Origin of the sequence: Olsenella sp. An285 (assembly GCF_002159625.1) — a bacterium.
In the GTDB taxonomy this organism is placed as follows: domain Bacteria; phylum Actinomycetota; class Coriobacteriia; order Coriobacteriales; family Atopobiaceae; genus Thermophilibacter; species Thermophilibacter avicola.
The window spans coordinates 1-57,671 of the sequence record NZ_NFIZ01000008.1 but is presented as its reverse complement, the minus strand read 5'-3'; the positions used below and the strand labels follow the sequence as shown (position 1 = coordinate 57,671).

Below are 57,671 nucleotides of genomic sequence, written 5' to 3'. Positions count from 1 at the left end.
ACATGCGTAGGGCAGTTTACGTTCTCGAAATCTGAAAACGAGCCACATGCCCTGCGCTTTCACGCAGTGGTTACAAACCAGTTTCCCCTCAACCGGTGAACGGTAGTACTTTACCGGATAAACGGCACATTCCTAAACAACTCGTTGACAAAAACATAACGGAGGTGACACGAGAGAGGTCACCTCCGCTTGGTTTCTGGCGCTGCGCTGCCGCGCCTCTGTCGCGCCTCTGCCGCGCCGCGATCAGGCCCCGCGGCACCGGCGCCAATCGTCCTCGAGGATGGCCATGAGGACGTCGTCGCAGTAGGTGCCGTCGGGCAGGAGGATGGCATCGCGCAGCACCCCCTCGCGGATGAAGCCCGCCTTGGCGTAGACGCGCTCCGCGCGCGGGTTGATTGAGAAGACGTCCAGCTCAAGACGATGGAGGCCCAGCCCCTCGAAGGCGTGGTCGCGCGTGAGGGCGCAGGCCCAGCTGCCCAGGCCGCGGTCGCGGGCGGGCGCGCCAAAGAGCGCTATACGGAAGTTGGCGCTCCTGGCAGCCCAGTCGATCTCGTTGATGACGCTCTCCCCCAGAACCGCACCCTCCGGCGAGAAGATCAGCAGGTCGCGACGGTCCGGATCGTCCACGCAGCGCAGGAAGAAGCTCGTGACCTCGTCCTTCTCGTAATGGTCCCTGCTGCCCGTGAGGAGCGCGCCCTCCGGGTCAAACTGGTCGAAGCCCTCCCAGTACGCCTCCACGTCCTCCGCGCGCGCGAGCCTGAGCGCGTGGCCGTCCTCGCGCTCCCAGCGCACGTCCTCCTTCTCCATGCGACCCTCCGTCTGTAAATTGGGGACAGTCCCCAATTTACACAAACAGCCGGCGTGGGCGCGCCCCCGGCAGCGCGTCGTCACTTTTTGACCCGTGGCACGTTATTTCGATGAGGGGATGCGAAAAACGGAGCTGTGGCACCACGCCGACCGCTCGTCCGACCAGGCGAGAAGAACGCGCAGGCCGCGGGCGTGCCCCGTCCCCCAAAAGCGCAGCGTTTTGGCCCTCAGCACCGACCCAAGGCCGCCTTTGGGCCGTCTCGCGGCCCTAACCGCGCACCCTCTCCCCGCCCTCGGAGTGCCCCAGGTCCGCTTTCCGCAACGCCTCGGCGCAGATTCGTGCCCTGACCCCCAAATCGACAACGCCCGGACCCCTGCGCCGCTTGCGAGACGCGACGGCGCTCCGGCCCACGGAGGCGCTCACGACGACGGCTGCGCCTTGAAGAGCTTCCGTACGTCGGCGCGGGCGCGCCAGACCGTTGCCCAGCACGTCGCAAGCGTCGCACCCGCCGCGAGCGTCATGCACGCCCGAACGTCCAGCACCTCCCCCATCGCGCCTATCACCAGCGCGAGCACGCTGCGCCCCGCCATGACCGCGGCGCCCTCGAAGGCGTTCATGCGGGCGCGAAGCTCGTCTGGGAGGTAGGTCTGCACCGCCGCCTGCCGCAGCGTGGCGCTGTTGATGCCGCAGAAGCCCACCACCGCCCGATTGGCCAGCATGAGCGGGTACGGCAGCCACAGAAGCGCCATGTCCATGAGCTCGTAGAGGTTGTAGACGCCAAAGCAGATGCCAAACTTGCGCTCGTCGGGGACGCGGAGGCGATACTGGACGACGCCGCCCAGGCTGCGCCCGAGAAACTCGGCCACCGAGAAGAGCGCGTAGAGCGCGGGAGAGAGTCCGGCCGCGGTGGAGAAGTACGCCACGAGCAGAGGGGCGTAGCCGCTGGCCACGCCATTGGTCACGGCCTGGTAGACGTACATGCTGGCAAGGCCGCGCTCGCCGCGGAGGTAACGGGCCGCCTCGCGGACGTCCGCCCACCACAGCGCGAGCGACGCGCGCTCGCCGTCCATGCGCCGCTCCTCATGAACGCGGATGCGGCTCTCTATGGCCGCGGCCGCCGCCGAGAGACAGCCCTGCGCCACGAGCACCCAGCCCACGCCCACCGTCTCGTAGAGCACGCCCGCCGCCGGCATCATCACGACGTTCATGACGGGATAGAGCATCGACGAGACCGTGTAGCCGCGCTGCTCCATGCCCGGGGGGATCAGCTTGGGGTACATGGAGTTGTACGCCAGCTCGTCAAACGCCCCAAGGGAGGAGATGACCAGGGAGAAGACGAGGTAGCCCACGTACGAGAAGCTGCAGCTCATCAGATACAGCCCGGCGAGCGCGTAGAGGACGCCGTTCACGCAGTCGCCCGCCACGAGGAAGGGCTTGCGCGGCAGGCGGTCCATCCACGGCGCGACCGCGATCGGCACCACGAAGTACGGAACGAGCTGGATGGCGATGACGAGCGCCGAGGCGAGCGTGGAGCCCGTCTCGTCGAAGACCATGAACGAGAGCGCGAAGCCGCCCGCGATGCTGCCGATCGCCCCGAGCGCGGAGGCCACGGTCACGAGCGTGAAGTCGCGCGTCCAGAGGGTAGTTGCCGCCATGTCTCACCGTCCTTCTCGCCTGTCCTTGTTTTAGTCTGGCAGAGCTATTAACGAGAAGAACCGCAATGTTTTGGGAAATTATCCCATGTGGTTTGAAGGTAAGAACGTCTTACACGAGTTATTTGAGAAAACTAGACCCCACTTGGGTAGAATTTCACTCACGGCTCGGCGGTCGAACCGCGTACCGAGGGCAGCGCCGCTCCTGCGGGAGGAGGTGATGCCGATGGATGTTTCTGAGGTCGTTGCGTTTCTGGAGAGGTGCGTCAACCTCGCCTTGGCGATAGTAAGGTTCGTTCGAGAGGTGCGTAGGAGATCCGATGAAAGCGCGGGCCGCAAGCGCTGAACGCCTGCGGCCCCGTCGTAAGTAACGGCACTGCCTAGGTGTGGCAACGTAGGCGGCCGTCGAGCCTATTGTACCCCTTTCGCACCGTCGTATTCCACGGCGGCGGCAGACCGCGTCGGAAGCCTCAGGGGAAAGTCGCGCTCGAGCTCGAAGGCCGCGCGGTACTGGCGGTTGGCGGTATACCACTCGAGGACCCAGGGCAGGTGGAAGGCCACAAACCCTATGGGCAGCTCCTCCCGGCAGCGCGCGAACGCCACCAGCAGCGCCTCCCCGTACTCCGGACGCCTGAGGTAGTCGGCGTGCTCGAGGCGATAACGCACGAGGTCGCAGAGCTGGAGGACGAGGCCGCCGGCATCCTCCGGCACCCGGTCGAGCGCCGCGAGCGCCTCCTCGGGCAGGCCCAGCCCCTCGCAGCAGACCGCGAGCTTGTGCAGGTCAAGCGGGTCCGGCCGCTCAAGCGCCGAGAAGAACGCGTACGCCTCGTCAAAGCGGCCACACTCGATCTGGGTGGACGCAGCATTGTAGCCGATCGTCCGCAGCAGGTCCTTCTCGCCCAGCGCCCTGGCAAGGCGCGCGGCGGCGGCGTACTCGCGCTCCATGTTCTCGAGGTCCAGCTGGTTGCAGTAGCAGTTGCCCAGGTAGACGCGGGCGCTCACCATCACGTGCGCGCGGCCCTCCGCGGCAGCCTCGTCGTAGGCGCGCCGCAGGAGCTCGATTGCCGGGGCGTAGTTCCTCTCCCCCGTCTTGTAGGCGGAGAAGCCGGCCTCCAGGTAGGTGAGCGCACAGGGGCAGAGGCGCAGGGCGTCATCATAGCGGCCCTCGGCCAGGCGCTGCAGGCCCAGCAGCCGACCGTCCAGAAGGGCCTCGAGCTCCGGGCCCACGGGACGGCGCGGCGCGGCCAGAAGCCCCTCGAGCAGGGCGGCCTCCGCCGCGAGCGGACTTGCGGCGAGCTCCCGCGATCGCGCGGCGAGCTCCTCGCGAAGCCCGGGGAGCGCGGCCTCCTCAACGGAGAGCACGGCGTCGTAGCCGCGGTTCAGCAGGTCGCGCGCCCGGGCGAGAAACGCCTCGTCGTCGTGCCAGTCGACGCCCAGGCGCCTGAGGAGCGCACCTATGATCTCCGGGCTTGGGTCGGCCTCGCCGCGCTCGATCTTGGAGAGGTACGAGACGGCGCAGATGCCGTGCGCCAGGCCCTTGAGGCTCCAGTCGCGCGCGAGGCGCTCCCGCCGGATGAGCGCCCCCGTTCTGTAAATTGGGGACTGTCCCCAATTTACAGATGTGTCCAGGTGGGCTCGCGTCACGTCCGCCCCCTAACAGGGCTGCCAGGTGGTGGCGAGGCAGAGGCGGCGCAGCGCCACGAGCGCCACCACCGCGACCGCCTCGCAGGCGAGAAACGCGAAGTCCGCCGCCGCGGGCGCCGCTCCGGAGAGCACGAGGAACACGACCTCCCCCACCGCCGCCACAAGCGCCAGGGCGGCCGCCACGACGCAGCGCAGCGGCAGCGCGCCCACGGTCTCGTCGCGCACGTACACGCGCACGCGCTCCCCGGCAACGGAGAGGCGGCCCATCCCCCAGAGCACCCACACCATGGCCACGAACTGCAGCATGTAGGGCATCACCACGTAGGGGCAGCCGGAGAGGCCGGCGGGGTTGGCAAGCGAGGCGACGAGCGTCGCCAGGGTCGCCGCGCCGCACGCCGCCCAGAGCGCGCGGAGCAGCCGGCCGCGGTCCTGGCCGTCCGCCAGGCGAACGTGGTCGCCGAGATAGGCCATCTTGCCGTCGTCACCGCGACCGAAGTCCTTGAGGCGCTCGCGCTCCTTCTTTCTCACGTTCTTCTCGCTTCCTCACATAACATGACAAAGGGACTGTCCCTTTGTCACGTTACGCGATGCCGGTGAGGTCGTAGGACTCGAGCCAGGCGGTGGCGCGCTCGCAGATGGCCTTGAGGCAGCCCTCGTCGAAGGGCGAGGTCATGCCCGCGTGGGCCAGAAGGTCCGTGAAGGCGCGCGTGCCGCCCTGGCGCGTGTAGGCCATGTAGTGCTCCCATGCGCCCTTGAAGTCGTCCTGCGACATCGCCCAGAACTCGAGCGCCACCGTCTGCGCGAGGCAGTAGTCGATGTAGTAGAGCGGGTTCTCGTAGATGTGGTGCTGGCGCTGCCAGCCCTCGCCCTCGGCGTAGAAGGGGATGTCGCCGTCGAGGCGCATCCACGGCATGTAGACGCCGAGCAGGCGCTTCCAGGTGGCGTGGCGCTCGGCGGGCGTCATCTCGGGGTGCTCGTAGACCTCGTGCTGGAAGTGGTCGACCATCGTGCCGTACGGGATGAAGGTGATGGCGCCGGCCAGGTGCGCGTAGCGGTACTTGCGCGCGTCGTCACCGAAGAACTCCTCGGCCCACGGCCAGGCCATGAACTCCATGGACATCGAGTGGACCTCGCAGGCCTCCATCGAGGGCATGGAGAGGGTGATGGGCACCACGTGGGTGTTCATGTAGTAGGAGAACGCGTGGCCCGCCTCGTGCGTGACCACCTCGACGTCGCCCTGCGTGCCGTTGAAGTTGGCAAAGATGAAGGGGACGTCGTAGTCCGGGATCTGCGTCATGAAGCCGCCGCCGGCCTTGCCCTCGGTGGAGAGGACGTCCATGAGGTCGCGGTCGAGCATCATGTCAAAGAAGGCACCGGTCTCGGGGCTGAGCGCGCGGTAGAAGGTGCGTCCGGCCTCGAGCACGTCGTCGGCGGTGCCGCACGGCGCGGGGTTGCCGGAGCGGAAGGAGAGCGCCTCGTCGGCAAAGGAGAGCGGGTACTCCACGCCCAGGCGCTCCGCCTGCGCGCGGTAGACCTTGTCCGCCAGCGGCACCACGTAGGTGCGCACGGCCTCGCGGAAGCGCTCCACGTCCTCGCGGCCGTAGGAGAGCCGACCCATGCGGTCGTAGCCGAGCGGCAGGTAGTTCTCGTAGCCGAGCTTCCTGCCCATGGCGTCGCGCACGTGGGTGAGCTCGTCGTAGATGCGGTCGAGGTCGGCCTGGTGCTCCTTGTACCAGGCGCCTTCAGCCTTCCACGCGGCCAGGCGCCGGGCGTCGTCCGCGGACTTCTTGAACGGCATGAGCTGGGAGAGCGTGTAGGTGCCGCCCTCGAAGGGAATCTGCGCGGAGGCGATGAGCTTCACGTACTCCTGCGAAAGGGCGTTCTCGCGCTTCATGTCCTCCACGATCGCGGGGTCGATGGTGCGGCGCTCCTGCTCGGCCTGGGCAAAGAGCAGCTCGCCGTACTTCTCCTCCAGCTGCGCGCGGAAGGGCGTGGAAAGAAGGGCGGCGGTGAAGGCGTCGGAGGCCTGCTGGAGCTCCGGCTGGGCCTCGTCCCAGAACGCGGACTCCGCGTCGTAGAACTCGTCGCGCGTGTCGATGACGTGGCGGATCATGGCGAGCTCGGCGGCCGTCTGCACGTGGCGGTCGAGCTGGTCCTTCTCCAGGAACGCGGCGTCCGCGGCCTCGAGGGTCTCGGCGCCGGCGAGCGCGGCGGCCAGGCGCGCGTACTCGGCCTTCACGGCCTCGAGGTCCGGGCGCTCGTAGGGCATGTCCTTGAACTTGACGGCATCCGTCATGTGGGTCCTCCTCCGCGTGTGCACGGCGACACCGTTATGCGCGCCATGCGTGTGAGTTCGGCTATGATTCGAGAAGGTATTGTACCCGTCAGAGGAGAATTCATGCCCGGCTACGTTCTCAGCTGCTGCTCCACCGCCGACGTCACGCGCGAGTGGCTCGAAAATCGCGACATCGCCTATCTCTACTTCAACTACTTCCTCAACGGCGAGATGTGCAAGGACGACTTTGGCGCCACCAACCCGCCCGCCCAGCTCTACGCCAAGATGCTCGCGGGCGCGGACGCCAAGACCTCGCAGATCAGCGCCGGCGACTACATGGAGCACTTCGAGAAGTACCTCGCGCAGGGCAAGGACGTCCTTCACGTGACGCTCTCGACCGGCATCTCCGGCACGTTCAACTCCGCCTGCGCCGCGCGCGACCAGCTGGCCGAGAAGTACCCCGACCGCAAGATCTACGTCATAGACTCGCTCGCCGCGTCCTCGGGCTTTGGCCTGCTCATGGACAGGCTCGCCGAGCTGCGCGACGGCGGGATGGGCATCGACGAGCTCGCCGCCTGGGCCGAGGACCACAAGCACGAGGTCCAGCACTGGTTCTTCTCGTCCGACCTCACGTTCTTCGTGCGCGGCGGCCGCATCTCCAAGGCCGCGGGCCTCGTGGGCGGCATGCTCAAGATCTGCCCCGTGATGGACGTGGAGCCCGACGGCTCGCTCGCCGTGAAGGAGAAGATCCGCACCAAGGCCAAGGCGATCAACCGCGTGGTGGAGAAGATGGAGGAGCTCGCCGAGGACGGCCTCGACTACTCCGGCACGTGCTACATCAGCCAGTCCGAGTGCCTTGCGGACGCGCAGGAGGTTGCCGCGCGCATCGAGGAGCGCTTCCCCAAGCTCAACGGCAAGGTGGAGATCTTCCCCATCGGCGCCACCATCGGCGTGCACACCGGTCCCGGCACCGTGGCCCTCTTCTTCTGGGGACAGCGTCGCGTCTAGCGAGAAGGACGGCGACTGGCGAGAAGAACGACGAGCCGTCCGCCCGCACTTCTCGGCCCGCGCACCGAGTGCGGGCCGGCGGTCACTCGATGCCCGCACCTGAGCGCAAACGATGGGTGGCGGCCCGCACTCGAGCCGCCACCCATCCAAAACTGCCCGCACTTCTGGCCCGCACTCACGAGTGCGGGCGTTTTCGTGCGGGGCCGCGCCTACAGGTCCTTGGCCACGAGGAAGCCCTCGCGCGTGGCGTCGAGCGCGCGGCGCGGGCTCTTGGCGTCACCGATCACGTGCGCGGGGACGCCCGCCGCCTCCGCCGCGGCAAGGAGTGCGGCGTTGTCGACGGAGCGCGAGCCCACGGCGACCACCACGGAGCCCGGAAGCGTCTCCGCCGCGCCGTCCTTCTCGACCACCGCGCCGCCGTCCGCGAGCTCGACGAAGCGCGTGCCGGTGCGGATGTCCACGCCGAGCTGTGCCATCTTCATCAGCACCATGGACTTGCGCGCGGCGCCGAGGTCGGCCCCAGCCTGCTCCAGCATCTCCACCACCGTGACGGGGTGTCCCGCCGTGGCCAGGTAGTCGGCCACCTCGAGGCCCACGAGGCCGCCGCCGATGACCACGATCGCCCCGTCCGGAACCTGCGCGCGGCCCTCGAGCACGTCAACCGCGACAAAGGCACGGGAGCCGTCGAGGCCCAGCGTCAGCGGCTCGGCGCCGTTGGCAATGATGAGCTCGTCGAACTTCTCGGCGCTCAGGGTCTCCGGCGTGAACGGGGTGCCCCGGCGGATCTCCACCCCCAGGCGCTCGACCTGCTCGCCCTGGGAGCGAGCGGCGGCGGCCATCTCGGCCTTGCCCGGCGCCATGCCTGCGGTCACGAACTGTCCGCCCAGCCGCTCGGTCGCCTCGAAGACCACGGGCTCGTGCCCGCGGAGCTTGAGCGTCTGAGCCGCAACGAGGCCCGCCATGCCGGCGCCGACCACGGCCACGCGCTTGGGCGTCGCGGCGGGCGCGAGCGCCCAGTCTGTCTCGTGCCCGAGCGCGGGGTTGCGCAGGCACGTGATGGCCTCGAAGCGCTCCATGTCCGCGAAGCCGTCGAGGCAGCCCTGGTCACAGCCCACGCAGTAGACGATGTCGTCCACGCGGCCCTCACGCGCCTTGGCCACGAAGTCGGGGTCGGCGAGCTGGGCGCGGCCCATGACCACGAGGTCGACCTTGTCCTCGGCGAGGATGTCCTCGGCGAGCTGCGGCGTGTTGATGCGCCCGACGCCGATGGTGGGCACGCCGGTCTCGCGGCGGATGCGCGCGGCGTTGTCGATGTTGAAGGCGGGCGGCAGGTCGATGGGCGGAACCTCGTAGGCGTTGGCCGCGGAGATGATGTTGCCGCGGGAGACGTCGAGCACGTCCACGCCGGCCTCGGCGGCCCAGCGGCAGAACTCGATGGTGTCCTCGATGGTCATGCCGTTCTCGAGGAAGTCGTCATGGGCGTCGATGCGCATGAGAAGCGCCATGTCGTCGCCGATGGCCGCGCGGATGGCGCGAATGCAGGCAAGCGGGAAGCGGGCGCGGTTCTCCAGGCTGCCGCCATACTCGTCCGTGCGGTGGTTGATGCCGGCGGAGAGGAACGAGTGCGGCAGGTAGTTGTGCGCGCAGTGGAACTCCACGCAGTCGTAGCCGGCCTCGCGGGCGCGGCGCGCGGCCTCGCCGAAGCAGGTCACGATCTCGTCTATCTGCTCGTGCGTGATACCCGGCAGCGTAAAGCCCGGGGCGAGCGGCAGGTCGGACGCCACGAGCATCTGCGCGGAGCGGTCCATGCCAACCGCGATCGAGCCCTGCCAGAGCTGGACGCCGGCCTTCCCGCCCGCGGCGTGAATGGCGTCCACGAGACGGCGGTGACCCTCGACGTAGCAGTCCTCCGAGATGGAGACGAACATGCTCGGCGCGCTGGGCGTGTGGACGCTCGACACCTCCACGATGTTGAGGGCGCACCCGGCCTTTGCGCGCGCCACGTGGTAGTCGATGAGCCGCTGCGTGATGTAGCGGTCCTCGCAGAAGCGGGTGCCCATGGCGGGCATGACGATGCGGTTCTTGAGCTCCATGCCGCGAACCTTGAACGGGCTGAACAGATGGTCGAACATCGGGTCCTCCTCTCACTGCCGGCGACGCCGGCATCTGGGAGGATTGTTCCCCCGGATGTGGCCGATGCGCCCCGGTCCCGCTCGACGGGACGCCGTGAATCGGCAAAAGGTCGTTTTCGGGGTATTTCCTCAGCGGCTTTCGAGATACCCAACAAATGGAGGGCACAAGACCCGCAGGTAGAGAAATGGCACTTCCCAGGTAGTACTTGAGCAACCCCGTTTGAAATACCCTACAAACGAGGGGCGCTCCGAAGCCGTGCGGGCGCCTAGCGCTCCATGTGGAAGAACGACCGATAAAGCCCCAGCTCATCGGGCGTGTCCAGGCTCGAGGCAAACTCCACGCGCCCGGCCCTGTCGCGCACCGCGGCGAGCCCCTCCTCCGCGAGCCGCTTGCGGAGCTGCCGCGCCGTACCCGCACCGCCGTCGAAGAAGGCGACACCGGGGCCGAGGACGCGCTCGATCTGCCGGCGCACGAAGGGGTAGTGCGTGCAGCCCAGCACCACGGCGTCGACGCTGCCCGCATAGCCGCCGACGAGGCCCTCGACCATCTCGCCCAGATCCGGGGCGTCGAGGTCGCCGCGCTCGATGCGTGCGGCGAGCCCCGGGCAGGGCACGGGGATCACCTCGCACTCCCCTCCCCAGGCGCGCGCGAGCTCGTGGTACTTGTCAAGATGAAGCGTCATCTCGGTGGCCATCACGAGGATGCGCCCGTGCGGGAAGGCGCGCGCAGCCGGCTTGAGCGCGGGCTCGATGCCCACGATGGGGACGTCGGGATGCGCCGCGCGAAGCGTCGCCGCCGAGGCGGAGGTGGCCGTGTTGCAGGCGATGACGATGGCCTTAGCTCCGTCCGCGAGGAAGCGGTCGGCTATCCTGCGGGAGAGGTCGAGCACCTGGGCCTCGGTCTTCTCCCCGTAGGGGGCGTTGGCGGAGTCGCCGAAGTAGCGGAAGTCCTCGTGCGGCAGCTCCTCCACCAGCGCACGAAGCACGCTGATGCCGCCCAGCCCGGAGTCGAAGACCCCCACGAAGCCGTCGCGCGCCTCACCCATGTCACCCGCCCCCTTTGCCTTGTCGCCTTTCAGCATACCGCATCGAGGGAGGGCGCCTCTCGCCCGGTGATTACTGCCACTCACAGTTCAATCTCTCCAATGGTATATTGTGTGACATAGTAATTTGGTAGACTGAGCAAAAGTCAGGACGAGCAGGGAGGTGACCATGGCAGGCCGAGACGCGGAGAGCGACCTCATCCGGGGCAACATCGACGCCATCGTTCTCAACACGCTCACGGACGGGGACTCGTACGGGTACGAGATCCTGAAGGACGTCGCCAGCGCCAGCGACGGCGCGTACGAGATGAAGGAGCCCTCGCTCTACACGAGCCTCAAGCGCCTGGAGGGCCAGGGGTTCGTGGAGAGCTACTGGGGCAACGAGTCCCAGGGGGCGCGCCGCAAGTACTACCACATCACCGACTCGGGCCTTGGAGAGCTTACCGAGGCAACGGCGCGCTGGGTTCGCGTGCGCACCATCATCGACCGACTCCTCAGGCAGAACGGGGGAACCAATGAGCACCGCTAGCGACATCAGGATGTACGTCGAGCACCTCTTCGAAGGTCGCGTGCTCGACGCCGAGACCATCGAGCTCAAGGAGGAGATCTACGGCAACCTCGTGGCCCGCTACGAGGACTACCTCGCACAGGGCATGAGCGCCGAGGAGGCGTATGCGCGCACCTGCGAGGCCGTGACCAGCGTGGATGACGTCATTGGCGCGGGCGAGAAGGACGAGCCCGCCGAGCCCACGCGCGTGATGCCCGGGCGCGAGCACGCGGCAGGCCCCGTGCCGCCTCCCCCGGCCTCGTCCGAGCCGCCCACCACCGTGACGCCGCCGGCGCCAGCCGCGCCCGGCCCCGCCGCGGCGCCCGCACCCAGGCGCTGGAGCACGGGCGTGATCGTGGCGGTGGTGGCGGTCGTTCTCGTGGTCGCGGGCATAGCGGGCTGCACCGTGTTCAACCTGCTGGACACGCAGCGGGCGAACGAGGACTACCGGGGGCAGACCTCGCAGACGGTCCAGCAGGTCGACGAGCCCGGGACGACCGCCGAGCCCACCGGCGGAACCGACACCACCACGTCGCTGACGACCGGCAACGGCGGAACCACGTCGCAGACGACCGGCGGCCAGCCCACCGGCACCACGCAGGTCCCGGCCGACGATCTGAGCAACCAGATCAACGCCGTCGCACCGGAGACGCTCTCGGGCTACGCCTCGCTCAGCACCGCCAACCCGGACCAGGACTCCCTCACGAAGCTCGTTCAGGGGCTCCCGCTGAGCACCTACTTCGCAGGGGCCAATGCGGGCACGAGGACGGGATCTCTCGAGGTCACCTACAGCTACCCCACGCATGACGAGCGCGACTACATCGCCCGCGACGACGACTACGTCGACCGCGCCCTGGTCTTCAACGTAGCCGCCCTCATGTGCGCGATCGGCGACCTGGACACGCTGACCGTCTACGAGACGGAGCCGGATGACGACAGCCCGCACACCGAGACCGACGTGCACGTCTTCGACCGAGCCTCGATGGAGGAGGTGCTGGGCGTCACGCTCGATGCGAGCCAGCTCACCAGCGAGAACTGGACAGCCCTGCGCGACCAGCTCATGGAGAAGCGCGTCTGGGACCGCATCTGGGACCGCGCCGACCGCGACTAGATCTGCCGACCATACGTACTCGTCAGATTCTCGCTTCACATGGGGTTCAGAATGACGGGTACGTATGGTCCTCCGAGCGAGAGCCCACCTAATCTGTCACAATCAGGGACCGGAACAGCCCCGAAAGACAGGAGATTCCATGAGCAACGAGGGCAAGAAGGTCAAGGTTCACTACGTCGGCACGCTCGACGACGGCACCAAGTTCGACTCCTCCCGCGACCGCAACGAGCCGCTGGCCTTCACCTGCATGGCCGGCCAGATGATTCCCGGCTTCGACGCCGCCGTGCGCGAGATGGAGGTCGGCCAGGTCGTCGACATCCGCCTCGAGCCCGCCGACGCCTACGGCGAGCGCGACGAGCGCCTCATCCAGACCGTGCCCGTGAGCGCCATGCCCGGTGCGGAGACCCTCTCCGTCGGCGACCGCGTGATGCTCACCGCCCCCACCGGCCAGCCCTTCCCCGCCATCGTGTCCGCCCTCGAGGACGGCAACATCACCTTTGACATGAACCACGAGATGGCCGGCAAGGCGCTCAACTTCAACATCGAGCTCCTCGAGGTCGAGGAGTAGCCGGAGGGGAAGCCACCTTATCGGGGCCCGCGGCGCCAGCTCACAGTGCGTCGCGGGCCCCTCTTTTTCTTCTTGACTCGAACATTTGTTTGTACTAAGATGTGGGCGCAGCGAAGAACTGCTGCGACCAGCGAGAGTCGCGGTCAAAGAACCCAGCGCATTGGACAGGTCGCCGAATCCGAACGTCAGGTAGCGATCCATCCCATACAGACAACTAAGCCATGCCCTCCTACACGAGCGGGGCATCATGCCTCTTGAGCAATATAGGGGAAAGGTTGTATTATGAGATGGACGATTCAGACAGAATTCATCAAAAGCTGGCTCGACTCGCTAAAGGAGCCAATCGCAAGGCAAGTTGCCTCAGCACTTGACGCACTGGCCGCCGAAGGCCCCTCGCTTGGACGCCCCCTCGTTGACACTGTAAAGGGGTCCTCGATCCATAACCTGAAGGAGCTCAGACCGAGGTCTACAGGAAGGAGCGAGATTCGAATTCTGTTTGTCTTCGATGACGAGCGATGCGCAGTCACCTTACTGGCAGGAGATAAAGCCGGGATTCTTTCGAGAGGACCAAAGTGGAACAGGTGGTATAGGAAGGCAATTCCAGAAGCCAAGAGGCGCTACAGACAATACCTGTCAGAAAGGGAAGCCAATGGACACACTTGATGATTTCATCGCTCGCAGGGGCTTTGACCGCGAGGAGATCCACCAGGAGGCGCTCAAGCTCATCGCCGAGTGCCGGGCCTACGAGCTGAGGGAGGCGCGCAAGGCGGAGCACCTCACGCAGTCCGACGTGGCGGAGCGCATGGGCATCAGCCAGGCGCGCGTCTCCGAGGTGGAGAGCGGCGACGTGAGCTCGCTCAAGGTAAGCACGCTCGCGCGCTATGCCGAGGCCCTGGGAGGCACCTTCGAGGCAATCATCCAGATCGGCGACAAGACCATCAGGCTCGTCTAGCGCGGGTCCATGGAACCGTCCCATGGGGCCCGAGGCGCCCCCTACTCCCAGCTCACGAGATAGCGCAGCTCGTAGTCTCGCCTGCAGTCGAAGCGGTACTCCGGGCGCGTGGCGGGGCCGCAGCTCCCCGAGCCGATTCCCATCTGGAACGCCTGGACGGTCACGTAGGTGCCCGAGCGGGCCTCGTCCTCGCGGTGGCGCATGCCGCGCAGCTCCTCGTCGGAATAGGGCTTGACCGCGAGCTCGAACGGCCGGTCAACGGCTGTGAGCTGCACGTTCTTCTCGCCATTCGAAACGATGACGTACTGGCAGTCCATGCGGTTGCCGCTCTCCTGGGGGCGGATGTTGGGCTCGGTCATGTCCGCCACGCGGCAGGAGACGCGCTCCACCTGCGTCTGCTCGCACATGTCTTGGTAGGACTCCCCGTTGCGCCCGAGGTACTCGACCTTGTCCCAGGAGGCGTCGAGCCGGTAGCAGACGCCAAACCGCGGCAGGTCGCCGCGCCCGCGCTCGCAGTGGAGGCGCGACGTCACGAGCACGCCCGCGGCAACGGCCTCGTAGGTGTCCTCGCAGACAAAGCGGTGATGGGGGAAGACGAGCCTCGACGTCACCACGGCCGTGCCCTCCCCCTCGACCACGGAGAGGACCTCGCGTCGGCAGTCGTAGAAGCGCTCCATGGGCCGCCCGCCGGAGAGGTACCTGTCGTTGTCCGTCTCTGCACGGCAGAGAAGAACGGGAGTCGCGGCCGGGGCCATGACGCCGGCGACGGCGAGCCCCTCCCCCGTGACCTCGCAGCCCTCCGGAAACGCCGCGTCGCGTGCGAGAAGGACGTCGCCCAGCGGCGCCATCTCCGAGAGCCGGATCTGCTCGCGGGAGACCTCCTCCCCTGTGTCACGGCGGCGAACCGTGACGGTCACCCTGCGGGAGCGGTCGCGCCGCAGGCCCTCGCCGAGCTCGCGCGCCACGGACGACGTGGGCCTCACCAGGTAGGACTGCTGCCGCAGCGGCGCCACGTCGCACGAGAGCTCGGCCACGCCGCCGTCGTTCCACTCAAAGCGGAGCGAGAACGCCTCCCCCGAGGTGAACGACGTCGCGTTGTGGACCATGAAGAAGTCCCCGCCCAGGTGCCGGACGCGCAGGGGCCGGTAGCAGTGGCGCACCACGCGCGCGCCCGTGGAGGGCGTGCGGTCCGGGTAGAGGATGCCGTCCACGCAGAAGTTGCCGTCGTGCTCCCACTCCCCGTGGTCGCCGCCGTAGGTGTAGCGGCCGTCCGGGTGGAGCACGGCGTGGTCGGCCATCTCCCACACGCAGCCGCCCATCAGGGAGTCGAAGGCGTAGATCTGCCTCCAGTAGTCCTCGATGCCGCCCGGGCCCACGCCCATGGCGTGCGCGTACTCGCAGAGGAGGTACGGCCGGTCGTTGAGGCGCCGCGTGGTCGAGCGGCCCTCGCCCACGCTCCGCACGCGCTCGACGGTGGAGTACATCTCGCTTCCCACGTCGTAGGCGCGGCGCAGCGAGTGGATGGCGCCCTCGTAGTGCACGGGCAGGCTCGAGCGCGACCGAACGAGCCCGTACATGGCGTCGGCGTTGCAGCCGCCGCCCGCCTCGTTGCCCAGGCTCCACATGATCACGCACGTGCGGAGCTTGTCGCGCTCCACGAGGCGCTCGGCGCGGTCGAGGTAGCGCGCCTCCCAGCGGGCGTCGTTGGTGAGGCGGTTCTGCCTCGCGGGGAACTTGCCCACCAGGGCGCCGTGGGTCTCGAGGTCGGCCTCGTCTATCACGTAGACGCCCAGCTCGTCGCAGAGCTCCAGGAGGTACGGGTCGGGCGGGTAGTGCGAGGTCCGGATGGTGTCTATGTTGTGGCTCTTGCAGAGAAGAACGTCGCGCTCGATCTCCGCCGGCGTCATGGCGTAGCCCGCCGTGGGGCTCGTGTCGTGGTGGTTGACGCCGTGCAGCTTGACCGGCCGGCCGTTCACGAGGAAGCGCCTGCCGTCCACGCGCGCCTCGCGAAAGCCCACGCGCTCGCGCACGCACTCCGTGGGCGTCTCCAGGATGAGGTCGTAGAGGTGCGGGGTCTCAGCCGTCCACTCGAGCACGTCGAGCTCGCCGAGGTCGACGGTAGCGCGGCACCCGTCCGCGTGCGCCTCCGCCACCCGCTCGAGCCCGTGCCCGAGCAGCGTCACGCGCACCGTGCTCTCGGCAACGAGGCGCAGGTCAACGGCCATGTGGTAGCGCACGCGGCTCGCCCGTTCTTCTCGGCGCGTGCGCACGCCCACGTCCCAGATTCCGGAGGGGGTGACCTCGCGCAGCAGCACGTCCCGGAAGATGCCGTTGTTGCGGAACATGTCCTGGCACTCGAGGTAGGAGCCCGTGCACCAGCGGCGTACCACGGCCACGAGCTCGTTTGTCCCCGCGCGCTGGCACGGCGCGATGTCGAACTCCGCCGTGTTGTGCGATCCCTCCGCATAGCCCACGTGCCGGCCGTTGAGGTAGAGGTCGAGGCAGCTGGCGACGCCCAGGAAGGAGATGACGTGGCCCACGGACGCCTCGCGCTCGTCCAGGTCAAAGGTGCGGCGGTAGACGCCCGCGAAGTTGTACTCGCCAACCGGGTGCGCCACGTGCGGGCGCCCGCCCTCGCCGCCGATGAGCGAGAAGACCGGCCCCACGGGGCCCTCCTCGGGTATGCGCGGCGGGTCGAACGGGAACTGGTAGCGCTCGTCCACGTAGAAGGGGCGGTCGTAGCCCTGGAACTGCCAGCACCCGGGAACGGCCACGCGGTCCCAGGCAACGGTCTCGGTGTCCAGGACGTCCGGCAGCTCGGCGGGCCGCGGGTAGAACCGGAAGTCCCACTCCCCGCTCAGGCACCGGACGAGCGGCGACTCGTAGCGCCTCCGCGCCGCCGGCACCGCCTCCGCCCGATCCGGGTACGGGATGAAGTAGCTCCGCGCCGGCAGCCGATTCTCCGCGATGACCCCCGCGTCACAGTACGCCGCCCGATCCAGCACGTACCTCACGTCACAAACCTCCCGGTAAAGGCACCACCCGAACTAGGCGGCCCGGCGGCCCGCCCGACGTATTCCCGCGCGCAGTTCTTGCGCAGCAAGCTGTCTGAGCACGGGGATAGGTCGGGCGGGCCGCCGGGCCAACCCCCTAGATCGCGGCGAGCGCCTGCTCGATGTCGGCGATGAGGTCCTCGGTGCCCTCGAGGCCGCACGAGAAGCGCACCATCGCGGGCGAGATGCCGGCGGCGGCCAGCTCCTCGTCGTTCATCTGGCGGTGCGTCGCGGAGGCCGGGTGCAGGCAGCAGGTGCGGGCGTCCGCCACGTGCGTCTCGATCGCGGCGAGGCGCAGGGCCGCCATGAACTTCTCGGCAGCCGCACGGCCGCCGGCAAGCTCGAAGGACACGACGCCGGAGCCGCCCTCGGGCAGGTACTTCTGGGCGAGCGCGTAGTACGGGTCGGACGGGAGGTGCGGGAAGCGCACGCTCGTGACCTTGTCGCTCTTCTCGAGGTACTCCGCCACGGCGAGGCCGTTCTTGAAGTGCTGCGGCATGCGCACGTGCAGGCTCTCGAGGCCCATGTTGAGGTAGAACGCGTTCTGAGGGCTCTGGATGGAGCCGAGGTCGCGCATGAGCTGCGAGGTGGCCTTGGTGATGAAGGCGCCGGCCTGGCCGAACTTCTCGGCGTAGACGATGCCGTGGTAGGACTCGTCGGGCGTGGTGAGGCCGGGGAACTTGTCCGCGTGGGCCATCCAGTCGAAGTTGCCGGAGTCCACGATGGCGCCGCCCACGCCCACGCCGTGGCCGTCCATGTACTTGGTGGTGGAGTGGGTCACGATGTCCGCGCCCCACTCGATCGGGCGGCAGAAGACAGGCGTGGGGAAGGTGTTGTCCACGATCAGCGGCACGCCGTGGGCGTGGGCCGCCGTGGCAAAGCGCTCGATGTCCAGCACGTCGAGCGCGGGGTTGGCGATGGTCTCGCCAAAGACGGCGCGCGTGTTGGGGCGGAAGGCGGCCTCGAGCTCCTCGGGGGTGCACTCGGGCGAGACGAACGTGGACTCGATGCCCATCTTGGCCATGGTGTGGGCGATGAGGTTGTACGTGCCGCCGTAGATGGCCGAGCTCGCCACGATGTGGCTGCCCGCCTCGCAGATGTTGAAGAGCGCGAAGAAGTTGGCCGCCTGGCCGGAGCTCGTGAGCATGGCCGCGGCGCCGCCCTCGAGCGCGGCGATCTTGGCCGCCACGGCATCGTTGGTGGGGTTCTGGAGGCGCGTGTAGAAGTAGCCGGAGGCCTCGAGGTCAAAGAGCTGGCCCATGTGCTCCGAGGTGGCGTACTTGAACGTGGTGGACTGGACGATGGGGATCTGGCGCGGCTCGCCGTCACCGGGCGTGTAGCCGGCCTGGACGCAGCGGGTCGCGATGGTCTGGTCTGCCATGAGGGTCCTTTCTATAGGGTGCAACCATGATAGCGCGCGGGCGGGAGCAGGCGTGCCGGGCGCGCCCATCTGAGGGTCTGTTCCCTTCTGGCAGATCCCAGTTTCTGTAAATTAGGGACTGTCCCCAATTAACACATCTGCTCGGGACGGAAGACCTCGTCGAAGCGCTCCGGGGTGAGAAGCCCCAGCGCCACGCAGGCCTCCTTGAGCGACGTCCCCTCGGCGAAGGCCTTCTTGGCAACGCGCGCGGCGTTGTCGTAGCCGATGTGGGGGTTGAGGCACGTGACCAGCATGAGCGAGCGGTGGAGGTTCTCGTCCATCTTCTCGCGGTTGGCGGTAATGCCACTCGCGCAGCGCTCGTCAAACGAGACGATCGCATCCGCGAGCAGGCGAACGGACTGCAGGTAGTTGTAGGCGATGACCGGCATGAAGACGTTGAGCTCGAAGTTGCCCTGAGAGGCCGCCATGCCAATGGTCGCGTCGTTTCCCATGACCTGCACGGCAACCATGGTCACGGCCTCGCACTGCGTGGGGTTGACCTTGCCGGGCATGATGGAGCTGCCGGGCTCGTTGGCCGGGATGGTGATCTCGCCCAGGCCCAGGCGCGGGCCGCTCGCGAGCCAGCGGACGTCATTGGCGATCTTCATCATGTTGGCGGCGAGGCCCTTCACGGCGCCGTGGGAGAACACGAGCGCGTCCTTGCCCGTGAGCGCGCGGAACTTGTTGGGGTCGGTCACGAAGGGCAGGCCCGTGAGCTCGGCCACCTCGGCGGCCACGGCCTCGTCAAAGCCCTCGGGGGCGTTGAGGCCGGTGCCCACCGCGGTTCCGCCCAGCGCCAGGCGATAGAGCCCCGGCATCGCGGCCGCGAGCTCCTCGCGCGACCCCTCGAGAAGCCCGCGCCAGCCGGAGATCTCCTGAGAGAACGAGATGGGCACCGCGTCCTGAAGGTGCGTGCGGCCGCTCTTGACCACGCCCGCGTTCTCCTTCTCCAGGCGCCTCAGGGTGGCCACGAGCTGGTCGATCGCGGGCAGCAGACGCTCGGTCACAGCAACCGCCGCCGCCACGTGCATGGCCGTGGGGAAGGTGTCGTTGGACGACTGACTCATGTTCACCGAGTCGTTGGGGTGGAGCGGCTTCTCGAGCGAGATCCCGCGCTCCGCCGCGATCTGGTTTCCGCGGTTGGCCAGGACCTCGTTCATGTTCATGTTGGACTGCGTACCGGAGCCCGTCTGCCAAACCACGAGCGGGAAGTCGTCCTTGTGCTGGCCGGCCAGGACCTCGTCCGCGGCGGCACAGATGAGGTCGCAGGCCTCGGGCGTCAGGCGCCCCAGGCGCCAGTTGGCGCGGGCGGCGGCCTTCTTCACTATGGCAAAGGCGCGCACGACCTCCTCGGGCATGCGCTCGCCGCCAATGGGGAAGTTCTCGTGGCTGCGCTCGGTCTGCGCGCCCCAGAGGGCTTCCGCGGGCACGCGCATCTCGCCCATCGAGTCGCGCTCCACGCGCCAGGCGCCCATCGTTGCGGCCTCGGCCCCCAGGTTCTTCTCGCCCACGCGCTACTCCTCCTTAGGATCGGCGGCCTCGCGGTCCTCTGCCTCGCGGTCCCCAGTCTCGCGGTCCTCGACCTCGCGGCGCCTGAGGCCCGAGGTGATGGCCGAGACGACCTCGGCCTGGTCGCGCGCGACCACGCCAAGATCGGCGCGCACGCCGCGGAAGCGCGGGCTCTTGGCGCACTCGTCCGCCAGCTGCTTGTTGCTGCGCGCGTCCGAGAGGGCGCCGAGCTCGCGCTGGATCTCGTCGAGGTACTCGCTCATCTGGGCGCGCTCGGGGCCCAGGACCTCGCCCAGGCGCTCGGCCACGTAGTGCATCTCCTTGGTGTCGCGGCGCGCCACGTAGACGGCGTCGCCGTCGCGCAGGTCAAGACCAAAGAGGTCCTCGTCCACCGCGTTGAACTCGTCATCGAAGTGGGAGCGGAAGTCGTCCGCGGTGAGCCCGCGCTCGGTGACCTTGGACTTCCAGGAGAAGTGGTGCGCGAGCTCCTTGGAGACCCTCTTGAGCTCCTTGGCGGAGTGGCGCTTGCGCATGAGCGTGATCAGCGAGGCGCACTCGAGCGAGCGCTCCTTGGCGCAGGACATGGGCAGGAGGCTGTTCTCCCCCAGCTCGCCGCTCTCCACGAGGCCTGCCACGGTGTCAGAAAGGATGTCGAGCGCGCGCAGGCGGCCGGACGCGACCTGCAGCTCCTTGATGACGTGCTCGCAGCGACGGTTCTGCTTCTTGGTCTGCCACGGAGCCAGGAACTGCAGGAGCGAGCGCACGCGCCTGAGCGAGATGCGGAACTGGCGCAGCGCCTCGGCGCTCTCCGGGCTGGCGAGAAACGCGTCGGACTTCTCGGCAAGGACGCTCGTGGCGCCGGCGACCGCGTGCTCCACCACGGCGAGCTCCTCCCAGGAGGTGATCTCTGGGCCCGTGACGTACCAGCGCAGGACGCCGCGGCCGGAGAAGCCGCTGGGAAGGTCGATGGCCACGGCCGTGCCCTTGCCAAAGGGAGGGCACGTGCCCAGCAGGCGCGTGGCGAGGTGGTCGACGAAGGGCGCGTGCCCCACGGCCACGACGCACGGGAGCTCGCAGGCGTCGAGCTCGGTCATGAACGCGGAGATGTCCTGCGTGTAGAGGGACTGGTGGACCTCGATGTCCTCGACGCCCGTCGCGGCCGCGACGACGTCAGCCGTCTCGAGCGCGCGCACGGCGGGGCTGCTCCAGATGGCCAGCCGGGCGTCATCTCCCAGCAGGGCAAACGTGCGCGGGTACGAAACCCTGAGCGCGCGGGCGCCTGCGGTAGTGAGCCTGCGGTCCATGTCCGAGCCGGAGGCCGACGTAGCCTCCGGAGCGCCATGTCGAACGAGCACCAGCGTCTTGACCATGAGTCCCCCGATCGTCGTTCTGGCCACCCACCGATTCTTGAGCATAGCAATTTACCGCTCGCCGAAAGCTCGGCTGCGGGGAGCGGTAGCCCAAGCTGAAAACGCCCCACGGGCGAGGCCTTGCGCTGCCCGACCGAGGGTATGCGCACCCCGCGCTGAGGGTATGTACACTCACCACCAGAAGCACTCCGCGTTTTCGCTGGTAGACGAGCTGCCGAGAAGAACGAGCGAGCCGCGAGGTGTACACACCCTCAAAAGGGGTGCGCATACCCTCGCGGCTCGCGGCTCGCGGTTGCGCGTCCCGGCGTACTCGCCGGCAGAAGCCTACATCAGCTCGCAGACCTGGCTGGCAAAGGCCACGGGGTCCTCGGGCAGGATGCCCTCGACGAGCAGGGCCTGGTTGTAGAGCAGGCCGGCGTAGAGCTTGACCTTCTCGGCGTCGCCGGCGTCCTGCGCGGCGCGGAGCTTCTCGAAGACGGGGTGCTTGGCGTTGACCTCGAGCACGCGCACGGCCTTGGGGGCCTCACCGGCCTCGGGGCCGGCGGCCAGGACCTTCTCCATCTCAAGCGAGAGCGGACCCTCGGAGGTGATCACGGCCGGGGCGCCGTCGGCCGCCAGGCGCGTGGACACCGCGACCTTCTCGACCTTCTCACCCAGCGCGTCCTTCATGGCGCCGAACAGGCCCTCGTTGGCCTTGGTGGCCTCCTCGGCCTCCTTCTTCTCCTCGTCGGTGGCCAGGTCAAGGTCGCCGGAGGTCACGTTCTTGAGCTCGACGGTGCGATCCTCGACCTCGGGCTCGGCGCCGTCGGCAACGGCCTTCTCCGCCGCCTCGCGCGCGGCGTCGTCCTCGTAGGTCTTGGGCAGGCCCTTGGCCGTGAAGTCGCGCATGGCCTGGAAGCAGAACTCGTCCACGTCCTGCGTGCAGAGAAGGACGTCGTAGCCCTTGGCGAGCACGGCCTCCACGACGGGCATCTTGGACAGGCGCTCGCGGTCGTCGCCGGCGGCGTAGTAGATGGCCTTCTGGCCCGCGGGCATGGCGGCCACGTACTCCTGCAGCGTGACCATCTTCTGCTCGCGCGCGCTCCAGAAGAGGAGCAGCCCGGCGAGCTCGTCCTTCTTCATGCCGTAGCTGGAGTAGATGCCGTACTTGAGGCCGCGACCGAAGTTCTCGAAGAACTTCTCGTAGGTCTCGCGGTCGTTGTCGCGCATGGCCTCGAGCTCGGAGGTGATCTTCTTCTCTATGCGGCGCGCCATGGCCTGGAGCTGGCGAGTCTGCTGGAGCGTCTCGCGCGAGATGTTGAGGGAGACGTCGGAGGAGTCAACGACGCCGCGGACGAAGTTGTAGTAGTCGGGCAGCAGGTCGGCGCACTTCTCCATGATGAGGACGTTGGAGCTGTAGAGCTCGAGGCCCTTCTCGTAGTCGCGGCTGTAGAGGTCGAAGGGCGCCTGGCCGGGGACGAAGAGCAGGGCGTCGTACTCGAGCGTGCCCTCGGCGTGCAGGGAGAAGGTGCGCGCGGGGTCCGCCCAGTCGTGGAAGGTGGACTTGTAGAACTCGGCGTACTCCTCGTCGGTGACCTCGGAGGCGCGCTTCTTCCAGATGGGGGTCATCGAGTTGATGGTCTCGAGCTCGGTGTACTCCTCCCACTCCGGCTTGTAGTCGTCGCCGGCGTCCGCGGGCTTCTCCTTCTCGCGGCTCTTGGTCACGAGCATCTGCACGGGATAGCGCACGTAGTTGCTGTAGCGGCGGATGAGCTCGCGGAGCTTCCACTCGCTCAGGAACTCGTCGTAGGAGGCGTCCTCGGTGTTCTCCTTGAGCGTGAGGACGATGGTGGTGCCGCAGGCGTCGCGGTAGGCGGGGTCGTCGGCGGGGACGGGCTCGATCGTGTAGCCCTCGACGCCGTCGGAGGTCCAGCGGAAGCAGTCGTCGGAGCCCCAGGCGCGGCTGATGACGGAGACCTCGCGCGCGACCATGAAGGCAGAGTAGAAGCCCACGCCAAAGCGGCCGATGATGTCCACCGCGTCACCCTGGGCCTCGGCGTTCTCCTCCTTGAAGGCCTCGGAGCCGGAGTGGGCGATGGTGCCGAGGTTCTCCTCGAGCTCGGCCTCGGTCATGCCGATGCCGTTGTCCTGGACGGTGATGGTGCGAGCGTCCTTGTCAAAGGCCACGTTGATGGCGAGGTTGGCCTGGTCCACCTGCACGGAGCTGTCCGTGAGGCTCTTGAGGTAGAGCTTGTCGATGGCGTCCGAGGCGTTGGACACCAGCTCGCGCAGGAAGATCTCGCGGTTGGTGTAGATGGAGTTGATCATGAGGTCGAGCAGCTTCTTGCTCTCTGTCTTGAACTTGCGCATGCGACGCTCCCTTTCGTGCGGGTTGTTGAACGAAAGGGAGTCTACCCCTTTTTAGATAATCTCAGTCGCACGCGCTTAGATATGACAGTTTCCTCAGGTCCAACTGTCACCCCTGCCCGTCAGCCGGCGTCGTCCAGGAGAACCTCGCCCAAGAAGTCCGCGTCGTAGGAGATGGCCCCCGAGAGGCCTATGGGTCCGTCGGAGGCGATGACGAGGTAGTTGTCCTCCTCCGCGTGCTCGTCGTCCGTTGCGGGGACGACCTCGACGCAACCGAAGGTCGTGAGCGCCGTGGCAACGACGGAGCGGAGGAAGCTCACGTCCGAGCCTCCCTCGCGCGAGACCACGTTGGCCAGGAGCACGCCGCCCGGGGCGAGGGCGCCGCGCGCGGCGCGCATGGCCTCCCTCGTGGCGAGCTCCCTCACGGGCTCCGCGCCAACGAAGGCGTCGATGACCACGGCGTCATAGGTGCCCTCGCAGCGGCCCAAGAAGGCGCGGCCGTCCTCGCAGATGACGCGCAGGTCGCCGCCGCCCGCTCGGGCGAGCGCCACCGCCTCGTCCAGGAAGAACCAGCGGCGCGCGATGCGGATGACGGCGGGGTCTATCTCCACGACGTCCGTTCTGACGCCCGGGTGCTCGGCCGCCACCAGCTTGGGAAACGCGAAGCCACCGCCCCCGATGGCCAGCACGCGAGCGGCCGCGGGGCGCGCCTCGAAGAGGCGGGCGAACGCGCGGTAGTACTCGAAGACGGGTTCCATCCGTCGATCCCCGAGGTACGTGGCGGACTGGTAGACGCCGCCGGTGCGCAGCACGCGCACGCGGGCCCCCGAGGAGTCGCGCGTGGTGTAGACGAGCGCGAGGCCGGACGAGCAGCGCACGACGTGCGGGCGCACGGCCCACGCCCATCCGGCGACGGCCGCGGCCGCGGCGCCGACGATCCCCGCCGCGACGGCCCAGCCCCTCCCCTGGGGCAACCTCATCTTGCTCAACGCGCCTCACCTCCCTGGCTCGCCGTCAATGATACCCAGCTGCTACGATGTGGAGTCAGAGGAGGACACATGCGACTTCGGATCATAACCTCGCCCGCAAAGAAGATGCGCGTCGTGGACGCCCCGCCCTGGCCGGTGCGCGAGCCCGCGTTCCTCCCGCGCGCCCAGAGGCTCGTGGAGGAGCTGAAGGCGCTCACTCGAGACGAGGCCCAGACGCTCTGGAGGTGCAGCGACCGGCTCGCGGACCTCAACTACGAGCGCGTCCGCACCATGGACCTCACCCGTGGCGACACCGCGGCCGTCATAGCCTACGAGGGCATCCAGTACACGCACATGGCGCCCGAGGTCATGAGCGAGGGGGAGCTCGCCTGGTTGGACGAGCACCTGCGCATCCTCTCCGGGCTCTACGGCGTGCTGCGGCCCCTGGACGCCGTGGTGCCCTACCGCCTTGAGATGCAGGCTCGCCTTGCCGCGGGCGGCGCGCGCGACCTCTATGGGTTCTGGGGCGACTCCCTCTACGAGGCGCTTGCCGCAGAGTGCGACCTCATAGTCAACGTTGCCTCCGTCGAGTACGCGCGCGCCGTCACACCATTCGTGCGCGAGGGAGGGCCGCAGATCCTGACCTGTCTCTTCGGCGTTCTGCGAGACGGACGCCTGCGCCAGCCCGCGACCGAGGCCAAGGCCGCACGCGGCACCTTCATACGCTGGTGCGCGGAGCACGGCGTCAAGGGGCCGGACGAGCTGCGCGGCTTCCGCGAGCGCGGCTACACGCTCGACGAGGGGCGCTCCGACGCCGCGACGCTCGTCTTCGTGCGGGAGTAGCTGACCAGACGCGCAGTTTGCCCGCTCGTGCGAGGTCGGCGGGGCCCGCTGCGAGGTTTTGCCTTTCGTGCGATGTGATTTTGCGTCTCGACTCCGCTGCCAAGCCCTTCCGAAAGGAATTCATCTGGGGTTTCTTTGGCGGGAAGGAGAGCGGCCTCAACTCGGAAGGCAAAAGTGCATCGCACGAGCGGGCAAACCTCGCAGCCCACGCAGCTGCAAAACCGCCCTTCGGGCCGGTGGCTTTGCCCTCCGCCTGCAAAACCGCCCTTCGGGCCGGTGGTTTTTTGCCACTGATGCCAATTTGCTTGATACTTTGATATCTACAACAGGCATAACGCCACTATGCCATTGAGGGAAGCCCTCCAAAGCCCCCGATTTCCACCGGCCCGAAGGGCGGTTTTGCAGGCGGAGGGCCGGTCTTACTGACCCGAAGGCGTTATCTGCAGCGGCCACAGTCAATCATCTCGCGAGGACGCACCCGGACGGGCCGCGGCAGGGCGCACGGGTATGATGCTAGGAGAGATGGAGAGGCGAGAGGAGGGCAGCGTGGCAGACGTCGACCGGCTCATCGAGCAGATCATCGCGGCGACCCGCGCTAAGGCCGGCCGCGCCTTCTCCACCTCCAAGGTCTACGGCAGCGAGCCCATCCTCATGCGCGGCTCGCAGCTCGCGAGCTACCTCCCCGAGCCCATCCGCCGGATGCGCGCGCTCGCCCGCGGGCCGGAGGCCCGCGGCTGGACGGACGCGCGGCTCTTTGTGGAGCAGGCCCGCCTCATGGAGGGCTACGAAGACGACTGCCCCTACGGCGGGACGTTCCAGAGCTACTTCCCCACCTACAACGCCATGGACAACCACCAGCTCAGGGGCTACTTCACCTGGCGCGCCAACGTCCGGCGCGGCTCCGTGGAGAGGACGTCCACGTCCTTTGCCTACGTCTACCTCTACGAGCTCCTCAACGGCATAGGCACGGATCCGGGGGTACCCGCCTTTCGCGCCATCGAGTCCTTCTGGCAGAGCTACCGCGAGTTCGAGCCCGCCATGGACCGCTACGCTCGTACGTGGCTCGTCGACTACGCCGTCTACCACGGGCTCGACCCCGCGCTCGCCCAACCCTACGCGAGCACCGACCACAACAGAGCCGTGGCCAGGCTCGAGAGGGCGGAGAGCCTCGCGCTGAGCCGCCCCGCCCAGAGGGGGCGCCGCCGCGAGCCCTACGCCTTCGGCGCGAACCCGGACGCCGAGGAGGAGCTCCTCGCCGCGCTCGACGCGCTCTCGACGTACCGCCCGCTCGAGTCTCGCCTCTACCGCGACGACCCGGACGCCCTTCGCAGCGTGACCTGCGCCGTCTTTGCCAGGCTCGCCCACTACTACCAGGGAAGCCGGAGGCAGGGCCTCGTGGAGAGCCTTTTCGGGAGGGCGAGCGCGCTCCCCTACCTCATGTTCGCGTCCGCGGTGTTCTACCCCGGCGCTCGCCACCCCGACTGCACCTACGAGCTGGACGAGACGTGCCGCTTCGTCTGCCAGTCCGGCATCTGGACCTGCACCTCGCTCCACGACGGGGGCGGCCGCAGCTCAAAGCTCGGCCAGATCCTCCGCGCCGTGGACCGCCAGCTGCGCGTCGCGCTCGACTACCCGCACCCCCTCAAGGACCGGGCGGATCCCAAGTACCTCGTGCAGCTCATAGAACGCGAGGTCAAGGACTATCTGGCATGGAGAGAGGCGCACGCGCCGGTCCGGGTGGAGATAGACCTCTCCAAGCTCGCGGGCATTCGCTCCGCCGCGGCAACCACGCGCGAGGCCCTGCTCGTGGACGAGGAGCGCGAGGACCAGCCAGCGCCGTCGCCGGCTCCGGAAATCGAGCCCGCCGCTCCCGTCGCAGAGCCCGTCACGCCGGTCGAGCCACCCACCCAAGCCGCGGAGGAGAGGGCCCCCGCACCAATAGAGGCCAAGAAGAACGCGCCGCTCGGCCTCGCGCCAGACGAGCTCGCCCTCCTCGAGGACCTGCTCTCCGGCCGCGCCCCAGAAGCCGCCTCGCCCGACCTCCTCGTGGACTCGATCAACGAGAAGCTCTTCGACCTCGTGGGCGACACCGTGCTGGAGTTCTCCGACGCCGGCGTCCCGCAGCTCATCGAGGACTACGCCGAGGACGTGCGCTCCGCCCTCGCGTGAGCCCGCTATGATGGTGGCGTAACACGTCACGCAACCAGGCGTCAGCGCGCCGGAGCGCCCGAGGAGGCATCATGAGGAGAAAGCTCGGCATCTCTATCTACCCCGACCACAGCGACCCCGCGCAGGACCGCGCCTACCTCGAGCTCGCCGCGCGCCACGGCTTCGAGCGCATCTTCATGAGCATGCTCGAGGTCGCGGGCGGCCGCGACGCCGCGGTGGCAAAGTTCCGGGACATCATCGCCTTCGCGCACGGCCTGGGCTACGAGGTCGTGCTCGACGTCGCCCCCAACATCTTCGACGAGCTGGGCGTCTCCTACGACGACCTCGGCTTCTTCCACGAGCTCGGCGCGGACGGCATCCGCCTGGACACCGGCTTCGACGGCCGCCGCGAGGCGCTGCTCACCTACAACCCCTACGGCCTTGCCATCGAGCTCAACATGAGCAGCGACGTCGCCTACGTCGACAACATCCTCTCCTACCAGGCCAACCAGCCCTTCCTCTATGGCTGCCACAACTTCTACCCGCAGGAGGGCACGGGACTCCCCTACGACTTCTTCGTGAGCTGCTCGCGCCGCTTCAAGGAGAAGGGCCTGCGCACCGCCGCCTTCGTCTCCTGCGCCCAGGGCACGCTCGGCCCCTGGCCCGTCAACGACGGCCTGCCCACGCTCGAGATGCACCGCCACATGCCGGCCGACGTGGCGGCCAAGCACCTCTTTGCCACCGGCCTCATCGACGACGTCATCATCGGCAACGCCTACGCCTCCGAGACCGAGCTCGCCGCCGTGGGCTCCGTCGACCGCTACCAGACCCGCTTTGCCGTGGAGCTCGAGCCCGGCGCGAGCGAGCTCGAGCGCGCCATCGTCCTGGACGAGCAGCACGAGCGCCGCGGCGACATCTCCGCCCGCGTGATCCGATCCACCGAGGTGCGCGTCAAGTACCGCGGCGAGGCCAACCCGCCGCACGACAATGACGTCGAGCTCCAGCCCGGCGACATCGTCGTGGGCAACGACGACTTCGGCAACTACAAGAACGAGCTGCAGGTGGTCCTCGAGCCGCACCGCGACGCGCGCAAGAACCGCGTGGGCCGCATCGTCCCCGAGGAGCTCGTCCTGCTGCCCTTCATCAAGCCCTGGTCCAAGTTCCGCTTCACCGAGCGATAAGAACGAGCGATAAGAACGTGACGTGGGGACGGAGGGTTTGTCACCGCTCCGTCCCCACTGTCCCATACCGCCGAGTTCTGCCGGCGCCATTTGGCCCTTCGCCCCCGCCCCTGCCTCGTCTCCGCCCCGTTCCTACACTCCCGAGACCGTAACAACCGGGGCCAAAAAGCCAGATTCAGAGACTTGAGCCCAGTTCTTCCCCTCCCGCGGGCGTAAGAACCCACAGAGCAGCTCGCTCGCCGTGCACCTCATGCATATAGCTGTTTATTAACGCTATTATGACGTTAATACGCATCACATCGATGTCAGTAGGTATAATCACGCTAATCTTGGAGAAGGGAGCGACCATGTCCGCAACCACAATGAAGCCAACGACCGTACGTTTTGACGAGAGCCTCAAGTCCGAGGCAGTCGCCATCCTCGATTCGATTGGCCTTGGACTGAACGCCTACCTCACACTTGCCCTTCGCCAGCTGGTAAACCAGCGCCGAGTTCCCTTTGAGCTCGTTGCAAAACGTGACGTGCCCAACGAGGAGACGCGCCTGGCGATGCTGCGCGCAGAAGCAAAGTCCGCCGGCATCATCCCCGATGACGATTCGTCGTTCAGCAGCATCGAGGACGCCATGGCGTATCTCGAGGGCCGCTGATGTACACCATCAAATTCGACTCTGCCTTCAAGCCTGACTATCTCCGGGTAATTCGCCGCCACCCATTCATAAAAGACGAATTCCTCACTGCCATGCGAGAGCTCGCGGCAAGCGGCACTCTTCCCGAGTCATACGGGGCTCACAAGCTCAGCAATCCAGACGAGAACTACAACGTCCACATCGACTTCCACCTCTCCGATGGAATCGTAGACGTGAATGTGCTCTATCTTCCCCATAAGACAAATCCAGAGATACGCTTCGTGCGTATGGGAAGCCACTCGGAGCTGTTCCAGGGACCTCAGAAATAAGTGAGTTGCGGCCAGATGCTCATCACAAAACGAGAAGAGCCCGCGACCTCCAGACGGCCCTACCCCAGACCCTCGCAGTACGCCCGCGCGTCCATCGCAGGAACGCTCGACCCCCGGTACGCTGACGAGTCGCGCGTGACGATGGCCTCGGCACCAAGGAGCTCTGCGGTAGCTCGGACGATTCCGTCCTCCAGGTCCGGCTCTTCGGACGAGAACGCGCCGTCGAGCACGGTGCCAGTAAGATCGGCAACGTCCATGAGGGCCCGGAAGTCATCAAGCCGAGAGCGCACAAGCGGCTCGTCGTGATAATGACGGCAGAGAATGTAGTACACATCCTTGATGCCCGCCGCCAGAATAACCGGGGTCTTGTCATCAGACGAGAGCAGCGCTTCAAGAAGCCGAACAGCATCACCATGGTGTTCGCGCTTGGCACTCAGATAGTCGAGGATGATGTTGGTGTCCAGCACAACCCTAGCCAAAGCGCCTCACCCTCTCGTCGTCGAGCAGGTCGCGATCGGAAACGGCCGACTCCCACTCCGGCTCGTTGGCAACATCCTTCTCGATGCGTCTGGTCAGCGCGCGCAACCTATCCAGGCGGGTACGACGGTCCTCTGCAGCGGCGTCTGCGGGTTGAATGACGACCCAGGGCCTGCTGTTCTTGAGCACGACGAGCTCGGCACCCGTCTGGTTGACCAGCGCCGTCAACTCGCTGAACCGGTTCTTTGCCTCACGGACTCCTACCGCCTCGAGCGCCTCTGACATATTCCCTCCTTCAACGTAGCTACATTATATAGAACTGTAGCCACATCTAAGAAGAGAACAGGTCAAGTGCCGAGAAGAACATGGAGGTAGCCCTCGTCAGACTCGCCAGGCGGGACGCGCTCACATCATCCGAAATCACGAAGGACAGACATGCCGTTATCCATCAGCCGTCTGCGCAGCGCGGGACCAAACTCCCTCTCAATGGCACTCCACACCGCGCGCATCTCGGGGGTCCGTCCCCTCGTACCATGGGCGTCACTGGCGATCGCAAAGACAAGCCCCCTGCTCAGGGCCCAGCGCGAGACCGATGCACAACGCCGACCAAAGCGCCCGAGGACGCTGTCCTTGTCTAGCTGGAGGAGATAGCCCTCGCTGGCCCAAATCTCCATGCACTCCGGGGTCTCCCAGACCACCGGATAACGTTCCGGGTGCGCCAGCACCGGAACGTAGCCCGCCCGCTTCACCTCGGCAGCCGCACGCTCGATTGCCGCTACCCTCACATCAAATCGAAACTCGATGAGCAGGCACCTCGACCCCGCAAGCGTGAGGACCTCCCCACGCTCCAGCGCCCGAGCCAGGCCTCCGTCACAGAGAAGCTCCATGCCCGCATGGAGCGTCAGCGGAATCCCCAGCCTACCGAGCTCGCCTCCAAGAGCGTCCACGCAGCGACGAATCCTCTCGATGCGCGATGGAAGGTTTCGATCGCTGGCCGAGCAGTGCGGCGTGCACACAACGTGGCTCACGCCAGAGCCCGCCGCAACTCGTGCCATCCGGATGGCATCCTCAAGCGTTTCCGCCCCGTCATCAAGGCCCGGCAGTATATGGCAGTGGATGTCGATCGAGTTCCTCATCAGCATCTCCCCGTGGCCCGTAGCCGCGACGATTTCTTGCTGGCTACATAATCAATCACCAAAATGCCGCGCGCATTCCCTCACCACATCGTCTCTCAGTGAGACGAAGAGCCTGTTTTTATGTGCTGATTTCCAACAGAGTTTATGACATTAATTACAAAATGTTTTGCTTCAAGAAATGACGGGTTGTTCTTATAAACACAATATAGAGCAACATTCGAAAAAACGAATGAAAACAGCGCTTTGCAGATAAACGCAGGGAAAAGAAGCAGGCTGCTGAACAGCAGCTCCGATAGATAAAATGTAACGGCACACATCACAATCGCAAGAGCGAATCCACGTGCCTGGGCAAGCACATACCTCCCCAAACTTGTATGAAAATAATGCCTAAACAGAACTTGAGACTGCCAGGGGAGAGAAACAACGAGCATAGTTAAAATTGTTGATAACAGTACGCCAATAATGCCGAAAGTCCTGACGAGAAGCAGATTAATTGCTAAATTGAATAGCCCCTCAAGAAGGACCCTCCATCGGTCCTCCCACCATAGTCCAGCAGCATCCTTATATAACTGCACGGGCATAATACAATGCTGTACATAGAAATATATACAGAATACTGTCATCGTCATATCATCAAATAATGCATTGCTGCCTTGCCATAGTTCAATAAATGGCTGATAAGTACTAATGAGGCAGGCAGAAATAACGACGAGAACCCATCTCCAGACAAAGTCAATCTTTTCGAATGCAAGCCTATTGCTATCTGCGCTGACGAGGGCCATGGAATTGCCCACCGTTGATGTTACCGATGAAATCGCTGCAAAGAGAATCGCATTTATTGCAGCATAAATGTAGTAATAGAGATTGTATTTTCCCAATGCGATCAAACCGATGAACATCGAAATAATGATGCTATCAAGCCCATTGCAGAGAGAGTATGAAACTTTGTTTAGCGCTAGTCCAATAATTTTCTTTTTTATATCTTTTAGTTCGTCCTTTGAAACCTTGCCAACACAGAGATACTCTGGATACATTTTTGTTGCAATATATGCCGTAATTAAATTGTACAATAGATTAATTACTGGCAAAACAATAATATAGAGATAATAACTTTTGAATACAAATAGGAAAATGAACTGAACAAGATATTGGACCAGCATTAGAGCAATATGTACGATATTTCCAATGTCGTTACGTTGGGCTACGGTTAGCAAACAAGACTTATATGCGAAAGCAAAGTATCCTACCGCAACGCCACCCAAGTTAATCCAATACACCAAGCTTAAATCGATTTCTCGAGGATAGCTTCCCGATATGAGGCTCGGTATTAATGGCGTTATCCCAACACCAACTACAATAATAATTGTACCTATTATCCTATAGGCAATTTTATAGATTCTAAGCAGTGCATTGACCTTGCCTACCTCGTGTTTTGCAAATGGCTCATACATGCTGACAACAAGCGCACCCGCAAAGCCAAGCTCGGCCAGGTTTAACACGTTAAGAACTGCCGTAAACAAAGAGTTCAGGCCAAGGTATTCAAGCCCGAGGGTCCAGGTAAATACAGTGCGGACCGCAAACGAAAGAGCCAACATCAGTATTTTGTACAACATCCCTGTACTTATGTTGTACCAGGCTCTTACTGCTCTATTTCCCATTACTGGCTCCTTTAATTGTAGAGACCAGTGCTGAATAGGCAGACGGGATAAGGGCGCAAAATGCCGCCTTAACTACACCTATGCCTAAACTCCGTTTCGGGTAATTCAGCCATTGAATAAAGTGCCCTCTCATGTATCTCCCCATGTCCTTCTTGCTCATAATGAGAGCCTCATCACCAGCTTTTTCATAAGGACAGTTTGATAGTACGTATAGATACATATTGAAGGCGTACAGCTCGAAATCCGCTCTTAGGTTGCTTGGGGTGCTCTCTTCAACGTATCGCACCGCACGTAGGGTGGAATTTACCCGACTGATTGAAGTCTGCTTGCACAGGGACTGTTCGTCGGATTGATTGTATCTGTACACATTGTCATCAGGTATATAAGTTCCTGATACTTTATTTGTTAGCCTACTAATGCGATATAGGTATACGAAATCTTCGTTATTGCTGATCTCTTCTGGAAAACTGCTTGTTTTAGCAATATCTGATTTGAAAATATATCCCCAAACAGCCGTCTTCCTTTGGTTCATAAGGTACTTGCTATAATTTCCGCCGCACCACTCCCAGAGCTCTATATCAAAATACGATGTCCACATATCCAGCTCGCCTGCGGCAACGCCGTGATACATGGTTTCAATTGCGTTGGGCTTCATCGTGTCATCCGCGTCTACGAACATGACGAATTGACCCTCTGAAAGCTTAAGCCCCGTATTCCGCGCTGCCGACACGCCGTTGTTCTTAGTGTGGATTACTTTTACTCTAGGGTCATTCAGGGACCATTCATCGCAAATTGTTCCAGATGCATCAGTTGACCCATCGTCAATGAGCACTATCTCGATAGTGCGGTATGTCTGACACACAACGCTCCCAATACAATCATTTATAAATTTCTCTTTATTGTATACAGGTATTATCACTGAGATGAGAGGGTAGTCCGAAGTGTGTTTCATAGCTGCTTCCTACCACATGTCGCATTCAATAAGATTCGGCTTTTGAAGTTATGCCACCTAAGGCGAGAGCCCTTGAGCCTATACTCTAAAGTGCTTCCCGCGCGGCGGCACAACCTCTTCCTCAACAATCTCGGGCTCAACGACGGGCTTAACTCCCTCGTCAACCTCATCCGCCAGCCCGCCATACCCGTCCCCGTACGATCCATACCCGTACTTCCCGTAGCCATAGCGGCCATACCCATACCCATAGCTTCCTGCGGTCTGCGGGCAGCCATTCAAGACATAACCCAGCACGGACGCCCTCTCGCCATCCAACATGGACAGGGCATCCTGAACGTTGTGGCGGCCCACCTTGTCAAACCGGACCACAAACAGCACCTCATCCACCCAGTTGGCGAGCATCGCCGCATCTTGGAACATGCCACATGGGGAGGCATCTAGGACGATGTAGTCCCACTGCCCCCGCAGCCCATCAAACAGCGACGGCAGCCTCTCGTCACTCAGCACCTCAACGGGGTTCTGAACAGGCCCGGCACCGCCCCAGAAGCCAATGCCGCTCTCCTCGAGCAAGACGATGCAGTCATCCACACCAAGACCGGAATCCTCGAGCACCTCTGCCGGGCCATGGCTCGCCCCGCACCCCAGCAGCGCGCCATCCCCTTGGCTGCGCAGGTCCATGTCGACCAGCAGCACCCTGCTCCCGTCCTGCGCAAGCTGCTCGGCCAGGTTGATGGCAACCGTTGACTTGCCCTCGCCGGCAATGCTGCTCGTGACCAGCACCACCTTTGCTCCGCGCTCCGACAGAGCGTCACGAACGCGCGCACCCATCGCCCGCGCACTCTCCCTGAACCCATGCGAGACGCGCTTGTCCAGCGCGGAGACGTACCTGCTCGCAGCGCTCCTCTTACGTGCCTTGGCACGAACCTCGGGCAGCGCCCCCAGGCACACCATGCTGGAGACGCTCTCCAGGTCCTCTGCCGTCTTAATCGTATTGTTGAAGAGGGCAATCAGGCCAACCACAAGCGCCGCAGTGCATATGCCGCCCATCACCCCAAATCCCCAGATTCTGCTCTGGCTCGGCTCATTCACCGGAGTTGCAGGGGTTGAAATCTCGTCAATAAGGTTGAAGGCAATGTTGCCCAGCACAAATCGGGAGACCTCCGGATACACCTCGAGCGCCTTCTCCAGAATGGCGCGCGCGTTCTCTGGGGAGGCGCTATCGACCCACATGGTGACCATGTTGGAGTTATCAATGGTCTGCGCCTCGATGGTGCCGTCAAGCGAGTCAGTGCCCAGTGCATCCTCGAGCACGCCTCTGAAGTAACTGCTGTCCAGAACGTACGGGAACGTCTTGGAGAGCTGGCTCGCCGAGCTCACGGAGCTATACAGGCTGCTGCCGTCGCCAGACGTGATGGTAAAGGTCGCCTCGCTGCGATAGAGCGGCGTATAGCTCACGTAGCTCGCAACATACAGACAGCCGACCCCGATTGCAACGCACGCAAGGAACAGCCACCACATCCGCCGGGCAATGCGAAGATAGTTGCTGGCAAGCTCTGCCATGTCCAGCCCCTGCTCCTCATCTCGCACGGGCGAGAGGTCGAGACCGTACCTTCTGTCGTTCATATCCGCTCCCACTAGATTCCCTTGCCTCAGTACGCGCTGTAGCCCCGGCCATGGGTCAGGGACCACTCACCCTGGAAGGCGTTGAGCACAAACCCCGAGAAGTCCCCGGCGCTCTTCCATGCAACGTCCACCGTGTCGTTGATGACGCGCACGTCGGTCATGTCCTGGCGCACCACCAGGACGACGGTGTCCACCTGGCGCATCCAGAGCTCCGCATCCGCCGCCGCGGCGACGGGCGAGCAGTCCACGAAGATGTAGTCGAACCGCTCGCTCAGCTCCGCCATCACATCTGCAAGCCTCTCGCCGCTAAACACCGCCATGGGATCACGCAGCGCCTTGTACTGGAAGAGCTCGTAGACGCCGCTTCGCCCGTTCAGCACCGGGCCCACGCCCGCCACGCCGTCCTCGAGCACGTAGTCCGAGAAGGACGGGCGCTCGAGGTTCTGCTCGTCAAAGATGCGCCGCTGCGCGGGTTTTCTAAAGTCGCCGTCGATCAGCAGCACCCGCCTGCCGCGCTCGGCCAGGGCGGCTGCCAGGTTTGCGGCGACCGTGGACTTTCCCTCGTTCTCCTCCACGCTCGCAACCAGCACGGTCTTGAAGCCTCCCGAGCGCAGGTGCGCCTCGAGGCGCGTCGCGGTGCGGCGGTTTGCCTCGGCAAAGCCCATGCTCACCAGGGGCGAGGACAGCACCAGCGCCGGAACGGACCTCTCGTCACCGCCCCTGACCACGCGCTTGCGCTCAAACGGGACCGTCCCGAGCACCCTTCCGTCCAGGAGGTCGGACGCCTGCTCCGCCGTCTTGACGGTATTGCGCAGCAGGTAGATCAGGGCTATGAGCGCCACGGCGCCAAGTGCCGCAATCGCGGCGCCAAGGTAGCGGTACGCAATGAGCGGTGACGTGTTCGAGGGGCTCTCCGGCACGGATGGCTCCTGCACGAGCTGCAGCGTTGCGTTGGAGAACACGTAGCCAGACACCCGCTCGTAGTTCTGGAGGGCAGACTGGATGAACAGGTATGCCTGCCGAGGCGTGGGCGAGGTGACGCTTAGCGTGAGCAGGTTGGTGCCGGACACCTGCGAGCAGGACACGCTTCCCTCCACGGGCTCGCCCACGCTCGCGGATATCTCGTTTCTCAGCGCCGAGCTCTGGAACACCTCGCTGTAGACCGCCGTCATCTGGCTCGCCTGGGCAAGGGACGAGTAGGCGTCCGCCCCCTTCACGCGAATCACCAGCGTCGCGGCGGAGGTGTACTCGGGAACGTAGGTCAGCTTCCCCACGCCCGTCATGCCCAGGAAGGTCGCCAGCGCAAGAGCCAGCACCACCCACCAGTTCTGGGCCACCTGGCGTGCCGCCTCGCGCACCGTAACGCCGTCAAGAACCACTCCTCCCCTGCTCATGACAACGCCCCCTCCACGATGACGGTCAGCCACATCTGGCCGTACGGCACGTCCTCGGCGCCGCCCATCTGATAGTGGACCTCGTAGATCCCCGGGGTGGAGGTGTCCACGTTTGAGCTCACCTGCAGCTGAGCCGGATCATAGCCCCCGCCCGAGGCATCGGTGACGCTTGCGACGTATGCCAGCGGGTCAAAGCCGTCTCCCTGAACCACATATGCCAAAGGCTCGGTCAGCTCGATGAAAAGGTTCTGCGATCCGCGCTCGTAGACGTGTATGGGAAACGCATAGCTTGCCGTGTCGCCAAAGCTGTTCGTGACCTCCATGGTGATGGAGTAATCACCAGGGGTGTCGTAGGAGGCATCAGTCCCGCCGTAGGTGACCCAATCCGTAAGGTCGCCATCCAGCATGTCCGCGGCAGAGAACATCCCTTGGACATCAGCGTTGGTAGTGGAGCCCTCAGAGAAGACCAATGGCGCTGAAAGCGAGAAGCGCGGGGAGTGGTAGTCCATGAAGCGAACCCTGCGGCTCGTCGTGGCCATGTTCCCCGCGGAGTCAAACACCACGTAGCTCAAGTCGCAGACGCCGGGCTGGATGAAGCGGGTGAAGCTGCCCACCAGCACCTGGCTGGTGAGGTCACCGTCTCTGGCATCCGACGCCGTGACGCCCTCCGTGAGCTGCTCCGTCGTGTATTCACAGGTTATGTCGATGGAGTCGCTATCGGCGGAGATGCTGGGCATCGTGTCGTCACGAGAAACCAGCTCCCGCACCTCGGCAAACACGAACACCGCAACAGCCAGCGCCAGCGCCGCCAGAGCCACCCTCCTCAGCAGTTTCAGCATGAATCGTTCCTCTCGCCTTTCTGGCTCGCCGATCCAGAGCCCAGAGACCTCGGGGTATCCTCGCCGAGAAACTCACGCAGCCGTCCCTCGTCAATCTCCTCGAACCTGCCGTCGTCGATCAGATACACGCGCGTGCACTGCTCAAAGACGCTTGGCCTGTGGGCAGTCACGATGACGGTGCGCCGCGGATTGTGACTCACGATCTGCCGCAGCACGCGGCGCTCGGTGGCAACGTCCAAGGCACTCGTCACCTCGTCCAGAAGCAGCACCGGGGCGTCCGCCAACACGGCACGTGCGATGGAGATGCGCTGCTTCTGCCCCTCGGAGAGACGTTGCGCGTTGTCCCGGACAACGGTGTCGGGCCCGTCCTCCAGCTCGCTCACAAAGTCCCAGGCGCAGGCGGCCCTGAGCGCCCGCTCCACCTCCTCGTCGGAGGCATCCGGACGCATGAGGCGCACGTTGTCTGCGATGGTTCCGCTGAAGAGCGTGTTGCCCTGCGGGATGTAACTGAAGAGCCTCCGCGTTGCGGCAGAGACCTGTTCGGGCCCCTCGTCCCCGCAGCTCACGCTCACCTGCCCTGCACGGGGGTGAAGAAGACCCAGCAGCAGCTTGAGGGTTGTTGTCTTGCCCAGACCCGAGGGACCCACCAGGCCAACAATCTCCCCTGGTGCCGCGCGAAACTCCGCGCCCTCGTAGACCGCCTTGCCCTCCGCGTAGGCGGCGGTGACGCCATGCATATCCACCAGCACGCCCGTCTCGCGGGCACGCTCGAACATCCGCCTAAGCCTGGTCGTCTCCACCGCCGTCTCTCGCGGAAGCTCGGTGATCTCCATGACTCGGCCAGCGCTCACGCAGGCACGCAGCGCGCTGGGCACCAGATTGACCACAGACGAGAAGGACGAGCGCAACGATCCCGCCATGCCCACCAGCATGGTCATGGTGCCGTAGCTGATCTGCCCCTGCCAGAGCCGGTAGATGGCAAACCCATAGCACGCGTAGCCGATTGCCTGCCCCACAAGTGAGGTGAGGATGTTGCCAAGCTGCTGGTACTTGTTACGATCCAGCTGGATGCGCACCGACTCCCGCTGCTGCTCGCGGTAGCGCCCGGTGAAGGTATCGACCAGGCCAAACGCCTTGATGGTCTGCAGGTTCTGGAAGAGCTCCTGGTTGAAGGAGACGTTCTGGCTGGCAAACTCCTGGTTCTTCTTCTGATACTCGCGCATCTTGATGATGTTGTAGCGAGAAACCAGCAGCGAGACGGGCGCACCGCAGAGGGCGATGGCCGCCATGGCAGGGTCGTTCTGCATCATGACCACGAAGGCGCCGCCAAAGCTCACGAGCATGGACATGAGGCTTGGGATGAAGGTGAGCACGTTGTTGATGACCATCATCACGTCCCCGCCCAGGCGATACTGGATGTCGCCGGGGCGGTACGCGGACATGGCCTCCCAGTCCGCCTGGATCACCTGGTCGAAGATGTCCAGGCGAATGCCCTGCGAGATGTGCAGGTTGATCCGAAGGGACATACGACTGCGGATGGCCGAGACGAAGATCTGGCCCACGCCGACGCCCACGTACGCCGCCGCAGCGAGGCCGAGCATGCCGCTATCGTGCCCCGTGACGCTGTCGACGAGGGTCCGCGATGCCATGGTGGTCAGCAGCCCCAGGGCGGAACCGGTCATGTTGAGCAGCGTGTATCCGCCGATGGGCAGCCAGAACATCTTGATGTAGTGCCCTATCCACATGAGCTGGGAAAACAGCTCCTGCAGCTTGCCCTCGCGTATGCGGCGGGCAACACGGCGTATGTAGGCGATCAGATACTTCATGTGGCTATGAGATGCGGTCGAGCTCGGCTGCCAGCAGGTTGACAGCCTCCTCGTCGGCACGGTTGTCCAAGCGATAGACCGGCAGGTCGGTCAGGAGATGGTTGAGCGTGTCCGTGCAGAGCCCCATGCCGTCCTCGAGCCACGTGGGATAGAACACGCTGCCGGAGACCTCGCCTACCTTTTCAAAGCCCGCAAGCTCGCGCAGCCGGTTCTCGGGCGCCTGCTTGAGCACCACCAGCGCCTTGACGGGTACGCTGGCATTCAGGCAATAAGGGGAGGAACCGTGCCACGGGGTACCCCAGGCGACGTATCCCTCGTCCGTGCGCTGCACGAGCCCGATGTCGCCGTTGATGATGGAGGACCCCCGATACTGGGCCCAGCGCTCCGCCTGCGTGGTCTTGCCGATGCCGGAGGGACCGAGGAACAGGATGCCCCGCCCCTCGTCGTCCACGGTGGCGCAGTGGAGCTGCAGCATCTGGCGACGGGCGGCGTGGGTGTAGAACACCTGATTGCTCAATACAGAGAAGCTCATGGGGTCAAGCGGCGGCAGCATGGTGCAGACGCTGAGGTCTTGGTTTGCCAAGAGGACATCGGAGCCGTAGCGGTATGCCTGCGCGACGCCCTCAGGCAGAGGGTAGCGTTCTACGAGGTAGTCGGTGGACAGGGGACTTGCGCAGGTGAGGGTGATGTCAACGTCCTCGGAGGAATCTCGATTAAACGAAAAGCGCATCCAGGCCTTGTCCAGCATTCCTTGAGGAGTGGCGTCTCCAACGTACAGGACGATGTCGGCAAACGAGAATAATGGCCCTCGGAACGCCCTATCCTTCAACCTATGCCCCTGAAACCGCCGCATCAAAGCAATTACCAGCTCCTAAGGTAGCCTGATTATTCACAAAGAACATGATCTTCTTGCTTTCGTCCCAACCCTGGAGCAGGCTGTCCAGCCATGGCTTTCCATTCGCTAGCAGATCTTTGATGAAAGCCTCCTCGGTGGAATAGTGCTCCGAAAGGACGTTGTTGGAGTCACCGACGTACCATCCACTTCCGGTGAACCCGCCCTCGCCCGTCGCGTCGTCATAGCGCCATCTAATCCAAATAAAGACAGGGGTTACTCCCTCAGGAGGCTCAGAATCTCCCGAGACCATCGCCATGGTACTGATTCCAGGATTCAGGACGCTCGCGTCCACTTCGGTGTAGATCTCGCCTTCCATCACGGGCGCCCTTTCAAATTCGCATACATTTGTCGAATCTTATCGCAATACCATTTCGGAACCTCATGCAGGCTGCCGCTCATTGATGCCAGCGAAGCGGCACATTTGAAACAAACCTTCCGCGCTGAGCAGGCATGACATTCATCCGGCCAGTCTAACTCGCCCTCAAATGCAAGGAGCGCATTCCACGCCCAGCGGAATGAATGGTCTCTCACGGGAATGAATGGTTCGTTCAAGAAGCTGCAGAACCGCATCTGGCCTTCCCACGTGATCCAGTAGCCCACGCGGTAGTCCTTGCAGTACGTACACGGCTTCCTATCCGGATCGACAGGATGCTCCAGGAAGTAATCCATCTTCCGCAGCGAGGCTGGAATGTTCTTGCGCTCCAGACGGACCGCCTCCGCATCTGTCTGCGCGCCGCGAAGGGATGGCTTCACGCTGCCCGTCGGCAGCCACTTGAGCCCGTGGCGCACGGCGTACAGCGCCATGTTCTCCACGTCGCCATCGTTGGGCTGGATGATGGTGCTCACCAGCTCAACCGGAATACCCAAGCTCATCAGCGTGTGAATGCCGTCGTTGACGCGGGTGAAGCCGTCGTTGACCTCGCAGACCGCCTCGTACACCTCGTCGGTGGTGCCGTAGAGCGTAACCTTTGCCTGCCGGGGCGGATACCGCTCCAGCAGCTTTGCCATCTTGCCGCTGACCAGCGAGGCGTTGGTCTGCAGCGTAAGAAAAAAGCCCATCTGGGCCAGACCCGTCCAGATCTCCTCGAACTCCGGATGCATGAGCGGCTCGCCGCCGGTCACGCAGACCCACGTGGTCCCGGCGTCACGCGCTTCCTCTGCTATGCGCAGCCACTCCTTGGCGGACAGCTCGCGCCCATGGCGGGGAATGTCCTCCGCTTTGAGATGAACATAGCACATCTTGCAGTTGAAGTTGCAGCGCGGCGTCAGCTCAAAGGTACCCGAGATGGGGATGCCGTCGGCAAAAGCTCTCTCCCACACCTGCTTGTGGAACGGGTCAAGCCAGTCCATCTGGCGGCATGCCGGCTCAAAGTTGCGCGTCATGCTTGGCCGTCACCGCCGTCCCGCTGCTTTGACGGACCGCCGGCTGGCCAGAGCTTGTCGAAAAACTCCTTGGACATGCGCGCGACGGACCTGCCCCTTTTCACGCCGTCATCGAGGATATTGTTGTCCTCAAGGATCTTGAGGAACCGATCCACGTCGGCGCTGGCCTTTTCCTCCGTCACGCCTACGTAGTGTCCCATGATGCGATTGACGAGGTCTTCCCTCGTGAACTCGTGGTCCTTCATGTACTCCCACAGGTACGCGGCGGAAGACGAGATGTAGACGATCGACGTCACTTCCTGCACCCGCTTGCCCGTAGGCACGATAACGTACTGCCCTGCGACCTCGCGCAGGATGAGCTGATCCTTCAGTTTCATGACGTCGCCCCTCCGGGTGTCTGGTCGTGCTGGTCATGGCCCTGCTCTGAGGGGTCATTTGTTATGGTACCCCCGCCTTGAGCGGACCGATGCGCCGCCTGTTCTCCCGCTGCCAGGCCGTACCTGCGCAGAAGCTCCAGTCGTTGGTGGGCCTCCTTCAGAGCTCCTGCCGTGATGCGGCTCCATTTGCCGTCGAACATCAGCCTCCCGGCGCGCTGAGCCCACGCGACCGGAAGGAGCCATGGGCGCCCAACCAACCACGGACGGCCGTCCTGGAGCTGCGAAACACTTGGGGCGACCAGGCGCCGCAGACGGGATGCCTTGGTCGGATAGCGAGCAGCAATGGAAAGAATCGCTCCGCGCCCATGCCCTTCTCGTGCGAACCCGAAAACGCCACCGGTCAGACAGTCGTCCAGAAGCCGATCAGAATCGACCGGGCGGAACAGCTCCTGCACCTCAAAACCCAGAAGGCGTGCGATCTGCATGGCATCTGCATGCAGGCTGGGGGATGAAAGCTCACGAATCTCCCTGCGAACGCGGCGCCAATCGATCTGATCGTCATACGCGCGCTGGAACTGCGCGAGATCGATGATCTGCCGCAGCCCCACACCCGCAAGCTCAAAGTGCTTCGCCAAGTGTAAGAACAAGTACAGATAATGGTCGGTCGGCTCGAGCGACAGGAGCGGAATGCCCTCCACCTCGACGACAACCGCGCGCTCGTCCGCGGCGGCAAAGCAGGCGTTCTCCGCATCCTGACGCGGACTGCCCGTGCCGGCCCACGTGGGATGGACCTCCAGCGGAAGGATGCCTTGCCCGTCTTCGTAGCCGATTACCTGCAGGGTTTCGGGAACCGCGAGGCTCTCGGGATGAGAGGTCATCTGCCAGTCGTTTTGCTGCAGGACCTCGTGCGCTGCAGCGATTTGCTCGGGCGGGACGTAAAGATCCTCGTCGCAGGAAGGGCGGTAGTCAGCCAGGGGACCATACAGCACGCGACAAAGAATGCCCTTGAGCACGATGGGGCGCAGGCCGGCAGTCAATAGCTTTTGGTATAGCCCCAAAAACCGCTGAGTACGCTGCATCTGGCCGACAACGCAAGCCATGGTTTCAGCCTGCAACTGCTGGCGCTCGGGAGCATCCCATGAGACGAACTCGTCGTATTGGCGCGCGCCTTCGTGAAACAGCGCCGTGAGCGACTGGGCGCGAGCCACCTGCGCCATGGCTGACCAATCCGGCTGATACAGCGGCTGTTTACTGTTGCCGCAGGCTGTGCGCAGCACTGATATAAAGTTGTTCGATTGCAGACTCAACATACGATTGTTTTCCTACAAAACTCTGCGTTAAAGAAGGTAACCGCCTGAACAACCTTGCTCAGATGCAATGCTCGAAATTCATTCCTCCGTCTTTCCCCTATCGAGAAAAACGGCTCGGAACAAAGCAGTGCTTGCATTCCGGAAACCCTCCGCCTTGCATCTCAATAAAACTGAAGTTAGTCGAGGAAACAGCAGCGTCGCAGTCAAACGGCTGCGAAGCAAACATCTTGATCTGGGTATGTAAGAAATTGCCTTATAGTGCCTTCGGATCTCTCGAATTAGATATCGCGCCTTCTCTGGTTTATAGTACGGGCTGAACAGCATGCGAGATAAAATCGCGGAGCAATTGAGTACATAAAACGATTCTGCCGACTTGTGTAGGTTAGCAGGGCCGCTTTTCGTTTGATTGACGATTTCATTCCAAGCATTCACTTCAGTCCACATTTTCGGATTGTAACCATCGTGCGTGGCAGACTGTTCGTGCCTTACGTAGGCATATAGCTCCTCATTTATACGAACGCTTTTTTACTTCGTACTTTATAATTTGTAAAGAACAACGCATCCTCGCTATAGAAAATACTCTCGTCGAATCTCAAATCTGATATAAGCGATTTCTTGTAAAGAGCTCCCCAGCTTACGAAATGGGCCGAGCCACAATCATTCTCAAAGAAGGAAAACTCCGTCGAAGGTATTACCCAGCTCATTTGTTTATCGTGATCTGAAGAAAAGCGAGCTTCTTCATTAGGCGCTACAGAGCAGTATCCGCAAATCGACAAATCCGCATCGTATTTCCTTAGCCCACAATAGAGTCGCTCGATGTACCTTTCTGACACATGGCCGTCCGCATCTACGAATGTGCAGTATCCCCCCCCCATCGTTTCAAGGCCCATATTGCGTGCCGAGGAGACGCCCCCGTTCTCCTTGTGGAACACGCGGATGCGCGGGTCCTGCTCTGCATAGCGGTTCATGATTTCCAGGCTGCTGTCCGTCGAACCGTCGTCGATCAGGAGGATCTCGAGGTTCCGGTAGGTCTGCCCCAGGATGCTCTCGAGGCATTGATCCAGATGCTTCTCCACGTTATAAACGGGGACGATAACGGAAACCAAATCTCGGTTGCGACCCATTTTCATCCCCTCTAAATACGGACCCATTTCGCTCTTCTGCCACACACGGCTGCTAATCGAGATATTCTAGAAGCAGCAGCTAGAGGCCGTTGAATTCCATTTCGAGCTTATTCGATAAGTGACTGCCTCAAGACTTTACGAGGCGTTTATTCTTTCCAATGAAAATAACGCTGTAGTAGGTATGAACTCAATCGCGGAAATACGATAGAAGCGCGCACGCGTAAACGAACCGCCTTTTTCTCTTTAGGAATGTAGGCAACCGCCTTGCGGTATTTTCTAAGCTCTTTGACGAGGTATCGAACCGTATCGGAGTCTTTATACGGGCTGTTGAACATGTCTGTTAGAGCGAAGCTGCAATTCATCAAATGACACGCAACCAACGACTGGTACAGTTTTTTAGGTGCGTTCTGCAGCTCAAGGATGCTTCGCTTTCTCGCCTCAATAATGGTTAAATGGCGTGGGCTATACTCGAGGTGACATGCAGACCCTGCATGTTGCACATAGACATAAAGGTCGTCCCTAATATCGACCAGCACCTTACTCCTCGTGAGATAACTTACAAAGAGCAGCGTGTCCTCTCCATAATACAAATCAACATCGAATCTCAAACCGTCCATCAAAGAGCTCTTGTATAGCGCGGCCCAGCAACCTAAAAAGGAATGTCCGCCATCTTCGCCAAACAAAGAAAAATCTCTCATGTCAATTTGTGAGCAATTCGGCGCTCCCTCCGCTGGCAAAGTAGGCGTATCATCCGGGCCTACAGAGCAAAACCCGCAAGTAGCTAAGTCCGCCTCATATTTGTTTAACGCAGCATAAAGCCATTCCACATACACCTCGGCCACGTAATCGTCCGGGTCCACGAAGGTGCAGTATTCGCCGCTCATCATCTCGAGCCCTAAGTTACGTGCCGAGGAGACGCCCCCGTTCTCCTTGTGGAACACGCGGACGCGCGGATCCCGTTCTGCATAGCGGTTCATGATTTCCAGGCTGCCGTCCGTAGAACCGTCGTCGATCAGGAGGATCTCGAGGTTCCGGTAGGTCTGCCCCAGGATGCTCTCGAGGCATCGATCGAGATGCTTCTCCACGTTGTAAATCGGCACGATCACCGACACTAAAGCTTGCTGTTTATCCAATTCTGCCTCTTGGACATGAGCTTCCATTTTGACCTCAGCGCTCCAGACACCGATAAAAGGCGTCTATCGAATCTTCCGCGGTCTCGCAAGCCTGCAAGGGGACCTTGGCGGCAACCTCTATAGCTCGTGAAAACTCCTCCTCGGAAGCTGCGAGCCATGCATTGGGATAATCCTCTAGCTGCTCGCGAAACTCCGGAATGTCGCTGCACACGATGCGTTTGCCAAGCGCCTTTGCCTCGGCAACAGTGATGCCAAAGCCTTCAAAACGTGAAGGTTGCACATAAACATCGGCCGCATTCATCCACGGATAGGGATTAGCGGTCGCCCCGACAAAGACGAAGTTCTGTCGCAAGCCCAGCCTGTCGACTTGCTCCTCAAGAGCCGAGCGCGCGGGACCACCTCCAACGGCGAACCAACGAACCAAAAGGCCTTTGTCTACGAGCATCCGGCAAATCTTAATCGCCCTGTCATAGCCCTTCTGCTCAACCAAACGGCCGACAGTAACGAGCGTCAGCGCCCCATCATTGTCTAACGCCTGCGGAAGCTGCTCTTGCGCCATACGGCGAATCATCGACGAGGAGACCGTGTTCCTGACCACGGCAAACCGTTCGGCATATTGCGGAAATAGCTCAGCCAGCACGTGCCGACAGTGATTCGAGACGGTTGCGATTGTCCGATAGTCAGCGAAATAGCACGTATCCAGCTTAGCGTCATGGGGATACACGCTATAGTCGTTGTGAACAAAAGCGATCTTGCAGGGTGCGCTCACCTTCTCTGCGGTGAAATACACACATTTACGTTCGAGATAGGCGATGGCAATATCTGCTGATAGGCCGTTGTCGCCAAACAGGCGTCGTACAAAATGCCAGCCGATGTACAAGGGCTTGTTGGTCAGGCGCTGCCATACGCAACCAATCAGATAGCAGAAGCTATACCAAGCTCGAACGAAGTCTCCCCTGCGCAAATACGCAAGTGGCGCGGTCTTCCGATTGTTCGCAAAGACGGCAAAGCTGGTATCTTCCGGCAGAAGGTTTACTTCAGCAGGAAGGAACTGCATGAGCTCGCCATTATGGCGAAAGAGGAACAGGGACACGTCGAAGCGGTCATAGTCCAATTTCGACAGCAGTGTCAACAGGCTTTTCTCAGCCCCGCCGATACCGAGCGACTCCATGATGAATAGAAGCTTCGTCTTCCTCATGACCATTTCACTGCCTGAAAGCGTCGAGCAGCTGTTGAGCAGCCGCCGTTATGTCAAACCCTTTTTCGCGCAATTCACCCAGACAATCTTTTCGCGCAAGGTCGGCCTTTAGGATCTGCTCCGCCCACCCCTCGGGACCTAGGGACAGGGGCAGGAAATGAAAGAGATCGGTCAGCCGCGCCTGAGGCGTTATGCCATCCGACGCCGCAAATACAGGGAGACCCGCCGCTTGCGCCTCGATTGGAGCAACCGGGAAACCCTCGAACAACGACGGCATGAGCAGACAGTCCATGGCTTGAAGCAACTGTGGAACGTCCTGACGCATGCCGAGAAATATGACGTTGTTCTTGCAGGGCATTGCCGCAGCCTCAGCTTTATGAGCCGCCTCAAGTTCACCCGTTCCCACAACCAAAAGATACGAATCTCTTTGCTGTTCCCATACATGCCGAAACGCCCGCAGGGCGAACGCTATGTTCTTGTTCTCATTCAGGCGTCCCACGCAGCCATATACGGTTCCACTTACGCTCAACTGATCGCGATACGCTTGTCGCGCTTCCCCATCAAACGTGAACGTCTCGAGGCGAATCGCGTTAGGAACGAATCGAACGTCACTAAACTTGTGCCGTGGGAACATCCATTCGGCCGCCCAATCGGAACACGCCCACAGATCGGTGGCGCAAGCAGAAGCTTGAGCCTTATGGACCCGGTGCAGGAAGCCAAACAGCCACATTCTCACACCATCGTAGTTGAGCCTGGAGCTATGGGCATGCAGAATCCGCTTTGGAATGCAGCTCCTCGCTGCTTGGAGATAGCCGATGTCATGCAGATCGCATTTGTTGCACCACAGCGCATCGTATTCGCCGCCATGCACATGGAAGAACTCTTTGAGGGCCTTTCTGTGGCCCGCATGCTTTGGAGATGGAACGGTATAGACCTTGCCGCCAAGCCGCGCGATCTCCTCCCTGTACGCCGGCTCGTCCGCATATCCCAGCAGATCGAAAACGAGCGCGTCATCCAGCTTCTTCATCTCGCGGTAGTAGCCCATCACGAGCGACTCGACGCCGCCGTAATTTGCTGTAAAGCCTGTTACCAGAATCCTCATGCTTGCACAGCACCCACTACATGTACCTTGATACTAGACACCACTTTGCGAAGTCTCCCTGCAGCAAAGCGTCCTCGACTTCCCGATACAGGTACGTTGGCCTGCGACGAGAAGCGACTCGGTTGTTTTTGACAAGATCGGCTGCAAGAACAAACGCCGCCATCTGGACATCTTCCGACAAGGATTTCACTCGACTCCAGAGGATGAAACCGCAGTGATAGAGCAGCTGCTCGTAGAACACATCGTCCCGCTTGAGCTGCAGACGGTCCGACATGGCGAGGCAGTATTCCAAAATCCAGTACGCATCGATCGCCTTCGGGTTACCGACGCTACTCTTGGTAATGCCTCGCTCGTTGATGCGGTACGCGTACAACGGCTGCGGGAGATACACGAAGGTTTCGCACATCCGAAACAGCAGGAAATGGACGATGGTGTCCTCGTACCAATAGCCCTCCGGGAGTCGGACACTCTCAAACAGCTCGCGACGAAACAGCTTGCCCCAGAAGAAGCCGGGATACTGGAATATGGCACTCGACCGATCGCCGCGGAGCACCGTTGCGGGATGGAGCATGTGTTTCTTGGTACCGTCTTCAAATAGCTTGTAGTAGCCCACTTCCGCAATGTCGGCGCTGTTCTTTTCCGCTGCGGTGAGCAACGTTTGCAAGAATGTTGGCTCCACGTAGTCGTCTGAATCAACAAAGCAAATGTACCTACCGCGAGCAAGCTCCAAGCCGGTGTTCCTAGCTCCGGAATACCCCTGGTTGTGCTGATGGACAATTCGGAAGCGAGGTTCCGAGCGATACGCGTCGACTATCTCGCCGCTTCCATCTGTCGACCCATCGTCGACAACGATGAACTCTGCTGGAACATCTCCCTCTTGCCCTTTGAGCGAATCGAGGCAACGCCCAACAAAGGGCTCTACGTTGTAGACGGGAACGATAACGGAAATCGCAATGCCCGGCTCGCATGCTGCTGACTGAACGGGACGTGCTGCCCGCGGCTTTGGCGAGGTGCGATCAAGCAGGCCCCTCGCCTCCCCACCGCTCGGCAGCTGAGCAGTTTGCGTCGCTCCCCGCTTGCGCAGCTGTTCGTTTCCCCAATAGACAAGATCCAGCGAGCGGTTGACCGCCCCCTTGAGCAACGACGCCAACCATGCGGGGCGAATTGTTCCAAACAGATATCCCGTGAGCCGCTTACGCATATCAACCCACCGTGAGCATTTCTGCTTGGGAAGCCTGTTCGACCAGACGCTCACCTTCCGTCGCACGAGAGTGCGCCGTCGGGCAGATGCCAGACAGAACCAAAACAACCGGCGTCGTCACCGCACAATGTCGTACCCACGAACCGAAGTCCACCTCAAAGGCTGCGGAGGCAAATACATAGCCCAGGAAGATGATCAGGGCAGCGTTCTGTGCGCGCGTGTTGGTGCGGCAATTTCGCAGACCCCTTAGGAGGAACACGGTCATGCAAAGCTGATAGATGATGTACGGCCAGTACTTCGGCCCGTTGCCCACAAGCTCGACGGGGAACAGAAGCCTCAGGATGACCAGGGCATATTCAGCCGTAACGCTGAGGATATTGGGGTTGTCCTCATTGATCGAAAGCGCGTTCTCGATGTAGGTGTTGCTGCTGCCCGACGCCTCACTGGCATAAAGCAGGGTGTCTTGGAAGCGATCGTACAGCTGGCCATTCGCAACGGAGAAAACGGCCATCATCGCAAAGTACACGACCACGGCCAGCAGATACAGCTGTGCAATTGACGTCCAACGCATCGGCGCGGAGCCGAGCTGTCGCCGCGGGCGAGCTCGACGGCGCATGCGGCCCAGATACCACTGGCACGCAATCGCAAACACGAGAATCAGCGTGTAGTAGGTACGGAAGCAGCACGCACTCAGCAGGACTACGCCGTAGCCCCAATACAGCTTTTGCCGCTCGGGGATAAGGTCGCTGTGGAGCACAGCGTACATGAGCAGGAAAAACACCATCTGAAAAGGCTCTTTGCTCAGGCAGAGGCAGTAGACGCTCATAACGCCGCACGCAAGGCAGATGCACACCGCCTCGACGAGCGGAAGCCGTCTGCGCATGCCGAGCAACACGAGCACAAACAGAATACCGAAGGTAACGGTGATGAAGATCTCGAATTCCTCAAACGTTGCCGGCAGCTTCATCCAAATGGTCGTCCACAGCGCCTTGAAGAAGGTAATGACGTTATCGCCTTGGCCGATGTTGCCCTCGGTCACCTCCTCGAGACCGAAGAACTGCCAGTTCCAATCGCCCTGCATGATGGGTTCAACCAATCCCCATCCCTTGCTGTAGTTGATGAGGGTGCCCCGCATGACGGTCCAGCGAACCACCTTGCCTAGGATAATCAGCATGGGAAAGAGGGCGATCAGCACGCGGCTGTCCACTCTCATGCCCAAAATGGGATGTTTCTCTGCAAACGACCTGTTCATAACGTTCGGCTTACCGCGGCTACCGGATTAGGCGGCGCGGTAAATGTGCAGCAACCTTTCCGCCATCGTCTTGACGTCGTATCCCTTGCGAGCCAGCTCCTGGTAACAGGCATCGCGCTGCGTGGTGCCCACCAAACGAAGAATGGCGTCAGTCCATTGCTGCAACGGCGCATCGAGGGGAAGATACTCCACCGCGTTGAGGATTTTTGCCTCGCGCGTGATGGTGTCCGAAAACACGCAGGGCAGTCCCGTTGCCTGCGCCTCTACGGCGGTGACCGGAAAACCCTCGTACAGCGACGGCATCACGAAGACGTCCATCCCTTGCAGCAGGCACGCCACATCTGAACGGAAGTCCAGGAAGCGCACCGCCTCCGCAAGGCCGAGCTCTTCTGCCTTTTGGCGAGCCGCCTGCTGCAGCTCGCCGATGCCTGCAAGAACCAGAATCGAATCCGGCTGCTCACGGTGCAGCTCGGCGAAGATGTCCAGCAAAAAGCCGTGGTTCTTCTGGGCGGTAAAACGCCCCACGTGGCCGACCACCAGCGTGGTATCGCCAACTTGCCACTCCGTGCGCACCTGGCAGCGAGCCTCTTGGCCAAAGGCAAACTCCCTCAGGGGAATGCCGTTCGGCAGTACGGTGACGCTACCGTTCTTCATCCGACGGCGTCCAAACAACCAGTCGCCTGCACGGTCGGAACACGCCAGATACGTGTTGGCGTAATGGCGCAGCGGCGCCTTCAAGCAGGTGCCGAGCAACCGCTCCGCCGAGGAACTGGTCTGAAACCCCGTATTGTGCGCATGGGCGATGCGCACCGGAATGCCGTAGCGCTTGGCAAAACGCAGAATCGAATAGTTTTTGGGACCAGAGTTAAGATGAACCGCACTATAGTCGTGGTGTTCGGCAAAGAAACGCTGCACCGCATGGCTATAGCGAACAAAGTCCTGCGGCTTCCGCACCCAAACGCCTTCCAGCTTGTGCACCGGAATGCGGGCACGCACCTCGTCTTCCAGGTCGTAGTGCTCGCCATCGTCCAACAGCAGCAGCTCGCAAGGCTGACCGGCCGCCAAAAACTGATCGATCAGCTCGACCAACAACGTCTGGATGCCGCCCACGCGCATGCGGTCGACAAAGAGCAGGACCTTGCCTTGCGTCATGCCTCGGCGCCCCTCGGCTTTATCAAGGTCTGCACCTTGGTGAAGACCACAGCTACCAACAAGCTGATACAAACCACCCCGATCGGTTCAATCCATCTGATAGCCACATTGCTTTGCAGGCCGCGCAACTGAATGAGCAGATCAACCGCTTTGAAGATGCTCCAGTGGATTACATAGATAAGAAGCGAGTAGCGCCGCCCTATCTTCTCCGCTGTTATTTCGAATAAACCCGAAGTCTCAGGCTTTATGAGAGCAGCTATGAAACAGCTTGCGGTTAAAGAGGGTGTAAACAGCAGGAGCTCAGACTGATTGCCCAGAACACACCCCTCGAGGATGCTTCCGAGAACAGATCCCACGCACACAACCGGAAGAATGCACGAAGATCCCACTCTGCTCAATCTGCTCGTCAAGGTATCTTTTTTGCTCGCCAAATAATGCCCCATTAAGAAAAATGGCATTCCCTCGAACAGCCAGTTTCTGCTTAGAACCGGTACCAGCTTCTCCGGCAATCCCAGCGTGACAAGCTGAAAGCTCTGCTGCACCCAACAGCATGCGAACAGCGCTGGAATTACGAGATAGGCGATCTTCACACCCCGCATCTTGGCTAGTAGATAGAGCGCTCCGTAGCAATATAGCAGGGCAAAGAGAAACCAGAGGTGCATTCCCGGTATGGCGTTGTTAAACACCACCCACAGGAATACATCAAGAGGAGAGGACGTATCCTGAAGCCACGCAAGCAGATTGGTGCCAGAAACAACCGCCACAAGCAGCTCGCATGCAAAGTTATACAGGCACGACCAAAATGCAATGCATGCAATGTGCTTCGCTTTTCTCGGGATGCCCTGAAGCATCAGATCCTCATCGACTTTGTACGCAAAGAAGCCCGAAACCATAAAGAAAAACGGAACCGCAGCGCGGGCAACAAAAACAATCGCTTCGCCGAAGGGGGACGGAAATCTGGCGTGGATGAATACAACTAGGATGCACGCCAGGCCTTTGTAGTAGTCGATTCGATGATTGATCTTCGCTCTTGTTGAAAGAGCAGGGGCGTTCGCCATCACTCAACACTCGCCCTCAGATACCCCGCGCTCGCCTGTCGCAGCTCCGCAATGCGCTTGTGAACCGCGTCAAAATCCAGCTGGCGCGCGAGGCACTCCTCCACGTCCTCGTCGCCTGTGATGAGCCGGCCGGTCACGCCCAGCGTGTCAAACAGCGAGTCCAAGCGGTTATTGGTGCACAGCAGGCCCTCTTTGGCCACCCGACGAGAGGTGAAAAAGGTCTTGCGGTACAGCAACGAGAAAACGCTGCCATGGAAGGAATCAGTCACGATGTAGCGCGCATGGCGGATCAGGTTGAGCAGCTCGCCGGGACCGATGTCATACGGGGTCTCGTCGGCATAGCCCTCGTCCGCGGCGATGTACTCGTCCAGGTGCAAAAGCGCCACGATCTTGCACCCCGTCGCTGCGCGCAGACGCTGAGCGAAAGCGCGGTCCTTCGTGTTGTTGCCCAGGAAATAGCAGAGGATGTACTCCCCTTCCACCACCGGTTGCTCCGGCTGGATGTCCAGCCACTCCTGCGCCGTGAACAGCAGCGTGGGATCGCAGACCAACTGGGCGGTCAAGCCCGTGTACGCGCGGACCATCTCCACCGCTGACTGTTCGCGCACCGACAGATGCTGAAAGCGCGGCAGGAACTCCCGTGCCTGGCGCTGCTGCTCCTTGGGCAAAAACGGCGCACCGAAGCTCGTGGCGTACGAGACCTTGTTCACATCGTCGGGCACCCAGCTTAGGGTGTAGTAATCCGCGGCAATGTTGGAGGGAAGCCACAGCTGGTCGCTTCCCACCAGCACCGTTGAATATCGCGAGCAGGCCTCTGTGAGCTCCGCGCGCGAGGCGTAGGCCGGCGAGAGCCGGAAGTGTTTCTGCTGGAATGACGCGAACTTCTCACGCCGCGCGGCGATCTTTCCGCCGAACGTGTCGCGGTGCAGCCACGCCTGCGCCTTCTTGCGCCCGATGCGCGCCACCGTTCCCGTCAGAATCTGCGGATCCCAAATCCTGCGCAGGTAAAAGCGCGTCTTGGCGGCATCGAGCTCCCGGCGCACACCGTCGATGCAGACGGTCTCACACGGAACGCCCCAGACATCAAAGATGCGCTGCGTGGCATAGGCCTGCAGCGCGCTCCCGTAGTTGGGATGAAAGTAGCAGGTCACGAGGGCGACTTTGCTCACAGCAGCCCTCCCGCGGCCCGCTTGGCAGAGGCGCCGCCGCACTCGGAGGCACCTCGCAGCGCCTGCTCGTAGATACTCTCGTAGCTCCGCGCCATCGCCTCAACGTTATACGTGTCCCTGATGTCCCGGAGCGCCGCCTCGCGCAGGGGTGCGGCGACCTCCGCCCTTGCAGCCTCGCGAATCGCGCGCACGAACTGCTCGAGCGTGCCGCACACAAAGCCGTTCTCGCCGTCCCTGATGACGTCGCGGTTGCCTATCACATCGCTCACCACACAGGGCTTGCCCAGGTACATGGCCTCCAGGAGCGATATGGGCAGGCCCTCCCACAGAGACGGGAGGAGGAAGCAGTCCGCCTGGCTGGCAAGCGCCAGCACCTCTTGGCGGCCCAGCCAGCCGGTGACCTCGATGTTGGATGCCGTGAGGGCGTCGCGCAGCTCCCCGTCACCAATCCAAAGGAACCTCAGGTCCGGCAAGGAAAGGGCAATCCGGTTGAAGAGCTCGGGGTTCTTCTGGTCGCAGATGCGCCCGATCGTGAACACCGTGTACGCATCCCGCTCCCGGGGCTCAAGGTTCTTCTCGCCCAGCGCCCGCTCCAGACAGGCGTCGATCTCCTCCGGGTCGATCCCGTTGTTGACGAGAAGGGCTCGCTTGGAGAGAGACAGGGCCTCGTCCAGCTCACCCTTGCTGCAGGCGATGGTGGTGCAGCGCACCCGCGCCATGACGAGCTCCATGAGGCGATAGAGCGCGCGCTTGGGGGCACCCGCCTGCTTCATGAGGAAGCTGTAGCCGTGGGGCGTGTAGAACAGCGGCACGCCCGCACGCCAGTACGCGAGCCTGCCCAGGACCCCCGCCTTGGAGGAGTGCAGGTGAATGACGTCGGGGCGCACCTCTCCGCCAATCCTCACGAGCTCCAGAAGCGCCCTGAGGTCGTGCCGCGGGCTTATCTGACGGACGAGGTCCCTGACCTCGATGAGGCGGACGCGCGAATCAAAGAAGTCGCGGTAGTCCTCCGGCGTCTGCGGGCGCACTGCGTACGCGAGATAGACGTCGTAGCTCTCAACCAGGCGGTTTGCCAGGCTGACGACATACGTGAAAACGCCGCCGCCCATGGCCTCGACCACGAACAGCAGGCGCTTTCCTGTATTCGATTGTGCTCGCGGCCCTACGATGTCGCCTATTCCCCCTGTGCCGTGAGCACGCAGCCCACGGTCTTTGCGATGAGCATGAGGTCGACCCCCATGCTCGCGTTTTGGATGTAGGACAGGTCGAGGTCGACCCACTCCTGGAACGGAATGACGTCGCGACGGCGCTGCACCTGCCAGTAGCACGTGATTCCGGGGCGCACCGCAAGACGCAGGCGGTCGCGATAGGTGTACTCGCTGACCTCGCGCGGAAGGGCGGGGCGCGGCCCCACCACGGACATGTCCCCCACGAGCACGTTCCAGAACTGGGGCATCTCGTCCAGCGAGGTCTTGCGCAGCAGACGCCCCACGCGCGTCACGCGCGGGTCCTCGGCGATCTTGAAGACCGGACCGTCCTTCTCGTTCGCGTGCATGAGGTCGCCGAGCCTGTCCTCCGCATCGATGCACATGGTGCGGAACTTGACCATGCGGAACGTGGTCCCCCGCTTGCCCACGCGCTCCTGGAAGAACAGGGGCGAGCCCTTGGGGTCGTCCAGCCAGATGACGAGCGCCGTCACCAGCAGGACGGGCGAGAGCAAGACCAGCACGGCAAGGCTGAACGCGATGTCAAAGAGTCGCTTGAGGACGCGATAGAGCGGCCTGTCATCGATTCCCGCGGCAATGCGCTCGAGGTCATCCCGCACGGACAGCCCGTCCGCCTGACGGGGCAGAGCACCCGCGGGCATTACCTCGATCTCACTTGCGCCTTCGTACAATCCCCAGTCCAACCTTGGTCGCAACCCTACGGCCGCATATCTCGAACTCCAGGATGGCGAGGCTCTTGTGACGGTTGACGCTCTTGATCATGGCCTCGCAGCCCACCAGGGGGCCGTCGAGCACGACCACGCGGTCGCCCTCCATCACTCCGGTGGACATGGGCACGGTGCGGTCTCCCCGCTTGGTGAAGGCTCCTATCCATGCCTGGTCCTCCTCGTGCAGGGGAACGAACGTCTCTCCAACGCTCAGCAGGCGCGTGAACTCCGGGGTTCTTCTCAGCGTCTCTGCCAGAAGGTCAACGTGGCTGCTCGCGGCGATGATGTAGCCGGGGAAGAGCGGCTTCTTAGCGGGGACCCACTGGCCGCGCACCTTCATCTCCGTGGCGTAGCGCGGCGTGAAGCACTCCTCGAGGCTCCCCTCGGGCGCCAGGCGCTCGATGAGGCGGCACATTGCCTCCTCCTTGCCGGTGACGACCTGTATGACGTACCAGCGGGACGAATGAGCGCCCCCGGAGCTCGGTGCCATGGCTGACCCCCATCTCGCCTGAAACGACAACCGGGCGTGAAGCTCAGAGGCTTCGCTGCCCGGGTTGCCCAGCGTGAAAGACGTATTCGTTCTCCTGCACCTCCGGGCCCTGCGCCAGGCACGGTCCCCTTTAGAGCAAGATATGCGGGCGAGCGCCAGACGGCGCGCGCCGGGGCTTTTGCCCCTCATCTATTTCTAGTTGAAGGGTCGGGGGGTACTATCGCTCAGGCGCTACGTTCCTGAATGCGCGCCGCTCGTTCTGGCGATGCTCCATGTCTGCACAAGCCCAGAGCCGGAGCATAACAAGCTGCTGCTCAGGGGCTTACCGGGACATAACGGGTGATGTATCTCAGCCCGCCGTGTCGCGCGAGGTGAGGGGCGAGGACGCTGCCAGCTCCGCATAGTCGCGGGGCCCTGCGGCGTTTGTCGCCGCTCCCAGGCGCTCGTTCTGCCGCTGCTCTGCGGGGACCTCGTCCACGGTGGTGGAGGGGTCAAGTCCGGCGTCCGTGCGGCGCATCATCTCTCCCCACTCCACATACATGGTGGCCACGTAGGAGACGCCGTCCTGCTCGAGCGCGTAGCTCGGCGTCACGGCAGAGTAGAGCGTGAGGTCCGCGGCCGCGCCCTGGAGCTCCATCGCGTACGAGACGATGTCGGCTATGGAGAGGTCCGTTGTGATGGAGCTCGCCAGCGAGGACACGAGTCCCGGAATCTGGAGCGGGTTGCTCGCAAGCACCTGCTTAACTATGGCGGTGGCGATCTGTCGCTGGGCCTGCGCGCGGCCGAAGTCGCCACCGCTCACGGTGTAGCGCTCCCGGGCATACGCAAGCGCCTGCTCGCCGTCCATGACCTGCTCCCCTGCCGAGAAGGACATGCCGCCGTTGCCGGCCTCTATGTCCTCCGGAACGTCCACCAAGACGCCCCCGAGCGCATCCACCACCGACTCCAGGCCCTCGAAGTCCACCTCGACATAGTGCGAGATGTCCACCCCCGCGAACTCGGAGACGGCCTTCACCGCTGCGGCGGGGCCCTCGTTGTAGGCGGCGTTGATCTTCTGGACGGCGCCCGACTCGTCGTAGACCATGGTGTCGCGCGGGATGGAGACAAACGTGACCAAGCCGGAGGACACGTCCACGCGGGCGAGCATGAGCACGTCGGAGCGGGCGAACGTGTCGTCCTGCCTTGCGTCAGAACCAAGAATGAGCGTGTAGAAGGCCTCGCTCCCGTCACCCTCCTCCGTGCCCACCAGCACCTCGTTTAGGGCGTCACGGTCCTCCTCGTCCAGGCTCATGGAGGCGGAGAGGCTGCTGACCCACGCCCAGCATGCCGCGGCGATCACGGCAATGAGCGCGAGAAGGACAAGGAGCACCTTCGCCGCCACCGGCACCCGGCGCCGGGCCGGGCCGCGCTGGCCGCCGGACCCCGCGGAGCCCTCATCCCCCGCACGCCCCGCGCC

Annotated in this window: 51 protein-coding genes; 11 read left to right on the top strand and 40 right to left on the bottom strand. The window is 63.1% G+C overall.

Going from position 1 to position 57,671, the window contains the following annotated elements; translation table 11 throughout:
• Window positions 1-243: 243 nt before the first annotated feature.
• From B5F79_RS06705 to B5F79_RS06685, 5 genes are all read right to left on the bottom strand, one after another.
• Window positions 244-807: a GNAT family N-acetyltransferase gene (locus B5F79_RS06705; RefSeq protein ID WP_087219218.1), complete on the bottom strand. Its 564-nt coding sequence runs from the start codon at window positions 805-807 to the stop codon at window positions 244-246.
• A 420-nt stretch (window positions 808-1,227) separates the two neighbouring features.
• The gene (locus tag B5F79_RS06700; protein WP_087219215.1) at window positions 1,228-2,463 is read right to left on the bottom strand and encodes an MFS transporter; all 1,236 of its coding nucleotides are present in this window, start codon (window positions 2,461-2,463) and stop codon (window positions 1,228-1,230) included.
• Between the two features lie 408 nt (window positions 2,464-2,871).
• Window positions 2,872-4,104 carry a helix-turn-helix domain-containing protein gene (locus B5F79_RS06695; RefSeq protein ID WP_087219211.1) on the bottom strand — a complete coding sequence of 411 codons (1,233 nt, stop codon included), beginning with the start codon at window positions 4,102-4,104 and terminating at the stop codon, window positions 2,872-2,874.
• Window positions 4,105-4,113: 9 nt separating this feature from the next.
• Entirely contained in the window at window positions 4,114-4,632 is a 519-nt protein-coding gene (locus tag B5F79_RS06690; RefSeq protein ID WP_087219208.1) for a hypothetical protein, read from the bottom strand.
• A gap of 52 nt (window positions 4,633-4,684) precedes the next feature.
• A complete protein-coding gene (locus tag B5F79_RS06685; RefSeq protein WP_087219205.1) occupies window positions 4,685-6,400 on the bottom strand; it encodes a M3 family oligoendopeptidase in 1,716 nt (571 codons plus the stop codon).
• Between the two features lie 102 nt (window positions 6,401-6,502).
• On the opposite strand from B5F79_RS06685, the gene B5F79_RS06680 reads away from it, so the two are divergent.
• The gene (locus B5F79_RS06680) at window positions 6,503-7,387 is read left to right on the top strand and encodes a DegV family protein (RefSeq protein WP_087219202.1); all 885 of its coding nucleotides are present in this window, start codon (window positions 6,503-6,505) and stop codon (window positions 7,385-7,387) included.
• A 209-nt stretch (window positions 7,388-7,596) separates the two neighbouring features.
• Here the strand turns inward: B5F79_RS06680 and baiCD are convergent, their stop codons facing one another.
• Both baiCD and murI read right to left on the bottom strand, forming a co-directional pair.
• Window positions 7,597-9,519 (bottom strand): bile acid Fe-S flavoenzyme BaiCD, encoded by a 1,923-nt coding sequence (baiCD, locus tag B5F79_RS06675; RefSeq protein ID WP_087219199.1) that lies wholly within the window; start codon window positions 9,517-9,519, stop codon window positions 7,597-7,599.
• A gap of 266 nt (window positions 9,520-9,785) precedes the next feature.
• Window positions 9,786-10,565, bottom strand: a complete 780-nt coding sequence (gene murI, locus B5F79_RS06670) for a glutamate racemase (protein ID WP_087219356.1) — start codon at window positions 10,563-10,565, stop codon at window positions 9,786-9,788.
• Between the two features lie 166 nt (window positions 10,566-10,731).
• Between murI and B5F79_RS06665 the strand changes: the two genes are divergently transcribed.
• From B5F79_RS06665 to B5F79_RS06645, 5 genes are all read left to right on the top strand, one after another.
• Entirely contained in the window at window positions 10,732-11,091 is a 360-nt protein-coding gene (locus B5F79_RS06665; RefSeq protein WP_087219196.1) for a PadR family transcriptional regulator, read from the top strand.
• Window positions 11,078-12,220 (top strand): hypothetical protein, encoded by a 1,143-nt coding sequence (locus B5F79_RS11140; protein ID WP_087219193.1) that lies wholly within the window; start codon window positions 11,078-11,080, stop codon window positions 12,218-12,220. Before B5F79_RS06665 ends, B5F79_RS11140 begins: the two co-directional genes overlap by 14 nt.
• A 139-nt stretch (window positions 12,221-12,359) precedes the next feature.
• Window positions 12,360-12,788 carry an FKBP-type peptidyl-prolyl cis-trans isomerase gene (locus tag B5F79_RS06655; protein ID WP_087219190.1) on the top strand — a complete coding sequence of 143 codons (429 nt, stop codon included), beginning with the start codon at window positions 12,360-12,362 and terminating at the stop codon, window positions 12,786-12,788.
• A gap of 282 nt (window positions 12,789-13,070) precedes the next feature.
• Window positions 13,071-13,451, top strand: coding sequence for a type II toxin-antitoxin system RelE/ParE family toxin (locus tag B5F79_RS06650; RefSeq protein WP_087219188.1), 381 nt, complete (start codon window positions 13,071-13,073; stop codon window positions 13,449-13,451).
• Window positions 13,438-13,740 (top strand): helix-turn-helix domain-containing protein, encoded by a 303-nt coding sequence (locus B5F79_RS06645; protein ID WP_087219185.1) that lies wholly within the window; start codon window positions 13,438-13,440, stop codon window positions 13,738-13,740. The genes B5F79_RS06650 and B5F79_RS06645 overlap by 14 nt, the downstream gene beginning before the upstream one ends.
• Before the next feature lie 41 nt (window positions 13,741-13,781).
• On the opposite strand, the gene B5F79_RS06640 is transcribed toward B5F79_RS06645, so the two are convergent.
• The 6 genes from B5F79_RS06640 to B5F79_RS06615 all read right to left on the bottom strand — a co-directional run bounded on the left by B5F79_RS06640 (window position 13,782) and on the right by B5F79_RS06615 (window position 24,418).
• Window positions 13,782-16,754 carry a glycoside hydrolase family 2 TIM barrel-domain containing protein gene (locus B5F79_RS06640; protein WP_087219182.1) on the bottom strand — a complete coding sequence of 991 codons (2,973 nt, stop codon included), beginning with the start codon at window positions 16,752-16,754 and terminating at the stop codon, window positions 13,782-13,784.
• A 136-nt stretch (window positions 16,755-16,890) separates the two neighbouring features.
• Window positions 16,891-18,174: an O-acetylhomoserine aminocarboxypropyltransferase/cysteine synthase family protein gene (locus tag B5F79_RS06635; protein ID WP_087219179.1), complete on the bottom strand. Its 1,284-nt coding sequence runs from the start codon at window positions 18,172-18,174 to the stop codon at window positions 16,891-16,893.
• A gap of 128 nt (window positions 18,175-18,302) precedes the next feature.
• Complete coding sequence (fumC, locus tag B5F79_RS06630; RefSeq protein WP_241147268.1) at window positions 18,303-19,724, bottom strand: class II fumarate hydratase; 1,422 nt, start codon at window positions 19,722-19,724, stop codon at window positions 18,303-18,305.
• 3 nt (window positions 19,725-19,727) lie between these two features.
• A complete protein-coding gene (locus tag B5F79_RS06625; RefSeq protein WP_158094860.1) occupies window positions 19,728-21,119 on the bottom strand; it encodes a CHAD domain-containing protein in 1,392 nt (463 codons plus the stop codon).
• Window positions 21,120-21,416: 297 nt separating this feature from the next.
• Entirely contained in the window at window positions 21,417-23,441 is a 2,025-nt protein-coding gene (gene htpG / locus B5F79_RS06620) for a molecular chaperone HtpG (RefSeq protein WP_087219173.1), read from the bottom strand.
• 119 nt (window positions 23,442-23,560) lie between these two features.
• Window positions 23,561-24,418 (bottom strand): spermidine synthase, encoded by an 858-nt coding sequence (locus tag B5F79_RS06615; RefSeq protein ID WP_087219350.1) that lies wholly within the window; start codon window positions 24,416-24,418, stop codon window positions 23,561-23,563.
• A 78-nt stretch (window positions 24,419-24,496) separates the two neighbouring features.
• Here B5F79_RS06615 and yaaA point away from each other — a divergent pair, with 78 nt between their 5' ends.
• The 5 genes from yaaA (at window position 24,497) to B5F79_RS06590 (ending at window position 29,533) form a co-directional block, all read left to right on the top strand.
• A complete protein-coding gene (yaaA, locus tag B5F79_RS06610; protein WP_087219171.1) occupies window positions 24,497-25,249 on the top strand; it encodes a peroxide stress protein YaaA in 753 nt (250 codons plus the stop codon).
• A 546-nt stretch (window positions 25,250-25,795) separates the two neighbouring features.
• On the top strand, window positions 25,796-27,418 hold the full coding sequence (locus B5F79_RS06605; protein WP_241147267.1) for a TerB N-terminal domain-containing protein: 1,623 nt from the start codon (window positions 25,796-25,798) through the stop codon (window positions 27,416-27,418).
• A 71-nt stretch (window positions 27,419-27,489) separates the two neighbouring features.
• Entirely contained in the window at window positions 27,490-28,578 is a 1,089-nt protein-coding gene (locus B5F79_RS06600; RefSeq protein WP_087219165.1) for a DUF871 domain-containing protein, read from the top strand.
• Between the two features lie 347 nt (window positions 28,579-28,925).
• A complete protein-coding gene (locus B5F79_RS06595; RefSeq protein ID WP_206391064.1) occupies window positions 28,926-29,225 on the top strand; it encodes a type II toxin-antitoxin system RelB/DinJ family antitoxin in 300 nt (99 codons plus the stop codon).
• Window positions 29,225-29,533, top strand: coding sequence for a type II toxin-antitoxin system RelE/ParE family toxin (locus B5F79_RS06590; protein ID WP_087219162.1), 309 nt, complete (start codon window positions 29,225-29,227; stop codon window positions 29,531-29,533). The genes B5F79_RS06595 and B5F79_RS06590 overlap by 1 nt, the downstream gene beginning before the upstream one ends.
• 59 nt (window positions 29,534-29,592) lie before the next feature.
• Here B5F79_RS06590 and B5F79_RS06585 read toward each other — a convergent pair whose 3' ends face one another.
• The 27 genes from B5F79_RS06585 to B5F79_RS06460 form a co-directional block, all read right to left on the bottom strand.
• Entirely contained in the window at window positions 29,593-30,012 is a 420-nt protein-coding gene (locus tag B5F79_RS06585) for a PIN domain-containing protein (RefSeq protein WP_087219159.1), read from the bottom strand.
• Entirely contained in the window at window positions 30,005-30,295 is a 291-nt protein-coding gene (locus tag B5F79_RS06580; protein WP_087219156.1) for a type II toxin-antitoxin system Phd/YefM family antitoxin, read from the bottom strand. The genes B5F79_RS06585 and B5F79_RS06580 overlap by 8 nt, the downstream gene beginning before the upstream one ends.
• 125 nt (window positions 30,296-30,420) lie before the next feature.
• The gene (locus tag B5F79_RS06575; protein ID WP_087219153.1) at window positions 30,421-31,146 is read right to left on the bottom strand and encodes a tyrosine-protein phosphatase; all 726 of its coding nucleotides are present in this window, start codon (window positions 31,144-31,146) and stop codon (window positions 30,421-30,423) included.
• Window positions 31,147-31,241: 95 nt separating this feature from the next.
• Entirely contained in the window at window positions 31,242-32,804 is a 1,563-nt protein-coding gene (locus B5F79_RS10850; protein WP_143786263.1) for a lipopolysaccharide biosynthesis protein, read from the bottom strand.
• A complete protein-coding gene (locus B5F79_RS06570) occupies window positions 32,794-33,756 on the bottom strand; it encodes a glycosyltransferase family 2 protein (RefSeq protein WP_087219150.1) in 963 nt (320 codons plus the stop codon). The genes B5F79_RS10850 and B5F79_RS06570 overlap by 11 nt, the downstream gene beginning before the upstream one ends.
• Before the next feature lie 78 nt (window positions 33,757-33,834).
• Window positions 33,835-35,379, bottom strand: a complete 1,545-nt coding sequence (locus B5F79_RS06565; protein WP_087219147.1) for a polysaccharide biosynthesis tyrosine autokinase — start codon at window positions 35,377-35,379, stop codon at window positions 33,835-33,837.
• A 26-nt stretch (window positions 35,380-35,405) separates the two neighbouring features.
• On the bottom strand, window positions 35,406-36,773 hold the full coding sequence (locus B5F79_RS06560) for a polysaccharide biosynthesis tyrosine autokinase (RefSeq protein ID WP_087219144.1): 1,368 nt from the start codon (window positions 36,771-36,773) through the stop codon (window positions 35,406-35,408).
• Complete coding sequence (locus tag B5F79_RS06555) at window positions 36,770-37,612, bottom strand: hypothetical protein (protein ID WP_087219141.1); 843 nt, start codon at window positions 37,610-37,612, stop codon at window positions 36,770-36,772. Before B5F79_RS06555 ends, B5F79_RS06560 begins: the two co-directional genes overlap by 4 nt.
• Window positions 37,606-39,438 (bottom strand): ABC transporter ATP-binding protein, encoded by a 1,833-nt coding sequence (locus B5F79_RS06550; protein ID WP_206391062.1) that lies wholly within the window; start codon window positions 39,436-39,438, stop codon window positions 37,606-37,608. Before B5F79_RS06550 ends, B5F79_RS06555 begins: the two co-directional genes overlap by 7 nt.
• A gap of 4 nt (window positions 39,439-39,442) precedes the next feature.
• On the bottom strand, window positions 39,443-40,168 hold the full coding sequence (locus B5F79_RS06545; RefSeq protein WP_143786262.1) for a hypothetical protein: 726 nt from the start codon (window positions 40,166-40,168) through the stop codon (window positions 39,443-39,445).
• 100 nt (window positions 40,169-40,268) lie between these two features.
• Entirely contained in the window at window positions 40,269-40,649 is a 381-nt protein-coding gene (locus B5F79_RS06540) for a hypothetical protein (RefSeq protein WP_087219135.1), read from the bottom strand.
• A complete protein-coding gene (locus B5F79_RS06535) occupies window positions 40,649-41,716 on the bottom strand; it encodes a radical SAM protein (protein WP_087219132.1) in 1,068 nt (355 codons plus the stop codon). The genes B5F79_RS06540 and B5F79_RS06535 overlap by 1 nt, the downstream gene beginning before the upstream one ends.
• Window positions 41,713-42,093 (bottom strand): PqqD family protein, encoded by a 381-nt coding sequence (locus B5F79_RS06530; RefSeq protein WP_087219129.1) that lies wholly within the window; start codon window positions 42,091-42,093, stop codon window positions 41,713-41,715. The genes B5F79_RS06535 and B5F79_RS06530 overlap by 4 nt, the downstream gene beginning before the upstream one ends.
• Entirely contained in the window at window positions 42,090-43,403 is a 1,314-nt protein-coding gene (locus B5F79_RS06525) for a nucleotidyltransferase domain-containing protein (protein WP_087219126.1), read from the bottom strand. The genes B5F79_RS06530 and B5F79_RS06525 overlap by 4 nt, the downstream gene beginning before the upstream one ends.
• Before the next feature lie 509 nt (window positions 43,404-43,912).
• The gene (locus tag B5F79_RS06520; protein ID WP_087219340.1) at window positions 43,913-44,527 is read right to left on the bottom strand and encodes a glycosyltransferase family 2 protein; all 615 of its coding nucleotides are present in this window, start codon (window positions 44,525-44,527) and stop codon (window positions 43,913-43,915) included.
• 146 nt (window positions 44,528-44,673) lie between these two features.
• Window positions 44,674-45,687: a glycosyltransferase family 2 protein gene (locus B5F79_RS06515; protein WP_087219123.1), complete on the bottom strand. Its 1,014-nt coding sequence runs from the start codon at window positions 45,685-45,687 to the stop codon at window positions 44,674-44,676.
• Between the two features lie 7 nt (window positions 45,688-45,694).
• Window positions 45,695-46,858, bottom strand: coding sequence for a glycosyltransferase (locus B5F79_RS06510; protein ID WP_158094859.1), 1,164 nt, complete (start codon window positions 46,856-46,858; stop codon window positions 45,695-45,697).
• A 7-nt stretch (window positions 46,859-46,865) separates the two neighbouring features.
• Window positions 46,866-47,960 (bottom strand): glycosyltransferase, encoded by a 1,095-nt coding sequence (locus B5F79_RS06505; protein ID WP_087219117.1) that lies wholly within the window; start codon window positions 47,958-47,960, stop codon window positions 46,866-46,868.
• 16 nt (window positions 47,961-47,976) lie between these two features.
• Window positions 47,977-49,161 carry a glycosyltransferase family 2 protein gene (locus tag B5F79_RS06500; RefSeq protein ID WP_087219114.1) on the bottom strand — a complete coding sequence of 395 codons (1,185 nt, stop codon included), beginning with the start codon at window positions 49,159-49,161 and terminating at the stop codon, window positions 47,977-47,979.
• Window position 49,162: 1 nt separating this feature from the next.
• Window positions 49,163-50,356: a hypothetical protein gene (locus tag B5F79_RS06495; protein WP_143786261.1), complete on the bottom strand. Its 1,194-nt coding sequence runs from the start codon at window positions 50,354-50,356 to the stop codon at window positions 49,163-49,165.
• Between the two features lie 84 nt (window positions 50,357-50,440).
• A complete protein-coding gene (locus B5F79_RS06490; protein ID WP_087219108.1) occupies window positions 50,441-51,565 on the bottom strand; it encodes a glycosyltransferase family 1 protein in 1,125 nt (374 codons plus the stop codon).
• Window positions 51,562-52,623: an acyltransferase family protein gene (locus B5F79_RS06485; RefSeq protein WP_087219105.1), complete on the bottom strand. Its 1,062-nt coding sequence runs from the start codon at window positions 52,621-52,623 to the stop codon at window positions 51,562-51,564. The genes B5F79_RS06490 and B5F79_RS06485 overlap by 4 nt, the downstream gene beginning before the upstream one ends.
• On the bottom strand, window positions 52,623-53,792 hold the full coding sequence (locus B5F79_RS06480) for a polysaccharide pyruvyl transferase family protein (protein ID WP_087219102.1): 1,170 nt from the start codon (window positions 53,790-53,792) through the stop codon (window positions 52,623-52,625). Before B5F79_RS06480 ends, B5F79_RS06485 begins: the two co-directional genes overlap by 1 nt.
• Window positions 53,789-54,901, bottom strand: a complete 1,113-nt coding sequence (locus tag B5F79_RS06475; RefSeq protein WP_087219337.1) for a glycosyltransferase family 4 protein — start codon at window positions 54,899-54,901, stop codon at window positions 53,789-53,791. Before B5F79_RS06475 ends, B5F79_RS06480 begins: the two co-directional genes overlap by 4 nt.
• A gap of 65 nt (window positions 54,902-54,966) precedes the next feature.
• Entirely contained in the window at window positions 54,967-55,659 is a 693-nt protein-coding gene (locus tag B5F79_RS06470; protein ID WP_087219100.1) for a sugar transferase, read from the bottom strand.
• A 10-nt stretch (window positions 55,660-55,669) separates the two neighbouring features.
• On the bottom strand, window positions 55,670-56,215 hold the full coding sequence (gene loaP / locus B5F79_RS06465; RefSeq protein ID WP_087219098.1) for an antiterminator LoaP: 546 nt from the start codon (window positions 56,213-56,215) through the stop codon (window positions 55,670-55,672).
• A gap of 349 nt (window positions 56,216-56,564) precedes the next feature.
• A partial coding sequence (locus B5F79_RS06460; RefSeq protein ID WP_087219095.1) for an LCP family protein occupies window positions 56,565-57,671 on the bottom strand: 1,107 nt, incomplete at its 5' end.

Coding starts and splice junctions, on each gene's coding strand:
- B5F79_RS06705 (WP_087219218.1), bottom strand. CDS start 807: ATGGAGAAGGAGGACGTGCGCTGGGAGCGCGAGGACGGCCACGCGCTC.
- B5F79_RS06700 (WP_087219215.1), bottom strand. CDS start 2,463: ATGGCGGCAACTACCCTCTGGACGCGCGACTTCACGCTCGTGACCGTG.
- B5F79_RS06685 (WP_087219205.1), bottom strand. CDS start 6,400: ATGACGGATGCCGTCAAGTTCAAGGACATGCCCTACGAGCGCCCGGAC.
- B5F79_RS06680 (WP_087219202.1), top strand. CDS start 6,503: ATGCCCGGCTACGTTCTCAGCTGCTGCTCCACCGCCGACGTCACGCGC.
- baiCD (WP_087219199.1), bottom strand. CDS start 9,519: ATGTTCGACCATCTGTTCAGCCCGTTCAAGGTTCGCGGCATGGAGCTC.
- murI (WP_087219356.1), bottom strand. CDS start 10,565: ATGGGTGAGGCGCGCGACGGCTTCGTGGGGGTCTTCGACTCCGGGCTG.
- B5F79_RS06665 (WP_087219196.1), top strand. CDS start 10,732: ATGGCAGGCCGAGACGCGGAGAGCGACCTCATCCGGGGCAACATCGAC.
- B5F79_RS11140 (WP_087219193.1), top strand. CDS start 11,078: ATGAGCACCGCTAGCGACATCAGGATGTACGTCGAGCACCTCTTCGAA.
- B5F79_RS06655 (WP_087219190.1), top strand. CDS start 12,360: ATGAGCAACGAGGGCAAGAAGGTCAAGGTTCACTACGTCGGCACGCTC.
- B5F79_RS06650 (WP_087219188.1), top strand. CDS start 13,071: ATGAGATGGACGATTCAGACAGAATTCATCAAAAGCTGGCTCGACTCG.
- B5F79_RS06645 (WP_087219185.1), top strand. CDS start 13,438: ATGGACACACTTGATGATTTCATCGCTCGCAGGGGCTTTGACCGCGAG.
- B5F79_RS06635 (WP_087219179.1), bottom strand. CDS start 18,174: ATGGCAGACCAGACCATCGCGACCCGCTGCGTCCAGGCCGGCTACACG.
- htpG (WP_087219173.1), bottom strand. CDS start 23,441: ATGCGCAAGTTCAAGACAGAGAGCAAGAAGCTGCTCGACCTCATGATC.
- B5F79_RS06615 (WP_087219350.1), bottom strand. CDS start 24,418: ATGAGGTTGCCCCAGGGGAGGGGCTGGGCCGTCGCGGCGGGGATCGTC.
- yaaA (WP_087219171.1), top strand. CDS start 24,497: ATGCGACTTCGGATCATAACCTCGCCCGCAAAGAAGATGCGCGTCGTG.
- B5F79_RS06600 (WP_087219165.1), top strand. CDS start 27,490: ATGAGGAGAAAGCTCGGCATCTCTATCTACCCCGACCACAGCGACCCC.
- B5F79_RS06595 (WP_206391064.1), top strand. CDS start 28,926: ATGTCCGCAACCACAATGAAGCCAACGACCGTACGTTTTGACGAGAGC.
- B5F79_RS06590 (WP_087219162.1), top strand. CDS start 29,225: ATGTACACCATCAAATTCGACTCTGCCTTCAAGCCTGACTATCTCCGG.
- B5F79_RS06580 (WP_087219156.1), bottom strand. CDS start 30,295: ATGTCAGAGGCGCTCGAGGCGGTAGGAGTCCGTGAGGCAAAGAACCGG.
- B5F79_RS06575 (WP_087219153.1), bottom strand. CDS start 31,146: ATGAGGAACTCGATCGACATCCACTGCCATATACTGCCGGGCCTTGAT.
- B5F79_RS10850 (WP_143786263.1), bottom strand. CDS start 32,804: ATGGGAAATAGAGCAGTAAGAGCCTGGTACAACATAAGTACAGGGATG.
- B5F79_RS06570 (WP_087219150.1), bottom strand. CDS start 33,756: ATGAAACACACTTCGGACTACCCTCTCATCTCAGTGATAATACCTGTA.
- B5F79_RS06565 (WP_087219147.1), bottom strand. CDS start 35,379: ATGAACGACAGAAGGTACGGTCTCGACCTCTCGCCCGTGCGAGATGAG.
- B5F79_RS06560 (WP_087219144.1), bottom strand. CDS start 36,773: ATGAGCAGGGGAGGAGTGGTTCTTGACGGCGTTACGGTGCGCGAGGCG.
- B5F79_RS06555 (WP_087219141.1), bottom strand. CDS start 37,612: ATGCTGAAACTGCTGAGGAGGGTGGCTCTGGCGGCGCTGGCGCTGGCT.
- B5F79_RS06550 (WP_206391062.1), bottom strand. CDS start 39,438: ATGAAGTATCTGATCGCCTACATACGCCGTGTTGCCCGCCGCATACGC.
- B5F79_RS06545 (WP_143786262.1), bottom strand. CDS start 40,168: ATGCGCTTTTCGTTTAATCGAGATTCCTCCGAGGACGTTGACATCACC.
- B5F79_RS06540 (WP_087219135.1), bottom strand. CDS start 40,649: ATGGAAGGCGAGATCTACACCGAAGTGGACGCGAGCGTCCTGAATCCT.
- B5F79_RS06535 (WP_087219132.1), bottom strand. CDS start 41,716: ATGACGCGCAACTTTGAGCCGGCATGCCGCCAGATGGACTGGCTTGAC.
- B5F79_RS06530 (WP_087219129.1), bottom strand. CDS start 42,093: ATGAAACTGAAGGATCAGCTCATCCTGCGCGAGGTCGCAGGGCAGTAC.
- B5F79_RS06525 (WP_087219126.1), bottom strand. CDS start 43,403: ATGTTGAGTCTGCAATCGAACAACTTTATATCAGTGCTGCGCACAGCC.
- B5F79_RS06520 (WP_087219340.1), bottom strand. CDS start 44,527: ATGGGTCGCAACCGAGATTTGGTTTCCGTTATCGTCCCCGTTTATAAC.
- B5F79_RS06515 (WP_087219123.1), bottom strand. CDS start 45,687: ATGGAAGCTCATGTCCAAGAGGCAGAATTGGATAAACAGCAAGCTTTA.
- B5F79_RS06510 (WP_158094859.1), bottom strand. CDS start 46,858: ATGAGGAAGACGAAGCTTCTATTCATCATGGAGTCGCTCGGTATCGGC.
- B5F79_RS06505 (WP_087219117.1), bottom strand. CDS start 47,960: ATGAGGATTCTGGTAACAGGCTTTACAGCAAATTACGGCGGCGTCGAG.
- B5F79_RS06500 (WP_087219114.1), bottom strand. CDS start 49,161: ATGCGTAAGCGGCTCACGGGATATCTGTTTGGAACAATTCGCCCCGCA.
- B5F79_RS06490 (WP_087219108.1), bottom strand. CDS start 51,565: ATGACGCAAGGCAAGGTCCTGCTCTTTGTCGACCGCATGCGCGTGGGC.
- B5F79_RS06485 (WP_087219105.1), bottom strand. CDS start 52,623: ATGGCGAACGCCCCTGCTCTTTCAACAAGAGCGAAGATCAATCATCGA.
- B5F79_RS06475 (WP_087219337.1), bottom strand. CDS start 54,901: ATGGGCGGCGGCGTTTTCACGTATGTCGTCAGCCTGGCAAACCGCCTG.
- B5F79_RS06470 (WP_087219100.1), bottom strand. CDS start 55,659: ATGCCCGCGGGTGCTCTGCCCCGTCAGGCGGACGGGCTGTCCGTGCGG.
- loaP (WP_087219098.1), bottom strand. CDS start 56,215: ATGGCACCGAGCTCCGGGGGCGCTCATTCGTCCCGCTGGTACGTCATA.